Origin of the sequence: Nostoc sp., from assembly GCF_036917155.1 — a bacterium.
Taxonomy (GTDB): domain Bacteria; phylum Cyanobacteriota; class Cyanobacteriia; order Cyanobacteriales; family Nostocaceae; genus Nostoc.
In genome coordinates this window covers 1-57,671 of record NZ_JBALDZ010000225.1, presented here as the reverse complement: position 1 = coordinate 57,671, position 57,671 = coordinate 1, and the positions used below count along the sequence as shown (strand labels likewise).

The 57,671-nt window shown below is 41.5% G+C and carries 54 protein-coding genes, 2 tRNA genes, 1 pseudogene and 1 other annotated feature (1 of these 58 running past the window's edge); of the genes and pseudogenes, 29 read left to right on the top strand and 28 right to left on the bottom strand.

Annotated elements, in window-relative coordinates; all coding sequences use genetic code 11:
• On the top strand, positions 1 to 922 hold the 3' portion of the coding sequence (locus V7K67_RS29965) for a metallophosphoesterase (RefSeq protein ID WP_335169640.1). Its footprint begins 719 nt before the window's first position; 922 of the gene's 1,641 nt are visible here — the last part of the coding sequence; the start codon falls outside the window, past its left edge; it ends in the stop codon at positions 920 to 922.
• Positions 923 to 1,537: 615 nt separating this feature from the next.
• Here the strand turns inward: V7K67_RS29965 and V7K67_RS29960 are convergent.
• Together V7K67_RS29960 and V7K67_RS29955 are read right to left on the bottom strand one after the other, a co-directional pair.
• On the bottom strand, positions 1,538 to 2,641 hold the full coding sequence (locus tag V7K67_RS29960; protein ID WP_335169638.1) for an LLM class flavin-dependent oxidoreductase: 1,104 nt from the start codon (positions 2,639 to 2,641) through the stop codon (positions 1,538 to 1,540).
• Between the two features lie 68 nt (positions 2,642 to 2,709).
• Positions 2,710 to 3,489, bottom strand: coding sequence for a class II aldolase/adducin family protein (locus V7K67_RS29955; RefSeq protein WP_334733595.1), 780 nt, complete (start codon positions 3,487 to 3,489; stop codon positions 2,710 to 2,712).
• 691 nt (positions 3,490 to 4,180) lie between these two features.
• Here V7K67_RS29955 and V7K67_RS29950 point away from each other — a divergent pair.
• Both V7K67_RS29950 and V7K67_RS29945 read left to right on the top strand, forming a co-directional pair.
• Positions 4,181 to 4,708 (top strand): ShlB/FhaC/HecB family hemolysin secretion/activation protein, encoded by a 528-nt coding sequence (locus V7K67_RS29950; protein WP_334733594.1) that lies wholly within the window; start codon positions 4,181 to 4,183, stop codon positions 4,706 to 4,708.
• Positions 4,709 to 4,860: 152 nt separating this feature from the next.
• The gene (locus V7K67_RS29945; RefSeq protein WP_334733593.1) at positions 4,861 to 4,992 is read left to right on the top strand and encodes a hypothetical protein; all 132 of its coding nucleotides are present in this window, start codon (positions 4,861 to 4,863) and stop codon (positions 4,990 to 4,992) included.
• Positions 4,993 to 4,996: 4 nt separating this feature from the next.
• On the opposite strand, the gene V7K67_RS29940 is transcribed toward V7K67_RS29945, so the two are convergent.
• The gene (locus V7K67_RS29940; protein WP_334733592.1) at positions 4,997 to 5,989 is read right to left on the bottom strand and encodes an NAD-dependent epimerase/dehydratase family protein; all 993 of its coding nucleotides are present in this window, start codon (positions 5,987 to 5,989) and stop codon (positions 4,997 to 4,999) included.
• 458 nt (positions 5,990 to 6,447) lie between these two features.
• Between V7K67_RS29940 and groES the strand changes: the two genes are divergently transcribed.
• From groES to V7K67_RS29920, 4 genes are all read left to right on the top strand, one after another.
• The gene (gene groES / locus V7K67_RS29935; RefSeq protein ID WP_334733591.1) at positions 6,448 to 6,759 is read left to right on the top strand and encodes a co-chaperone GroES; all 312 of its coding nucleotides are present in this window, start codon (positions 6,448 to 6,450) and stop codon (positions 6,757 to 6,759) included.
• A gap of 791 nt (positions 6,760 to 7,550) precedes the next feature.
• Complete coding sequence (locus V7K67_RS29930; RefSeq protein ID WP_334733590.1) at positions 7,551 to 8,180, top strand: hypothetical protein; 630 nt, start codon at positions 7,551 to 7,553, stop codon at positions 8,178 to 8,180.
• On the top strand, positions 8,173 to 8,460 hold the full coding sequence (locus V7K67_RS29925; RefSeq protein WP_335169635.1) for a hypothetical protein: 288 nt from the start codon (positions 8,173 to 8,175) through the stop codon (positions 8,458 to 8,460). Before V7K67_RS29930 ends, V7K67_RS29925 begins: the two co-directional genes overlap by 8 nt.
• 360 nt (positions 8,461 to 8,820) lie before the next feature.
• Positions 8,821 to 9,378: a hypothetical protein gene (locus tag V7K67_RS29920; protein ID WP_334708579.1), complete on the top strand. Its 558-nt coding sequence runs from the start codon at positions 8,821 to 8,823 to the stop codon at positions 9,376 to 9,378.
• Here the strand turns inward: V7K67_RS29920 and V7K67_RS29915 are convergent.
• Together V7K67_RS29915 and V7K67_RS29910 are read right to left on the bottom strand one after the other, a co-directional pair.
• A complete protein-coding gene (locus V7K67_RS29915; RefSeq protein ID WP_335169633.1) occupies positions 9,375 to 9,926 on the bottom strand; it encodes a hypothetical protein in 552 nt (183 codons plus the stop codon). The two genes, V7K67_RS29920 and V7K67_RS29915, sit on opposite strands and share 4 nt — an antisense overlap.
• Positions 9,927 to 10,087: 161 nt before the next feature.
• Positions 10,088 to 10,699: a DedA family protein gene (locus V7K67_RS29910; RefSeq protein ID WP_335169631.1), complete on the bottom strand. Its 612-nt coding sequence runs from the start codon at positions 10,697 to 10,699 to the stop codon at positions 10,088 to 10,090.
• Positions 10,700 to 10,848: 149 nt separating this feature from the next.
• Here V7K67_RS29910 and V7K67_RS29905 point away from each other — a divergent pair, with 149 nt between their 5' ends.
• Together V7K67_RS29905 and V7K67_RS29900 are read left to right on the top strand one after the other, a co-directional pair.
• A complete protein-coding gene (locus V7K67_RS29905; RefSeq protein ID WP_335169629.1) occupies positions 10,849 to 11,631 on the top strand; it encodes an ABC transporter permease in 783 nt (260 codons plus the stop codon).
• An 82-nt stretch (positions 11,632 to 11,713) separates the two neighbouring features.
• Complete coding sequence (locus V7K67_RS29900) at positions 11,714 to 12,442, top strand: hypothetical protein (RefSeq protein WP_335169627.1); 729 nt, start codon at positions 11,714 to 11,716, stop codon at positions 12,440 to 12,442.
• On the opposite strand, the gene urtE is transcribed toward V7K67_RS29900, so the two are convergent.
• From urtE to V7K67_RS29870, 6 genes are all read right to left on the bottom strand, one after another.
• Positions 12,405 to 13,103 carry an urea ABC transporter ATP-binding subunit UrtE gene (urtE, locus tag V7K67_RS29895; protein ID WP_334733947.1) on the bottom strand — a complete coding sequence of 233 codons (699 nt, stop codon included), beginning with the start codon at positions 13,101 to 13,103 and terminating at the stop codon, positions 12,405 to 12,407. The two genes, V7K67_RS29900 and urtE, sit on opposite strands and share 38 nt — an antisense overlap.
• Before the next feature lie 49 nt (positions 13,104 to 13,152).
• On the bottom strand, positions 13,153 to 13,899 hold the full coding sequence (urtD, locus tag V7K67_RS29890; RefSeq protein ID WP_335169625.1) for an urea ABC transporter ATP-binding protein UrtD: 747 nt from the start codon (positions 13,897 to 13,899) through the stop codon (positions 13,153 to 13,155).
• On the bottom strand, positions 13,874 to 14,995 hold the full coding sequence (urtC, locus tag V7K67_RS29885) for an urea ABC transporter permease subunit UrtC (RefSeq protein WP_335169623.1): 1,122 nt from the start codon (positions 14,993 to 14,995) through the stop codon (positions 13,874 to 13,876). Before urtC ends, urtD begins: the two co-directional genes overlap by 26 nt.
• Positions 14,996 to 15,025: 30 nt before the next feature.
• Complete coding sequence (gene urtB / locus V7K67_RS29880) at positions 15,026 to 16,186, bottom strand: urea ABC transporter permease subunit UrtB (protein WP_334733949.1); 1,161 nt, start codon at positions 16,184 to 16,186, stop codon at positions 15,026 to 15,028.
• Between the two features lie 337 nt (positions 16,187 to 16,523).
• On the bottom strand, positions 16,524 to 17,843 hold the full coding sequence (urtA, locus tag V7K67_RS29875) for an urea ABC transporter substrate-binding protein (RefSeq protein WP_335169621.1): 1,320 nt from the start codon (positions 17,841 to 17,843) through the stop codon (positions 16,524 to 16,526).
• A gap of 554 nt (positions 17,844 to 18,397) precedes the next feature.
• Entirely contained in the window at positions 18,398 to 19,537 is a 1,140-nt protein-coding gene (locus V7K67_RS29870; protein WP_334733951.1) for an NAD(P)/FAD-dependent oxidoreductase, read from the bottom strand.
• A 2-nt stretch (positions 19,538 to 19,539) separates the two neighbouring features.
• Between V7K67_RS29870 and V7K67_RS29865 the strand changes: the two are divergent.
• Positions 19,540 to 19,719 (top strand): annotated as a pseudogene (locus tag V7K67_RS29865) (GNAT family N-acetyltransferase); the annotation flags it as partial.
• Here V7K67_RS29865 and bioF read toward each other — a convergent pair.
• The gene (gene bioF, locus V7K67_RS29860; protein ID WP_334733953.1) at positions 19,720 to 20,898 is read right to left on the bottom strand and encodes an 8-amino-7-oxononanoate synthase; all 1,179 of its coding nucleotides are present in this window, start codon (positions 20,896 to 20,898) and stop codon (positions 19,720 to 19,722) included.
• 313 nt (positions 20,899 to 21,211) lie between these two features.
• A complete protein-coding gene (locus tag V7K67_RS29855) occupies positions 21,212 to 23,581 on the bottom strand; it encodes a transglycosylase domain-containing protein (RefSeq protein WP_334733954.1) in 2,370 nt (789 codons plus the stop codon).
• Positions 23,582 to 24,131: 550 nt separating this feature from the next.
• Here V7K67_RS29855 and folK point away from each other — a divergent pair.
• The 4 genes from folK (at position 24,132) to V7K67_RS29835 (ending at position 27,133) form a co-directional block, all read left to right on the top strand.
• Complete coding sequence (gene folK / locus V7K67_RS29850) at positions 24,132 to 24,647, top strand: 2-amino-4-hydroxy-6-hydroxymethyldihydropteridine diphosphokinase (RefSeq protein ID WP_334733961.1); 516 nt, start codon at positions 24,132 to 24,134, stop codon at positions 24,645 to 24,647.
• Between the two features lie 68 nt (positions 24,648 to 24,715).
• Positions 24,716 to 25,264 carry an NUDIX hydrolase gene (locus V7K67_RS29845; RefSeq protein WP_334733955.1) on the top strand — a complete coding sequence of 183 codons (549 nt, stop codon included), beginning with the start codon at positions 24,716 to 24,718 and terminating at the stop codon, positions 25,262 to 25,264.
• 12 nt (positions 25,265 to 25,276) lie between these two features.
• Positions 25,277 to 26,119 (top strand): ADP-ribosylglycohydrolase family protein, encoded by an 843-nt coding sequence (locus V7K67_RS29840; protein ID WP_334733956.1) that lies wholly within the window; start codon positions 25,277 to 25,279, stop codon positions 26,117 to 26,119.
• Between the two features lie 210 nt (positions 26,120 to 26,329).
• The gene (locus V7K67_RS29835) at positions 26,330 to 27,133 is read left to right on the top strand and encodes a prohibitin family protein (RefSeq protein ID WP_334733957.1); all 804 of its coding nucleotides are present in this window, start codon (positions 26,330 to 26,332) and stop codon (positions 27,131 to 27,133) included.
• 522 nt (positions 27,134 to 27,655) lie between these two features.
• Here the strand turns inward: V7K67_RS29835 and V7K67_RS29830 are convergent.
• Positions 27,656 to 28,117, bottom strand: coding sequence for a hypothetical protein (locus V7K67_RS29830; protein WP_334733958.1), 462 nt, complete (start codon positions 28,115 to 28,117; stop codon positions 27,656 to 27,658).
• 671 nt (positions 28,118 to 28,788) lie between these two features.
• Here V7K67_RS29830 and V7K67_RS29825 point away from each other — a divergent pair.
• On the top strand, positions 28,789 to 29,061 hold the full coding sequence (locus V7K67_RS29825; RefSeq protein ID WP_334733959.1) for a hypothetical protein: 273 nt from the start codon (positions 28,789 to 28,791) through the stop codon (positions 29,059 to 29,061).
• Between the two features lie 74 nt (positions 29,062 to 29,135).
• Here the strand turns inward: V7K67_RS29825 and V7K67_RS29820 are convergent, their stop codons facing one another.
• Both V7K67_RS29820 and V7K67_RS29815 read right to left on the bottom strand, forming a co-directional pair.
• Complete coding sequence (locus V7K67_RS29820; RefSeq protein WP_334733960.1) at positions 29,136 to 29,714, bottom strand: DUF1634 domain-containing protein; 579 nt, start codon at positions 29,712 to 29,714, stop codon at positions 29,136 to 29,138.
• A gap of 1 nt (position 29,715) precedes the next feature.
• A complete protein-coding gene (locus V7K67_RS29815; protein ID WP_334710290.1) occupies positions 29,716 to 30,552 on the bottom strand; it encodes a sulfite exporter TauE/SafE family protein in 837 nt (278 codons plus the stop codon).
• Between the two features lie 1,219 nt (positions 30,553 to 31,771).
• Between V7K67_RS29815 and V7K67_RS29810 the strand changes: the two genes are divergently transcribed.
• On the top strand, positions 31,772 to 32,425 hold the full coding sequence (locus V7K67_RS29810) for a hypothetical protein (RefSeq protein ID WP_334733753.1): 654 nt from the start codon (positions 31,772 to 31,774) through the stop codon (positions 32,423 to 32,425).
• Positions 32,426 to 32,644: 219 nt separating this feature from the next.
• Here the strand turns inward: V7K67_RS29810 and V7K67_RS29805 are convergent, their stop codons facing one another.
• Both V7K67_RS29805 and V7K67_RS29800 read right to left on the bottom strand, forming a co-directional pair.
• Entirely contained in the window at positions 32,645 to 33,700 is a 1,056-nt protein-coding gene (locus V7K67_RS29805; protein ID WP_334733752.1) for a glycosyltransferase, read from the bottom strand.
• Positions 33,701 to 34,207: 507 nt separating this feature from the next.
• A complete protein-coding gene (locus tag V7K67_RS29800; protein ID WP_334733751.1) occupies positions 34,208 to 35,266 on the bottom strand; it encodes a glycosyltransferase family 2 protein in 1,059 nt (352 codons plus the stop codon).
• A gap of 153 nt (positions 35,267 to 35,419) precedes the next feature.
• Between V7K67_RS29800 and rplS the strand changes: the two genes are divergently transcribed.
• From rplS to rplL, 8 genes are all read left to right on the top strand, one after another.
• Positions 35,420 to 35,782, top strand: a complete 363-nt coding sequence (gene rplS, locus V7K67_RS29795) for a 50S ribosomal protein L19 (RefSeq protein ID WP_094348921.1) — start codon at positions 35,420 to 35,422, stop codon at positions 35,780 to 35,782.
• Between the two features lie 146 nt (positions 35,783 to 35,928).
• Positions 35,929 to 36,001 (top strand) — tRNA-Trp (locus tag V7K67_RS29790).
• Between the two features lie 177 nt (positions 36,002 to 36,178).
• Complete coding sequence (gene secE, locus V7K67_RS29785) at positions 36,179 to 36,400, top strand: preprotein translocase subunit SecE (RefSeq protein ID WP_322678465.1); 222 nt, start codon at positions 36,179 to 36,181, stop codon at positions 36,398 to 36,400.
• A complete protein-coding gene (nusG, locus tag V7K67_RS29780) occupies positions 36,400 to 37,041 on the top strand; it encodes a transcription termination/antitermination protein NusG (protein ID WP_229463193.1) in 642 nt (213 codons plus the stop codon). Before secE ends, nusG begins: the two co-directional genes overlap by 1 nt.
• 6 nt (positions 37,042 to 37,047) lie before the next feature.
• Positions 37,048 to 37,473, top strand: coding sequence for a 50S ribosomal protein L11 (gene rplK, locus V7K67_RS29775; protein WP_094331821.1), 426 nt, complete (start codon positions 37,048 to 37,050; stop codon positions 37,471 to 37,473).
• A 102-nt stretch (positions 37,474 to 37,575) separates the two neighbouring features.
• The gene (rplA, locus tag V7K67_RS29770; protein WP_334710294.1) at positions 37,576 to 38,289 is read left to right on the top strand and encodes a 50S ribosomal protein L1; all 714 of its coding nucleotides are present in this window, start codon (positions 37,576 to 37,578) and stop codon (positions 38,287 to 38,289) included.
• Between the two features lie 78 nt (positions 38,290 to 38,367).
• Positions 38,368 to 38,536, top strand: a sequence feature (ribosomal protein L10 leader region).
• A 62-nt stretch (positions 38,537 to 38,598) separates the two neighbouring features.
• Positions 38,599 to 39,213 carry a 50S ribosomal protein L10 gene (gene rplJ, locus V7K67_RS29765; RefSeq protein WP_334710295.1) on the top strand — a complete coding sequence of 205 codons (615 nt, stop codon included), beginning with the start codon at positions 38,599 to 38,601 and terminating at the stop codon, positions 39,211 to 39,213.
• Between the two features lie 124 nt (positions 39,214 to 39,337).
• Positions 39,338 to 39,724 (top strand): 50S ribosomal protein L7/L12, encoded by a 387-nt coding sequence (gene rplL, locus V7K67_RS29760; RefSeq protein ID WP_179066191.1) that lies wholly within the window; start codon positions 39,338 to 39,340, stop codon positions 39,722 to 39,724.
• 1,382 nt (positions 39,725 to 41,106) lie between these two features.
• On the opposite strand, the gene V7K67_RS34635 is transcribed toward rplL, so the two are convergent.
• From V7K67_RS34635 to V7K67_RS29735, 6 genes are all read right to left on the bottom strand, one after another.
• Positions 41,107 to 41,334 (bottom strand): hypothetical protein, encoded by a 228-nt coding sequence (locus V7K67_RS34635; protein ID WP_442943963.1) that lies wholly within the window; start codon positions 41,332 to 41,334, stop codon positions 41,107 to 41,109.
• Between the two features lie 666 nt (positions 41,335 to 42,000).
• Positions 42,001 to 43,335: an LLM class flavin-dependent oxidoreductase gene (locus V7K67_RS29755; protein ID WP_334710298.1), complete on the bottom strand. Its 1,335-nt coding sequence runs from the start codon at positions 43,333 to 43,335 to the stop codon at positions 42,001 to 42,003.
• A 573-nt stretch (positions 43,336 to 43,908) separates the two neighbouring features.
• Positions 43,909 to 44,796, bottom strand: a complete 888-nt coding sequence (locus V7K67_RS29750; protein ID WP_335169613.1) for a Uma2 family endonuclease — start codon at positions 44,794 to 44,796, stop codon at positions 43,909 to 43,911.
• 164 nt (positions 44,797 to 44,960) lie between these two features.
• Positions 44,961 to 45,740 (bottom strand): uroporphyrinogen-III C-methyltransferase, encoded by a 780-nt coding sequence (gene cobA, locus V7K67_RS29745; protein ID WP_334710300.1) that lies wholly within the window; start codon positions 45,738 to 45,740, stop codon positions 44,961 to 44,963.
• Positions 45,741 to 46,508, bottom strand: a complete 768-nt coding sequence (locus V7K67_RS29740) for a sirohydrochlorin chelatase (protein ID WP_335169611.1) — start codon at positions 46,506 to 46,508, stop codon at positions 45,741 to 45,743.
• Positions 46,509 to 46,642: 134 nt separating this feature from the next.
• Positions 46,643 to 47,026, bottom strand: a complete 384-nt coding sequence (locus V7K67_RS29735; RefSeq protein ID WP_334733748.1) for a DUF4359 domain-containing protein — start codon at positions 47,024 to 47,026, stop codon at positions 46,643 to 46,645.
• Positions 47,027 to 47,150: 124 nt separating this feature from the next.
• Here V7K67_RS29735 and V7K67_RS29730 point away from each other — a divergent pair.
• The 3 genes from V7K67_RS29730 to V7K67_RS29720 all read left to right on the top strand — a co-directional run bounded on the left by V7K67_RS29730 (position 47,151) and on the right by V7K67_RS29720 (position 50,987).
• Positions 47,151 to 47,223, top strand: a tRNA-His gene (locus V7K67_RS29730).
• Between the two features lie 928 nt (positions 47,224 to 48,151).
• On the top strand, positions 48,152 to 50,572 hold the full coding sequence (locus tag V7K67_RS29725) for a sucrose synthase (RefSeq protein ID WP_335169609.1): 2,421 nt from the start codon (positions 48,152 to 48,154) through the stop codon (positions 50,570 to 50,572).
• Between the two features lie 286 nt (positions 50,573 to 50,858).
• A complete protein-coding gene (locus V7K67_RS29720) occupies positions 50,859 to 50,987 on the top strand; it encodes a hypothetical protein (protein ID WP_335169607.1) in 129 nt (42 codons plus the stop codon).
• Between the two features lie 88 nt (positions 50,988 to 51,075).
• On the opposite strand, the gene V7K67_RS29715 is transcribed toward V7K67_RS29720, so the two are convergent.
• A complete protein-coding gene (locus V7K67_RS29715) occupies positions 51,076 to 51,630 on the bottom strand; it encodes a peptidoglycan-binding domain-containing protein (protein WP_334733745.1) in 555 nt (184 codons plus the stop codon).
• Positions 51,631 to 51,640: 10 nt separating this feature from the next.
• The gene (locus tag V7K67_RS29710) at positions 51,641 to 52,357 is read right to left on the bottom strand and encodes an ROK family protein (RefSeq protein ID WP_335169668.1); all 717 of its coding nucleotides are present in this window, start codon (positions 52,355 to 52,357) and stop codon (positions 51,641 to 51,643) included.
• A 443-nt stretch (positions 52,358 to 52,800) separates the two neighbouring features.
• Here V7K67_RS29710 and V7K67_RS29705 point away from each other — a divergent pair, with 443 nt between their 5' ends.
• Positions 52,801 to 53,304, top strand: coding sequence for a 2TM domain-containing protein (locus V7K67_RS29705; RefSeq protein ID WP_335169605.1), 504 nt, complete (start codon positions 52,801 to 52,803; stop codon positions 53,302 to 53,304).
• 553 nt (positions 53,305 to 53,857) lie between these two features.
• Here the strand turns inward: V7K67_RS29705 and fdhD are convergent.
• Entirely contained in the window at positions 53,858 to 54,700 is an 843-nt protein-coding gene (gene fdhD, locus V7K67_RS29700; RefSeq protein ID WP_334733743.1) for a formate dehydrogenase accessory sulfurtransferase FdhD, read from the bottom strand.
• Positions 54,701 to 54,843: 143 nt separating this feature from the next.
• Between fdhD and V7K67_RS29695 the strand changes: the two genes are divergently transcribed.
• Positions 54,844 to 56,025, top strand: a complete 1,182-nt coding sequence (locus tag V7K67_RS29695) for a serine hydrolase domain-containing protein (RefSeq protein ID WP_334710309.1) — start codon at positions 54,844 to 54,846, stop codon at positions 56,023 to 56,025.
• Positions 56,026 to 56,377: 352 nt separating this feature from the next.
• Here the strand turns inward: V7K67_RS29695 and V7K67_RS29690 are convergent, their stop codons facing one another.
• Positions 56,378 to 57,493, bottom strand: a complete 1,116-nt coding sequence (locus V7K67_RS29690; RefSeq protein WP_334733742.1) for an ABC transporter permease — start codon at positions 57,491 to 57,493, stop codon at positions 56,378 to 56,380.
• Between the last annotated feature and the right edge of the window lie 178 nt (positions 57,494 to 57,671).

Here is a 57,671-nt window from a genome sequence, read left to right as displayed (position 1 = left end):
TGATGATACAATTCCCCGTGTCGTCGCTCAAAAAATCTACCAGGATAAATCTTTAATAGATAATTCTTTTAATACTAATACCTACGAAGAGATTTTCTCTTTACCAAAAAGTAAAGAGGGTGGAAAAAAGTATTATGCAGTCAGCTTTGGTGATGTGCGTTTGGTGGTACTCTACATTACAAATATGTGGCGGACTCCCAGCTTAGATGGAAAGCGTAGGAGTAGATATCAAGAAGCTGAAAAGGATTTAAATAATCCTGAGAATTGGGGCTATGGACAACTGATTTATGAGCCAGTTGCTAAAGGCAGCAAGCAGTACAATTGGTTAGATTCAGAACTCAACAGCGTGGAGTTTAAACAAGCAAAATACAAAGTTGTGATGTTCCATCATCCACCCCATACTTTAGGTGATAATATAGTTCCTGCTTATACAGAACCAGTAAAGATAATTGAACGGGATGGTAATAATATCAAAGCAGTGCGTTACGAGTATCCCAAAGACGCAGATTATATTATTCGTGATGTTGTCCCAATACTTGAAGCCGCTAATGTGCAATTAGTATTTTATGGGCATTCCCATTTGTGGAATCGCTTTGTTAGTCAAAGTGGAATGCACTTTCTAGAAACATCTAATGTGGGTAATACTTACGGTGCTGCCTGGGGTGACAGAAAACGAGAAGTACCAATTGGATATCAAGAGGATTATGTTAAGGTTGGCGATCCCAATGGATTAGAACCGATAGTGCCAACAATTGCCCCCTTGCTAGGCGAAGATGGAAAGCCGATGCCTTATATTGCAAGTAATGATATTACGGTTTTTAGTATCTTTGATACGGGGACAGGTACGATAAGTAGTTATCGTTTTGATACTCGCAAACCTGATTCAGAAGTATTGAAGTTTGATGAATTTAAATTGAACTGAATCAAAAGGCCATTAAGGAATTGTGTGTAAGTAAGTCGGTGAGAAAAATTCAATGTATATGAAGAAATATAAATTAGCTGTAGGGTGTGTTATGCCTTATAGCAACGCACCTGGGATTGTTGACGGTGCGGCGCTTGGCGACAACACACCCGACATTAAAATTCCTTAACATAGCTGGAAATATTAGCACCGACTTACTTACACGGTAGTCTTTATAAGGAGAGGGATTGAGGGTGAGGTAAACCAGATATATAAATTGTATCTTATCTAACTCTTATTCCTAAGATATTTTACTTATTAAAAGGGAACAGGGAACGGGCAACAGGCAACAGGGAAATCCCCATAATTAAAATCAGGGGATTTGTACAAGGACACATTGAAACATCGTGGCTGACGCCATCTCGTTTCAAATATTTTTATCTCTTTTCATAAATAAATTTAGGGGCTTTAAACCCTGTATTCGGGGCTAATTTTTTTTCTGTTCCCTGTTAAGAGTTCCCTGTTCCCGCCCCGAAGGGGCTTGGTAAAATTGTCCCTCTCCGATTCAGAGAGGGACAGAATTGAACTTTAGTTCAAAGCTGGGAAAAGTTCGTTAGAAATCACATTAATTGAACTTTATCTACTCCCGGCTCCAACCGTTTGTCGTTCTCGCCGTGCGACTTCTGCATGTACTAAAGGAATGACATCACGCCCATAAGCGATCGCATCCTCTAGGGGATCAAAGCCGCGAATCAACAAGGTAGTCACACCTGCATCGTAATAATCAACCAAAGCCTCTGCTACTTGTTCTGGTGTACCCACTAGGGCTGTAGTGTTACCTGCCGCACCAGTAGCCGCTGCGATCGGTGTCCAGAGACGCTTATCGTAAACCTCATTTTTGGCTGCAAAATCCAGTAGGCGTTGTGACCCTACCGCCTGAGGTCTAGCTGGGGCAGCTACTTTCGCCCCTCCGCGCAACTCTTGAATTCGCCCTAAAATGTTATGTGCCTTCTCCCAAGCCTCTTGTTCTGTAGCACCAAGAATCGGTCGCAGGGAGACGCTAAAGCGAATCGAACGACCGGGTGGTAAGGCAGCACGAACCTCTGCGATTCGTTCTTTAACTGCGGCAATTGGCTCACCCCACAAGGCGTAGACATTACTATGTTTGGCTCCTACCTGCACGGCTGGCCCAGATGCACCACCAAAGTAAAGGGGGATGTGGGGCTGTTGCAGCGGCTTAATCGCCGAAAAAGCATCTTTGATGCGATAAAATTCACCTTCATAATCAAAGGGAGTGTCGCTCGTCCAGACGCGACGAACAATTTCTAAATATTCATCAGTGCGGCGGTAGCGGCTGTCATGATCTAGCCAGTCACCATCTTTTTGCTGGTCAGCATCACTGCCACCAGTAATAATATGTATTGCGATTCGACCGTTGGTAAAATGGTCAAGAGTAGCTGCCTTGCGAGCTGCCAGAGTTGGTGCTACAAAACCTGGACGATGAGCAATCAAAAAGCCCAATCGCTCGGTTGCCGAAGCTGCGAAACTAGCAACAGTCAAACCATCAGGGCTGCTAGAACTATAGCCAATTAATACTTTATCAAAGCCTCCTTCTTCATGGGCTTTGGCAAATTCACGAACATAAGCTGGATCAATGATGTCATCGCCCAAACTACCTGGTGTACTATTTAATTCCGAAGCTGGCTTTGTCCGAATCAATCCAATAAATTCAACTGGCATAATTAATTCTCCTAAAAATGTTATTGGGGATTGGTTATTCCTAGTCCCCAGTCCCCAGTCCCCAATACCTAATCAAACAAGTCTGGCTGCTCATGGGTAATTTCATCCCACAAATACTGGAATCCACCCCAGCCTGCTTGGTGAGTACCACCGCGTTGTTGGATATTTAAGGCGATGTTATGGTCAATCAGGACAGGTTTTCCTACGGCTTCTGCTAGCAACTGTGCCTTAGCAGTATCCTCTAACCTGATGTACCACCAAGCGGCTTCATCTACACTATGTCCCACGGTCAATATGCCGTGGTTGCGTAAAATCGCAGCTTTGTTCTTGCCTAGTGCTTGAGCAATGCGTTTTCCTTCACTTGTCTCCAAGACAATGCCTGTAAAATCATCAAATAGAGCATGATCTTGATAAAAAGCACAGGAATCTTGGGTAATCGGATCGAGCAACCGACCCAAAGATGACCAAGTTTTGCCATAGAAGGAATGGGCATGAGCCGCAGCTATAACGTCGGGGCGGGCTTCGTGGATTTGAGAGTGAATGGTAAATGCTGCTTGACTAACTTTACCTTCACCCTGGACTACTTGACCTTCACTATTTACCAATATCAGGTCTGATACGCGAATGCGACTGAAATGTATCCCAAAGGGATTTACCCAAAAGTGATCGGTAAGTTCGGGATCGCGGGCAGTAATATGTCCTGCCAATCCTTGAGCAAAACCCAAACGCGCAAATACCCGAAAAGCTGCTGCCAAACGTTCTTGGCGATGACGACGCTCCGATTCAATGGAAACGAAGGTCGGTGGTTGGAAGGGATTGCTGGGGCGGACGAGAGAAGTTTGCACCATAATTTTCAACTCCTACGTATGGATTGGCTAGATGCACAGTGCTGCCTCATTGCTGGTGAGAGCGTCAAGGTTTGTCGATAGACATGGCTTTACCATAAAACTAGCGAGACAATAAAGGATTTATGGTTATTGCTCAGTGGCGATGTCTACGACGGGCTGCGCCTACGCAGTTTTTATCGCTGCAAAATGCGTATTGTTCAATCATCTCCAGTAGACAATGCTACAAATAACTTTTGGCTAATAACCGTAAATACGTTACTAATTACCTGATATCACTTTTTAACTACCTAGTCACAACAAATTTCTTAACTAGAGTAGTTATACTATCAATCAAACTACTGTAAGTCGATCGTATTACAGTAGTTTAAGCTTCAATGAATTTACCACAGTTCATTTAAATAGACAAGCTCAATTTTTAGCTAGCAGCATCTCAATATTGCCGGGAAGTTCTCGTTTATACATTCAGTCAATATAAAATAACTCTAAGTAGGTCGGCAGAATAAAACCAAACTATGTTAACAAAAATGAACGAGACTGAAACCCTTCTGCCTCGTCCGCTGGTTAGAGAATTATGTATCAAGAAGTATCAAAACATATAAATGTTTTAGCGATCGCTCTTTAGAGAAAAACTTTTTGGTTTATTGTTATAAGGGGAGGGTTAGGGTGGGATAAAACTGACGCGAAAACCCAGGTGAGTAAACTATTTCAGACTTGTGTGTACACCGTAGCTCTCCTGCAAGGAGATGGAGTAGCAAAGAAAAATCAGTATTTTAGTGACAAATTCTGTCATCCTATTTATAGGGTAAGCATCTACAGTTACAGTCTGCGATCGCACACCAGTAGCGTAGTAGCCGACAATTTTACAGGTTTCGGCGACCAACTCAGTCTTGAATACGGGTTAACAAAATGTTTAAATATATACAGCATTAGTTATAAATTACCAGTAGATCCTGAAAACGGCACTTTAAACATTCGTTATAGCAACAATAACAGCAGAATTATTGCAGCCCCTTTTGATGATTTAGGTATTCGCAGTGATGCAGAGACATTATCTTTCGGTTTTCGTCAACCATTAATCAGAAAACCCCAAACTGAATTTGCTGTTGGTATCGGATTTGATTTACGTCGCAGTCAAACTTTTTTACTCGATAATATTCCCTTCTCCTTCTCAAATGGGGCGGAAGATGGTAAATCTAGAGTAGACATCTCCAGAAATTAAATATGCGTTATCCAGAATCCTTGTAGAGACGTAGCAGTGCTACGTCTCTACATTCATTTTCACCAGATGTCTAGTTAGCGTTCTGAGATTTTACCAAGAATGGGTACATCGAAATACAACACAAGTTTTAGCTGCGCGATCGCAATTTAGGTATGGAATGGCAAGTTTTTCGTGGTTTGGATGTGCATTTAGATTATGGTATTCCCTTATTTGGGGTCAAGGATCGGGGAGATTCTCTGCAAGATGATGGATTCTATTTCTCATTACAATATCAACCCTTTTGACCTCTCACGTTAAAAAATAAGTTCCTAACTCTTTTATTCTCTCAACCCAACCTTTCACCTCATCAGCCACTTTATACTTCCATTGAAGTTGAAGTACTTCTCTAGTATGAGAATCATCAAATATAACTTTGTCTTTGTTTTCAAAGACAGGTGCCATAAATTCTATCTGAGCAGCTTGGGCAAACATTTTTGACACCTGGCTAATACTCAAATTTTCAGGCGCAGCAAGGTAATGTCCTCCCTTGGAACCAAATCGCGCTACGCCAATATAGCAGTCTGCTAAATCTTCAACATGAATCCACGCTGTCATAAAATCTGGTGGAAATGGCTGAGAGCCTTGGTATGGTTTCCCTGTAATGAACTGCTGAATTGCAAAATCCCAGAAACTACCACGAGTTGGGGCTGAACCATACACTGATGAAGGATACACAATCGAGGCGTTACCTCCATTGCTGATATATTCTTCTACTAGCCCATCTTTCAACACATTTACACCTGCGAGTAAGTCAAGACATGCTAAATATTCTGGCCGTGTATATCCTTTTGGCGGAGGTATCTCTGTTATTCGTCCTCCATTGGCGGTAATCAAAGAGAAATTCCCACTGGTTGTAATTACATGAATATGTGGTGAAACTGCACTAGCACCGTGTAAAGCGGCTTCTAATGGTATACGGTCGAAAGCAAATTGAGCTTCTTTGGTTGATTCTAGAGGCATGTGCCACGCTACATTAATTACCGTTGTAATATCATGCTTGCGAATTGCTTGTGCAACATCATTGCTGGAAATTTCTACCTCTTGAGAGCAGATTATTTCCTTGCAGAAAGTCTTTATACCTTCAATATCGCTACTCGGCCGCACAAGTGCCAATACTGCAAAATCTTGGGTCTGAGAAAACTTCCGGCATAGCGCTCCGCCAATATAGCCGGTTGCACCTATAATCAAAATATTTTTCACGGAAGAGCTTTTTTCGGATGAAAATTCTTTATTCTCTGACATATTTAAAAGTTGTTGCTAATCAAGCTTTTCAATATTTCTAAAAACCAGTATAGCGGAGTATTTAAATAGCTTTGAACTAGAGCAACTTGATATGCTAAAGACGGAATAGAAAGTCGTCAGTATCAGATTATATGGCTACTAGCACAAGGCAAGAAAACAGAGGAAATGAAGAGTGCTGAGTTCCTCGGCGAAGAGAGTGCTGAGATGAAAGACCGCGCCACAAGAGGCGGGGTATCAACCTCCAAACGAATTGTTGATTCCGCTTGACTTCGGGCGGGGCTTTTACCATACTGCAAAAGTACTGAGTATTCAACTTCAAAATTCAGCACTCAGTACTGAGTATGGTAAAGGAAACTGATGAATTCTCCTCCCAATCACTTAATTCCCCATTGAGTAAACATCCATTTCTACCAGTTCATGACCATTCACCTGAAGAAAGTTAATTTGGAGAATTTTGTATGGCAGCCATAACATTGAGTGTATCTACTGTTAAGCCTCTGGGCGATCGCGTCTTCATCAAGGTTAGTGAGTCAGAAGATAAAACTGCGGGCGGAATTTTTCTACCTGATAGCGCCAAGGAAAAGCCGCAGGTGGGTGAAATTGTTGCAGTGGGTTCTGGCAAGCATAACGATGACGGTACCCGTCAAGTGATCGATATTGCAGTTGGCGATAAAGTCCTCTACTCCAAGTACGCTGGTACTGACATCAAGCTTGGTACGGAAGAATATGTCCTGTTGTCTGAGAAGGACATTCTAGCAATTGTTTCATAGTCGATTGCGTCTAAGACTTCTTTGGCTGACTCGATGGCGATTCATTTGCCGCCGAAGTTAAGATATTTATGCTACTAATTGCTGTACATTTTAATACTGCACTGAGCATTAGGCGATGCTTAGGTTGGGCTACGCCTACGCGAATAAACTATAAGTTTTTATACTATACTTACAAAATTGCTACATTTGTGATTAGTCTTTTTAGTTACCATTCATGGTGAGTCGTTTTTAACTAGTGTTCAGTTCATAAACTGTCACTCACTAGATCCCCGGTATTCTTGCAAAAGAGATATTCTTAGTTAGTGCAAGGAGTGATACCATTTCACTACATGTTTGTCACAAGTTATCCCCGTAATACTCCCTCCTCAGGGAGTGTTGCAGATTTCAAATGTTGCATCAAACGAGTGAGTTGGTATAAGCTTTTACGAGAAAGCGCTTGAGTGAGCAAAACCTCAAGCGCTTTTTCGTGTATAAATAAAACAGTCTAACTCTCTGGACGCTCACACAGATGTTTTAAATATACATATAATAGGGAAGGAAACTACTAGTATAATATTTATTGCAATACATACTTCATAGTTTGAGCATCGGTGCGATCGCATCTTAAATATCTCAAGTTTGCGCGTTCTATCAAAACCTACCACCCAATAAAGCTCCCGCCGCAGTTAGTTGCGCCTTATATACAGATGTTAAGATAACTTGTTCCTGCTTCAGCGTCTTCTTTCCTCCAATGTCGTTAAACCCTCTATTTTCCGACACTAATTGAGGCGAAATGATTAAATATCTAATATATGAAGCTTGAGTATTATAAACAGTACTTACATTGCAAAACAGTCGGTCTTCGCTCTCAAGGCAAACAAAATCTTGAATGGTTTATTGCTTCATTTGCTTCAATTACCGAGAAACAACAGTGGACTAGCCAGTTCCTAGAAACTCAAGAATACGAATACGGAAATAAAATTAGCTACGAGCTTTATGAAGAGGTTGTGTTTCCTGCTCTTTTCAGGGGTTATCAAAACCGTGATTTTTGGTCAGCTTTGTGGCTTGCTCGTACAGCCCAAAATTTATACAAGGCAAAGCATCTCCACGAGCAGATTAACTTCAAAACTGACTACGAGCTACTCAAAGAATGTTACTTGCTTGATCGAAGTAATGCTGATGTGCATAAAGATTTGCTAAGTGTTCAAATTCGATGGCTTCAATATTGCATTCATGAATATCCAACTGGAATTCTGTATGGGGTCAACGGGGCAACAATAGACGAATGTCACGAAATTCTTTCAGAAATTGAGTTTATTAGAGAACTCGATGTTGAAAAGATTCATGAGAAATTTCTCAATGAGGTTCAATCAAAAGTGCTTGAATACCTCATTCGCCTTAAAAAATGCCAAATATCCAAAAACTTACACGAACATGAATGAAGGGCTTGATCTAAGCTCGACTTTATCCAAAATTAAGAACTCGGTTTCTTTATCTGGCAAAAATCGTGGCTTTTTGGCAAATACTTTTTCTAAGTCACAGAGCATAGATAAAGTTCAAAAAGTAAAACTACTGTCCCACATAGGTTTCAGCGATAGCGATCGCGTTGCGAAAAAAATGGATAAAGTAGAGCTAAGAGGTTGTTTGAAAAGTCTAAATTATTACCAAGCCCCTTCGGGGCGGGAACAGGGAACTCTTAACAGGGAACAGAAAAAAAATTAGCCCCGAATACAGGGTTTAAAGCCCCTAAATTTATTTATGAAAAGAGATAAAAATATTTGAAACGAGATGGCGTCAGCCACGATGTTTCAATGTGTCCTTGTACAAATCCCCTGATTTTAATTATGGGGATTTCCCTGTTGCCTGTTGCCCGTTCCCTGTTCCCTTTTAATTGCCCTGGCGACTAGAAGTCGCGGCTACACGAGACTTTACCTGCCTAGCCTGTGGCAACGCCAAGGGCGAACGCAGCTTTCTTTCGCCCTTGGCGTAGATGCGCCTCCATTGGAGACTCACGTTAAATTTATTTTGATACTCAAAATGGGTATTACAAATAAGTACTTCAGATGAAATAGGTTTTCAAAGATGATTTTCAGCTTCAGAAATACTAGTGCTGTGTGTGCCGTATTTTTATTAGTCAGCGTTAGCAACTTCCATCAGTCAGCTATAGCTACTATCGACAAGCAGTCCCAACTGATAGCACAGCAGAGTAAAACCCAGCCGCACCCGGTTTTTAAATCTATTCTGCCTAAATTAAAGCAAAAGACTCAAATTAAGATTTTATTACCGAAGTTTATTCCTGAGTCGGATGGGGAAAATCCAATTTACGCAATTATAGAAGCTGCTACGAAAAATAATTATGATATTCTACTGGGTTTCAGTCCAGACTGTAGTGGTGGAACTGCTTGCCGTTTGGGTGTGCTTTCGGCTGAAGCTGTAACCCGCAAAACACCCCGTCTGACTGGTAAACCTGTATCTTTAGCTAAGGGTATCACTGGCTATTTTGTGGATTTTGCTTGTGGTGCTAATTGTTCAGATGCTACCTTGACTTGGAGACAACAGGGTGTGCAATATATTGTTGGGTTGAAAGCAGGCGATCGCACTTCTCTAATAAAAATGGCTAATTCTGCGATTAATCCCTAGCTAACGTCAGAGTTAGATTGTACTTCCCAGCGAAACAGCCGTGGCAATTGAGATACATCGATGGCGTAGCTAACAATCCACAGCACCAATTCAAAAATCAATAAATACCGTACCCACAGCAACTCGCTTTGAGAATCCAAAATTGTCAAACCCTCATACAATTGCCAGAAGCGGTAAGGGAGATATATATAAGGAACCATCACCCACACGACATTTTGCAACTGCCTAAGGGTCACTCTTTCTGAGATAATTTGCAACCCTAATACGATAAAATACCAACCAAGCACAGTTAACACAGTGCGATCGCCCCACCATACACCCCATAATAGCATAAACACTAATGGCAGTAATACTCCTAGCAGTTGCACTGATCCAAACCATATTTTATACCAACCGGGAAATGGTAAAGGTAGAGTATAAGGTTTTGTGTCTTTCCATCCCCAGTTGATAGCCACAATCAAAAGTGTGGCAATTAAGAAAAAGAGGAAATTTTCTACGAACAGATAGAGATTGAGTTCCATAAATAAATTTAGTTGCTCTGTTACCATTGTTCTTTTTCTTTACTTTTGCCTTGTTCGGTCATTCTCCCTAAGTAGTATTTTTCCAGACTAAAGACTTTGCCCTATACCCTACGCCATATTCTCTTTATGGGGCAATCTGCTTAAGATTCAGATAATTAATTTACCTTTCTAGAAGTACCAAGAGGACTTTAACCTTTATTTGCTCGACTTTCTTGAATTACATGGATAATCGATGGTAATAAAGAAATAACTATAATTAATCCAATAATCGGTAACAAATACTTATCTACCTGTTCACCTGGCAGAGATTTTCCTAAGAAAAACCCTAAAAAGGTGATGCCGAATGTCCACAATAATCCGCCGATTAAGTTGTAAGACATAAATGTTCGGTAATGCATCGAACCCAGCCCAGCCACAATCGGCGCAAAAGTGCGAATAATTGGTGTAAACCTCGCCAATACTAGCGTTTTCTTGCCATGCTTCTCATAAAAATCCTGGGTTTTTACCAAGTGTTTTTTATGAAAAAACCATGAATCTTCTTTCTGAAATAATTTTCTGCCAAATCTGTGTCCTGTAGCGTAGCCAACATTATCACCAAGGACTGCACAAACAAAAGCACCAAAAACCAAAACCCAAATGTTAAACCCTGATATCGGAGAAGATGCGAGAAATCCAGCAGTAAATAGCAAACTATCTCCCGGCAGAAAAAAACCAATTAGCAAGCCAGATTCGGCAAAGATAATCGCCCACACCCCAAAGTAGCCAATTTTTGTAATTAGGTCTTGTAAATCTAAATGCATAAAATCTTTTACCGTTAAATAATAAGCCTAAAATATCTTAACGTTTAGCAATTTTCCTGAATAAAAAGTAATATTAAATTTACATAAAGTTATTGTGTGAACTTGGGAAATATCATAATAAATGACATATTTTATGGTAGGGGTGCAAGATGCAAAGATATTTGAAAGTATTAAGACTATTTTGGGGTACTGCGATCGCCGCAGAATTGGAATATCGGATTAATTTTTTCATAGCTACCCTCAGCAGCTTGGGAAATCTTGTCGGCAGCCTCTTTGGACTATTCTTGTTTTATCGGACTGGCTACACTTTTAGTGGCTGGACATGGGAAGCAGCTTTAGTGGTTTTAGGAATTTTTACCTTACTCCAAGGATTTTCTGCTACTTTTCTGTCGTCGAACTTAAATCGTATTGTCCGCCATGTCCAGGAAGGCACTTTAGACTTTATTTTATTAAAACCTATTCGCAGTCAGTTTTGGCTTTCCACTCATACCCTTTCACCTTGGGGACTGCCGGATCTAATTTTTGGTAGTATTATCATTGGCTATGCAGGTAAACGCCTCGGTGTAGGAATAGACGGTTATCTACTTGGTGTGTTGCCGTTATTGTTCAGCTTAGTGATTTTGTACAGCCTGTGGTTTATGCTGGGAGCAACAAGTATTTGGTTCGTAAAGATATACAACGCTACCGAAGTACTGCGTGGTTTGTTGGAAGCTGGGCGATATCCTATTCCTGCATATCCCACTGCTTACCGCTTTTTTTTCACCTTTGTAATGCCAGTAGCTTTTTTAACTACTGTACCAGCCGAAGTGCTGTTGGGTCGGAGTAAAATTAGCTGGTTGATAGGTGCGGCAATATTAGCAATGTTGTTGTTTTTCGCTTCTACTTGGTTTTGGCGGTTTGCGTTGCGGTTTTATACTAGTGCTTCGAGTTAGAGAGATTTGAAAAGTAATCAAATTTCTCCTGGAAGTTTTGGTATACCTGTATGGTTAGATTTCAACCTCGGTGAAATGTTCTATGGTATCTCAAATAGATATACATTTGCCTAATAGAGTTTTACAACGCTTGCAAAATGTGAAAGATTTTGTGGGTGGAAGCGTTAACTCTCTAAACAACTCAGTACAACTTGCTGGGGAGTCTTTAAATACAACAACTGATAGAGCAATTGATACAGTTACAACCAGCTTAGAGCAAACTTGGCAAACAGCGGAGCAATTTAAGAGTACAACATCAGGAGCGGTAAAAGGTGCGATCGCATCTTCTGCAAGTGATTGGTTAACACAACATCCGATATTTTTCAGGTTAGTTCAAATACTAGGTTGGGCGACTAATCACCCAATTATTAGTATAGTGATTTTGCTGTTTGCGATCGCTCTCATCTGGAGCATCATCAAAGCAATTGTCCGCTTGATTGAAACAGCTAGTTGGTCAATACTGCAAGTTCCGTTAAAATTGCTTCAGGCTTTGATCAAAGTTAGCCTTTTATCATTGGCTAAAGTTGGGAGTTTTACTTTGCAACAAATCACAGGTGCTAAACAAGCTGATAACATAGCAGCTTTGCCACCTGAAAGTTTTCAAGCAAATAAACAACAAAGATTGGTAGAAATTTCTCAGCGTTTGGAAGCGATTCAAAAGGAACAGAATGAGCTTTTACAAGAAGCCGCAGACTTGATTACTTCTGACACTATTGATATAAAAATATCAAACATTAAACAGCTAAAAAGCGTTGAATCACATCTTGGCTGAGTTCTTCTGTAGAACCAGAGGCGACAATACCACCTTTTTGCATAGCGTAATAGTAATCAGCCTGACGGACAAAGTGCAAATGTTGCTCTACCAATAAAACCGAAATGCCTGTGGTTTCGACGATGCGACGCACTGCGGCTTCAATTTCTAGGATGATGGAGGGTTGAATACCTTCGGTGGGTTCATCCAAGACGAGTAATTGGGGTTCTCCCATTAAAGCACGTGCGATCGCTAATTGTTGCTGCTGTCCCCCACTTAAATCACCACCCATCCGCGAAAGCATGGTTTTTAACACTGGGAATAAGCTAAAAACTTCCTCTGGAATTTCTGCTTTTTTTACTGGTTTGCGTCTAGCCTCCAACCCCAGCAGCAAATTTTCTTTGACTGTCAATCGGGGGATAATTTCTCTTCCTTGGGGGACATAACCAATTCCTAACTTTGCTCTTTGGTCTGGAGATTTGGAGTTGATTAATTGTTCAGCTAAATTAATTGTACCGCTGCGGGGTTTGAGTAAACCCATGATGGTTTTGAGTAGGGTTGTTTTACCTACACCATTGCGTCCGATTAGGCAGACCATTTGCCCAGATGGTACGCTTAAATCTACATTGCGGAGAATGTGGCTTTCGCCGTAGTAAACGTTAAGGTTAGAGATTTTTAGCATATAATCTTTGGCTTCCCACTTACTCCAGTGAGTTGTTTAACTCCATCGTTTATTCTTCTTGTTTTCCCAAATAAACCTCAATCACACGAGAGTCATTTTGCACTTCCTCAAAATTCCCTTCGCACAGCACGGAACCTTCATGTAACACTGTTACTTTTCGGGCAATTTGACGCACAAACTCCATATCATGTTCAATTACTAAAATTGAATGACTCTGCGCTAGTGCTAAAAGTAGTTCGCCAATGTTATAGGTTTCTTCATCTGTTAAACCTGCAACTGGTTCATCAACGAGTAATAAATCTGGAGACTGTGCTACTAACATCCCAATTTCTAAACGTTGCTTTTCTCCGTGAGAAAGTAAAGCGGCTTTTATATCAGCTTTTGGCGTTAAACCGATAGTTTCCAACAATCCCTTAATATTATTCTTTTCAACAGCATTAGAATGTTCAAACAAAGTAGAAAAGACATTTTTCTTTTTATTACTGGTAATTTCCAGATTTTCACGGAGTGTTAAATTTAAGTAAATTCGGGGTGTTTGAAACTTACGCCCAATTCCCAATCGGGCAATTTTATATTCAGGTAAAGAACGCAGATTTCTTCCTTTGAATAAAACTCGCCCTAAAGTTGGTTGTACTTTCCCCGTAATCACATCCAGGAATGTTGTCTTTCCCGCACCATTGGGGCCAATTACTACTCGTAATTCACCCACATCCATACTAAAGTTAAGCTGGTTTAAAGCCTTAAAACCATCAAAACTAACAGTTACATTTTCAGTTTCCAATATTTTCGCGTTCATGTTGCACTTCGGGGTCTTCTTCCAAGGTAGGATATGTAGCAATTTCTTGACGGCGGTAGAAAAGCGAAATATTCTGACTACGTAACCATCCCACGATGCCGTCAGGAAGCACTGTGACGACTATCAAAAATAGTGCGCCTTGGAAAAATAGCCAGATTTCGGCAAATTGTTCGCTTAAAAAAGTGCGGGCATAATTTACTAACAAAGTTCCGATAATTGCCCCAATTAAAGTAGCGCGTCCGCCTACAGCAACCCAAATCACCATTTCAATTGAAAAGGCAATATCCATTGCTCTAGGTGAGACAGAACCACTCTGAATGGTGTAAAATGCTCCTGCTATACCTGCGATCGCACCTGAAACTGCAAACACCACCACCTTAAAATCTGTAGGGTCATAGCCAGAAAATCTTACCCGACTTTCATCATCACGAATCGCTATCAACAACCTCCCAAAGCGTCCAGTTGTCAACCAGCGACAAATCCCATAGGTGATTGCGAGAAACACTACCGTCAGTGTGTAGAAAACAAACTGTGTTTTGGTATCGCTAACTGTTGCCCCAAACAAAGTTGTAAAATCTATCAGTCCATTCGTACCGTTGAAAAATTGTTGTTGACCGTTAAAGAAGTTGAAAAATACAATAGTTCCGGCTTGAGTCAAGATAGAAAAATAAACTCCCTTGAGGCGATTTCGGAAAACTAAATATCCCAACAATCCCGCCAATAACCCTGGAATTAATACCACACCAGCTATTGTCAAAGGAAAAGAATAAAAAGGTTGCCAAAAGGCGGGAAGTTCAGTAACTCCATAAAGTCCCATGAAATCAGGCAATTCTCCACTAGGGACTTGCAACTTCAGGTACATTGCGATCGCATATCCACCCAAACCAAAGAAAATACCATGTCCCAAACTTAGTAAACCAGTATAACCCCAAATCAAATCGATACCTAGAGCCACAATCGCCAGCGATAAAAATCGCCCCAACAAATTCAGACGAAACTCCGTAAGCAACAGTGGCATAATGATAATGAGGAGAAGTGCGATCGCAACCACCACCCCCACCTCAATTAAAATTAACCTTCCTTCCTTCTTTCTCATCTTGGCGTCCTTGGCGTCTTGGCGGTTCGTTTAAACATCAACAATACGTCCCTTCTGCGGAAAAATCCCCCCAGGCTTCCACTGTAAAAACACAATAATCAGCGCAAATACCATCACCTTCGCCATACTCGTCGTAGCAAAAAAAGTAAACAAATCAGCCAAAGGTTTAACAGGAGTCAACAACAAAGCCAGAGTTCCAGAACCAATTAAAAAATTAGCCGTACCAATTCCTAACGCAGCCACAATCGTACCGCCTAAATTGCCCACACCCCCAACCACAACAACCATAAAAGTATCAATAATATAGTTTTGTCCCGTATTTGGCCCTACAGAACCAAGCAAACTAATTGCACATCCCGCCACACCAGCTAAACCAGAACCCAGTGCAAAAGTAATTGCATCAACCTTTTGAGTTGGGATACCCAAACAAGCGCTCATACTCCGGTTTTGCGTCACCGCCCGAATTCTTAAACCCCAGCTAGAACGTTGTAAAAATAAATAAATTCCTGCCACACAGATGATTGTTAAAGCAATAATAAATAACCTGGCAAAGGGTAATTGTACACCACCTAAAGATATCCCCGCTTGTAACCAAGTCGGTGCCGTGACATCCACATTTTGAGCGCCAAACCAAGGTTGAGTCACTGCTAGCTGATAAGTTTGACTCAAGAAATTGCCTGTTGTGATTGTCACCCCCAACGATAATAAAAATATCACTGTCACAATCCAGTTACGAACTCTTCCCAAATCGGTGCGGGAATTTAAAATCCATAAACCTCCAAAAAACAACAGAGAAAATATAGCTATACCAATTATCAATACCCAATTCACACTGCGAACAAACTGCTGAAAAATTAAACTTACTCCCCAAGTTGCGAGTAAAGTTTCTAATGGGCGTCCATAGAGATAACGAATCACGCCTCTTTCTAAAATTAATCCCACAGCAGCCGTGAATATAAAAGCAATAATCAAAGCCAAAAATATATAGACTTCAAACCACACCCCACCCAATTGCTTACAAGCATTTTGCACAACAAATGTTGTATAAGCACCAAACATCATCAATTCGCCATGCGCCATATTGATGACACCCATCAATCCAAATATAATAGCTAGTCCCAACGCGGCAATTAATAATACTGCGCCAATACTAATACCATTAAATACAGCTTCTAAGAATCCTGCTAACACTTATTTCTCCACATACTAATTCGTAATTCGTAATTAGGTATAGGGTGTGTTACGGTACAAGTTAATAAACATAGCAGTAATAAATATTGTAACCGTAACTCACCGAGATAAATGGTGCGTTGCGCTTCGCTATAACGCACCCTACAAAGTTAAGATTGACTAATTCCTAATTGGTAATTAACGCTCTTTTTTTACTCTCGTCAGATTAAATCTAAAACCCTATTTTGGCGTTAGTCCGCGCAGGCGGACGAGAGTTTGTGTAGGCGCGATTTCTAATCGCTTGGATTATTCTCTCTCCAGAGTCATAGAAGAGCGTTAATTACGAATTACGAATTATTTAGATTTTCTTGTACTTACCACCCTTTGCAGGGTCACTCCAATCACAAGCAAATCCCTTAGTTTCTTTCACAAATTGATTCCAAGGAATTGGCTCAACTGCTGTCGGAGTAGCATAGACAATATCAAATAAACCATCTTGTCTAACTTGACCAATCCGCACAATTTTAGATATGTGATGATTGGCACCCATTGTCACTTTACCTTCAGGCGCATCTAGAGTTTGACCATAAGCCGCAGCACTTACCTTAGCTATGTCTGTAGTACCAGCTTTTTCTACTGCTTGTTTCCACAAATAAACTGCAATGTATGCTGCTTCCATTGGGTCATTTGTCACCCGATTTTCACCGTACTCTTTCTTGAAAGCTGCAACAAACTTCTTATTAGCAGGTGTGTCTACTGTTTGAAAATAGTTCCAAGCTGCATAGTGACCTTTGAGATACTCTACACCAATCGCTTTAACTTCTTCTTCGGCAATACTTACAGACATGGAGGGATATTTATCTGGTGTCAATCCAGCCCCTTTTAATTGTTTGAAGAAAGCAACATTGCTATCACCATTTAAGGTATTATAAATCACACCACCATTTGGCAAATTTTGCTTAATTTTAGTAATGATTGGTGTAACTTCTGTATTGCCGAGAGGTAAATAATCTTCACCAACTGTTTTTCCGCCTAAAGCTTCTAGTTGAGCTTTAATAATTGTATTAGCAGTCCGGGGAAAAACGTAGTCAGAGCCAACTAAGAAGAATTCTTTGCCCTTATTTTTTAACAGCCAATCAACAGATGGTTCAATTTGTTGATTTGGCGCAGCGCCAGTGTAGAAAATATTTTTAGAACACTCTTGACCTTCATATTGCACAGGATACCAGAGCATGTGATTTTTGCTCTCAAATACTGGCTTAACGTTCTTGCGGCTAGCAGAAGTCCAACAACCAAAAACTACACTAACTTTATCTTGATCGATGAGTTTGGTTGCCTTTTCCCTAAAAGTATCCCAGTTAGAAGCACCATCTTCGGTAACTGCTTCAATTTGTTTACCTAATATACCACCAGCAGCATTAATTTCTTTGATTGCTAATTTCTCAGCATCAACAACGCTTTTTTCACTAATAGCCATCGTACCACTCAAAGAGTGCAAAATACCTACTTTGATGGTGTTACCAGTAGTAGCCGCTGCTGGGGAAGCCGTAGGAATCACGGCTGGACTTTCTGTAATAGCAGTTGGAGAATTATTCACGCAAGCTTTCAAAAAAAAGCTGCTTCCAAAAGTTAAAGAACCGTAGATTAAAAACTTGCGTCGCTTAAATTGTCTTTTCATAAAAATACCTGGTATGTGGGAAAATCAGCGGCTTTAGCCCTGAGAGGGAAGCGACACGGGCGGTAATAAAGCGCATTGAATCTTTTTAACTTGAGTAGCCATAGCCATCTTTTTTGTGGATAGTTTTACAGGTTTTATATTTTTATTAATTTTCCTCTTGATGAATCAGCCAACTCGTTGGAAGCTGACAATATCAATCTTTAAAGTGTGATATTAGTGCGATAGTTTACTACCAAAAAGTGACGTAATATACAAAATGGTTTGTTTTCTTAATAAAAAACAAATTTCTTAATATTAATCTTTGTTAACTTTATCAAGATTCTTATATTTCAATAGGCTTGGGTTAAGGATAATTGGTCTTTGAAGATGCGATAAATCGCGTCTCTACATGAGGGTTTTGGGCTTGTATTATCTTATATCTATGCAATACGTTATGGAAGAACAAAACCTTTCTCTTCTACAAACGTCTTGCAATTTTTAATTAATAATTTTTAATTGGAGCGTAGCAAGCTACACGCAGTGTCTCCAGGAGTTGCGACTTGACTGCGGGGCTTTTAGATTAGCATTTGTCTAATAATTTCATCTTCCTGGCCATTTGCAAAATTAGCAAAGCGCTTTGCCAAAGGTGGTATAAGTACTAGGGGATTACTAAACCCAGAGAAAACATGAATGCTCTCAAATCCGGGGATAGCACCAATTAAGGGGAGTTGATTGCTACTAAATGCTACTAAGCAGTGATACCAAGTCCCTGATAAATTCTCCAATGTTGGTAGAATTTGACCAACACTTCTTCGCAACCATTTTTCACTTACCTCTGAGTTTACCTTGACATGAGGATCTGCGATCGCACGGCTAATTTGACCGATGCGGATACTACCATCTTGAAACTGAATGGCACCCACATCTAAAATTGGTGCTACTAACTCATTGCCAAGTTCATCCCATAATGCATCAACTTGAGTTGATTCAGCTTCTAGTTGAAACCGTTGCACATTAGCTGGCATAACTAAGGTGCGTAACCTGATATCAAGAGGTGGGGTTTCAATGATTTCTGTATGGGTAAAATACAACTTGATGGGAATACCAGCAGATTTGAGAAGCTGGCGGCTAAGTCCACCGGCACAAATGACAACCTTAGCGCTGTGAAAAGTTGCAGTGGTGGTTTTGACGCCATCTTGTAATACTTGCAATACTTGAAATATCTGCATTTCACCCCCAGCACGTTCAAAAGCTTGGATGTAAGCTTGTGCTGTTTTTTCTGGGTGAATATGACCGTGTTTGACAGTTAAAGCCCCAGATATCGCCTCTCGATTTAGCAGCGGTTCCAACTCACAGGCTTCTTGAACACTGAGTAAACGAGGGGGAATGGCAAAATGATTATATAACGCAGCAGTTACTTCTGGGTCAGAATCGGCTGAAATAGTTAGTAATAAATCTAACTCCCGAAATTGGATATCAGCATCTAACTCTTGAGCTAGGATATGGTAAAGTGCGATCGCTTCCTCGCACAATAGCCTAGTTAGTGGTGTACTACTCGACCAATAGGCAAGCCCACCATAACTATAGCGAGTTGCATTCTGTGATGTACTATATTGCTCCAACAAAAGTACAGAAAAGCCACTTTTAGCCAGTTCATAAGCGAGTGCAGCACCCGCAATTCCACCACCAACCACAATCCAGTCGTAGGTTTTCATAAGTTATTGTACTAGGTCATCCAGAATTTTATACTCGCTTTGGCTTTCAACTTTCAGTTGTTTATGAAATCGAGTCTCCTTTTCCAGTACCAGAGGATGTATTTATGGTTAAACCACTGCAAAGCTATCACCAAAGGTACAAGGGAAAAGTTGTCTATCCACCAGCTTTTCATGGAGTATAATTACAGCTCAGGGTAATTGACATCTTTTAGCACTGCTACTAATTTTTCAATGTGCGCTGCTTCATGAGTTGCCATTAGAGATATTCTGATCCGACTTGTGGGTACTGTGGGAGGACGAATTGCTGGGGCAAAAATGCCAGCATCTCTTAGCTGTTTTCCAGCTTCGAGGGCATCTGTGGCACTAGGCAATTGAAAACATAATATTGGTGATTCTGAAAGCAGTAATTTTAGATTGGGTAACTGTTGTTGCAGCAAACTTTTCAAGTAATGTATATTTTGCCACAATTGGACTCGGCGTTGCGGTTCTTGTTGCACTATTTTGATGGCTGCTAAGGCCGCCGCCGTATCAGCAGGTGAAAGCCCAGTGGTGTAAATCCAAGTGGGTGCGCGGTTCCGCAAAAAGTCAATTAAGGCGCTACTTCCTGCCACATACCCGCCTAAACTAGCCAAAGCTTTACTCAAGGTGCCAATTTGAATTAATGGCTTTCCTGTATACCCAAAATGTTCCACACACCCAGCGCCAGTTTTTCCTAGCACACCAGTGGCATGAGCTTCATCAACTAGCAGCATACAGCTAAACTCATCAGCGAGATCCAACAGTGCGGACATCGGACATAAATCGCCATCCATACTGAAGACGGTATCAGTAAGAATTAAACAGCGTCGGTAATTTTGCCGCTGTTGACTCAACTGAGTTTTTAGAACTTCAATATCACAGTGCGGATATTCCACAACTGCTGCACCGCTAAGAATCGCTCCATTTTTCAAGCTGGAATGATTGTACTGGTCAGAGAGAATTAAATCACGCTTGCCTACAAGGGCGGTAATTGCACCCAAATTGGCTAGATACCCGGAACTAAAGACTAAGGCATCTTCTGTTTGTTTGGTAGATGCGATCGCCTCTTCTAACTCCCTGTGTAATTCTCGATGCCCACTGAGTAATCTAGAACCAGTACTACCAGTCCCAAATTGGGCGATGGCAGCAGTTGCGGCTGCCATCAAGCGCTCATCCCCAGCCAAGCCCAAATAGTCATTGCTGGCAAAATTAATTACCTCTTGCCCAGCTAAAACCACCGTTGCACCTGGACGACCGTGGATCGTTTGTACTGAACGATACCAGCCTACCCGATGAATTGTTACTAAGGACTGTTCTAGCCAGGCATAAGGGTCGGTGGGCATGGGCGGGGGTAGGGGGTAGGGGCTAGTAAGTCAAAAGCTAAAAGTAAAAAGTAAAAAGAACAGAATTAAGACTTCATCAGTTCTCTTTTGCCCTTTAACTTTTGACTTTTAACTTCATCTTGGGGGTAGGGGCTAGTAAGTCAAAAGCTAAAAGTAAAAAGAACAGAATTAAGACTTCATCAGTTCTCTTTTGCCCTTTAACTTTTGACTTTTAACTTCATCTTGGGGGTAGGGGAGAAGTTGCAGTAAGTTTTTCCCCTCTGCTCCTCTGCGCCTTTGCACCTCTGCCTCTTATGCCCAATCCCCAATCTCATTATTTAGGAGGTCTAAGTCTATCCCGCCAGCTAGGCTGTGGTGATGAAGAACCTGAAGAACCGGAACTGTTTGCTGGAGACGACTCTGTCCGAGTTTTTCGAGGTGGGGGAGAATCTGATTCTACTCTTCTTCGCCGCTGTGGAGTAGATGATTCCTCAGAAGATCTACTGGAACTTGATTCGCTGCGATCGCGCCTTCTCCGTCTTGGGGTAGAATCGCTTGATTGCTGTTCATCTTGAGAATAGCTCCTCCGGCTTCTACGTCTCCTAGATGAACCACTCTCCTCAGAATTTCTAGCACTTTCTCTTTCTGAGTCATCATCAGAGTCAATAGAACTATTCACCACTTGCTTGGGTTTAATGGACTGGGCTTTGATTGTGCCTTTGCGACCTTCTAATTTGGGTCGTTTGGGAAACTTTTCTACTGGCATTCCCTCTGCGGCTTTTTCCATAAATTCGTGCCAAGTATAAGCGGCACTACTACTACTGCCGTCTGTGGGACGGTTATCATCGTTACCTAGCCAGACTCCTGTCACCATCTGGGGAATGTAGCCAATAAACCATAAATCGCGGGCTTCGTCTGAGGTGCCGGTCTTCCCTGCAACTGGTCTATTATCTAATTGGGCAGCAGCACCAGTCCCTTCTTCTACGACGTTGCGTAGCATCCAAGTCATGATGGCGGCACTGTCAGCGTCAAGGGCCCGTTTTGACTTGAAATTAGCTGACCAGATTACTTTGCCTTGGCGGTTGAGGATGCGGGTAATACCATGAGGTTCTGTGTGCAATCCAAGAGTAGCAAAACTGCCATAAGCGCTGGTCAACTCTAGCAGGTTGACTTCATTTGAGCCGAGTGCTAAGGAATAGGTAGGCTTAAGTTCAGATTTGATCCCCATATCATGGGCAAGTTTAATCGTGGGCGTAAATCCCACATCAATCAACACCTTCACCGCAATAATATTAACAGAGCGGGTGAGGGCATCTCTCATGTTCATGGAACCGTGGAAGTTTTCATTATAGTTTTTCGGTTCATAGCCATCTACGACAAAGGGCGCATCCTCGTAGCTATCGTAGGGGCTTTTACCGCTAGCGATCGCAGTCGCATACACAAACCCTTTAAATGTCGAACCTGGCTGCCTTTGTGCCTGAGTAACCCGATTAAACTGGTTTTTACCAAAGTCTTTTCCCCCCACCATTGCCTTAATTTCACCGCTGCGGGGGTCTATGGCTACCATTGCTGCTTGCTTAAAGTTTTCCCAGCGTCCTTGATTTCGCAGTGTTTTCGCAACAGCTTCTTCTGCAACTTTCTGCCAAGCCGGATTCAGCGTGGTTTCTACTACTAGACCCCCACTTTTTAGCACGTTAGCAGAAACATACTTGGGCAATTCTTTTTGGATGTAGCTGGTGAAGTAGGGTGATTCTACTTGGACTCGTTTGGGTAAACTGCTTTTGAGGGTTAATGGCTCCTGGATAGCTGCTTGCCTTTGTTCTGGGGTAATAACTCCATCTTCTTGCATCCGTAGCAATACTAAGTTACGCCGCCGGATTGCCGCTTCGGGATTCTTGTCTGGGGCGTACAAGCTAGGAGCAGGGGCTAATCCCGCAATCGTTGCCATTTCTGCTAGGGAAAGTTGGTCTGGCGACTTACTAAAATATACCCAGGCTGCATCTGCCACACCGTAAGCTCCAGATCCCAAATAAACCAGATTCAGGTAACGCTCTAGAATCTGATCTTTGGTTAATTCTTGCTCCAGTTTTTGGGCTAGGCGGACTTCCTTGAGTTTGCGCCAGATTGTCTGTTCTTGTTTTAAAAAGAGAATCCGCGTTAGTTGTTGGGTGATGGTGCTACCACCTTCTACCACACCTTGCGATCGCAAATTATTCAAACCCGCTCTCACAATCCCTTGCGGATCAACTCCGTTGTGTTGCTTAAATCTTCTATCTTCTGAGGCGATGAAAGCTTTTTTTAAATTATCTGGTATTTGTTCCAGCTTTAGCTGTTCTCTGGTTGCTTCACCTTGTTGTTGTAATATGGTGCCATCAGCAGCTTTAATGGTCAGTGTTTGCTCTCTGAGTACGGCATTCAACTCGGACTGATCTGGCAAAGTCCGATCTATTGAATTGATGACGTAGATCAAGGCAACTATTCCACCACCCACACCCAAGCCTGCCCAAAACCATAAGCGGCGGTAGAATGGTTTACCGCCAGTTGACCGATTGGCCTTCGTCCTAGATGGTAAAATTTTCATTTTGCTCGGTAACTGCCTCGTCTGCGCCAGATTTGCTGGTGGTAAGCTCTCATTTGTTCCTCCTTGTCCAGAGTCACTCAAATTAGTTGGTCTTCGCTTGAACCAGGAGGTTAGCTTCCCCACGTCAGTTCCTCGCTCAAAGTAGTAACTATATAACCAACTATCAATCAGCTTTGGGGTTATAGCACTACCTTTGTGTTAGTATAATATCCCATAAATAATTAACTAAATTCATCATAAAAATAATGTTTTTTAGATTTGATTTCTACAAGCCGCACACTCGTGACTTCACATCATATGTTAAAATTAGCATATAGCAAAAACCAATTCTTACTGAACCACGAAAACTAAAGATATTGGGTTCTACTGGGAAATAGATATTTTTGTATCAGTCCTCTAGTAGGTAAAATCTTTAAGGTACAGAGGTTAAACATACTTAACTATTTAGGTACTTGTTTAAAAGTCGCCGTCGGTGCTAGAGAGGCTATAAAAGCCTGTGGAGAACTTGTAAGACCTGAAGTAATTCAGGCACAGATATTTGAAGCAGGAATCACGCGACAACAAGAGTCGTGTGAGGTTCAAATTGGCAATATAACTATTGACATTTTCTGAAACAGGTGCAGCAAAGTATCCGCCAAGACAGCCCAAAATCGCCTTACTTCAAGAAAGTCTGATGCCTATTGCGAGACACCCCGAAGCAAAACCCAGACGTAGTGCCATTGCCCTTGGTAGTAATATCGGCGATTCCCAGACAGTTTTAGAAGCAGCAGTAGAGATTTTAGCCCAAACGCCAGGTATTCTCTTAGAAGCCAGATCCAACTGGTATCAAACCAAAGCCGTGGGGCCACCGCAGCCAGATTACCTCAATGGCTGCGTCACATTGCAGGTAGAAATTGTACCCCAGCAGTTATTAGAAATTTTGTTAGGGATTGAACAACAATTTGGGCGTGTGCGTCAGGAACGCTGGGGGCCACGCATCCTAGATTTGGATTTGTTATTATATGATGACATTATTATGGATACGCCAAATCTCCAGATTCCCCACCCACGAATGCGGGATCGGGCCTTTGTGTTAGTACCACTAGCAGAAATTGCCCCAGATTGGCTAGAACCAGTTTCCGGGTGTGTTATTAAAGAACTGCTGAAAGAGGTAGACTGTTCAGATGTACATTTATGGGTGGGCAATTAAAATTACCCTCCTTAAAGGTAGAAGAACGCTGATTTTGCCTCTGTATTCACAGATAATCAGATTTTAATATGCCATTAGGTAGAGAATTACCACAACTACTAAGACAACGCCTGTTTTATAAAGGACGCAAGTTTGATTTTGAAGTTAATCGCTTGCGTTTGCCGAATAAATCAGAAGGAGAATGGGAATGCATTCGTCACCCTGGTGGTGCCCTAGCTGTGCCAGTGACAGCAGAAGGTAAACTTGTGCTGGTGCGCCAGTATCGTTTTGCAATTCAGGGACGGATATTAGAATTTCCGGCGGGGACAGTAGAAGCAAATGAACAGCCTTTAGAAACAATACAGCGTGAAATTGCTGAAGAAACTGGCTATAGTGCTCAAAAGTGGGACAAACTAGGTGAATTTTTCCTAGCTCCCGGCTATTCTGATGAAATTATCTATGCTTTTCTGGCGCGAGATTTAGAAAAGCTGGAGACACCACCACCACAAGATGGAGACGAGGATATCGAAACTGTGTTTTTGACTCCCGAAGAATTAGAAAAAGCTATTCTGGAGGGAGAGCCGGTAGATGCTAAATCAGTTTCTAGCTTTTTTTTGGCGCGTCCGTTTTTAATTTAATACCCTTCCCTTATGCTGCTAGAGTTAGCGATTGCAGATGCCTACGGTGCAGGCTTTGAATATGCAGACGAGATGATCGTTAACAACGACTTGAGTCGATACGTCCAACATCCGCGTTTTCGACTCATCCCTGGCAGCTATACTGATGACACCCAGATGAGCATTGCCATTGCAGAAGTGATTGTTGCTCAAGCACCGTGGACGCCAGAAGTTTTAGCCGATAGTTTTGTTAGAGCCTTCAAACGCGATGAGAGAGAGGGTTATTCTAGAAATTTCTACCATTTTCTGGGAGAAATTCAGGATGGGGAAGAGTTTTTAACGAAAATTAACCCTGATAGTGACAAAAGCGGGGGAGCGATGCGTGCAGCGCCCATTGGCATCTATCCGACACCAGAAAAAGTCATTGAAGCGGCAACAATTCAAGCGGCAATTACCCACAATACACCAGATGGGATTAATGCTGCCGTTGCGGCTGCCTTAATGTCACATTATTTTATCTATCGACTGGGAGCAAAGCGCAAATTAGGACTATTTCTAGAAGGTTACGTATCTGGTGAATGGTCTAAACCGTGGGAAGGTAAAGTAAAATCCAAAGGCTGGATGAGTGTCAGGGCAGCGATTACTGCGGTGATGCGAAATGACAGCATGAGCGAACTTTTACAAGATTGTATCGCTTTTACTGGTGATGTAGATACAGTAGGTGCGATCGCCCTAGCAGCTGGTTCTTGTAGCGAAGAAATTACACAAGACATTCCCCATCATCTTGTCACAGGCTTAGAGAATGGAGCTTACGGTAGAGATTACCTCATCCAACTAGATAAACAGCTAATGAGTTTGGTGGACAAAAACTCATAGTAAGTGCCTCTAGTCCTTGAGAACTTTATCTTACATTTAATTACATCTACCTACTTAGCGCTTCTCGTTTGAATGAGAAGTGCTATTTATTACCTTGGCTAGAGTGACATAGAAATTGACTTAGAGTCAAAGTTGTAAGAGCATGACAGGAAGAAGCCCACAACTCCTAAATATGTGTCTCTATGCAATACACATAGATGTTTCATACAGATGAGAAAAATTACAACTTTTAACAGTGCCGGCAAACTAACTGCTCTTTTGTTCTTGATAACTCTCTTCCTGACGCCTTGTGTGATTGTCAATGCAGGCGAACGCGGCGTATTGATGAAATTTGGCGAAGTACAAAACCAGATATTAGGAGAAGGACTTCACTTAATTATTCCTGTAGTCAATACTGTAAAAAAGTTGAGTATTCGAGTCCAAAAACAGGAAATTTCGGCAGAGGCTTCTTCCAAAGATTTACAAAATGTTTTCGCCGATGTCGCTCTTAATTGGCATATTATTCCGCAGGAAGTAAATGTTATTTTTCAAGAAATTGGAGATGAGCAAAATGTAGTCATTCGGATTATTAACCCAGCAGTAGAAGAAGTACTAAAAGCAGTCATAGCAAAGTATACTGCTGAAGAAATTATTACTAAACGAGGAGAAGTCAAAAGTGGAGTAGATGAGGCATTATCTACACGACTGAGTAGCTATCATGTTGCAGTTGATGATATTTCTCTAGTTCATGTTCATTTTTCAGAACGATTTGATGAGGCGGTGGAGGCGAAGCAGATTGCTGAACAAGAAGCAAAACGAGCAGAGTTTATCGCGCTGAAAGCAACAAGACAGGCTGAGGCTAAAGTTAATTTAGCCAAGGGAGAGGCTGAGGCGCACAAATTATTACGCGATGGTTTAACTCCAGAAATTCTGCAAAAGCAAGCAATAGAAAAATGGAATGGCAAGCTGCCATTAATTGTCAGTAAAGAGGCTCCGAAATTCTTGAATTTAAGTGAACTTTTAAAATTTGATTAAAATTAATCTTCTCATTCATCGATTTGCTCTTAGAAGCTCAGATTCCCGACTTCTTCAAGAAGTCGGGAATCTTTTTGTTCGGAACTCCTGCACAGATTGGTATATTTGCTACAGATGCATTGTAGGAGTGCACATTTGTACGCTCCCATAACCTATCCCTTTGTAGTGGCATGGCAAGGCTAAAATGTTGCAAAAAAATTGTCGGTTGGGGAGCCACTGCGTTGCGCGGGTTAAGAGCGTTGTAGCAAGTGGCGTTGGAGGCTTTGCCAAAGCCAACATGTATCAGGATGTTGGGTTGCGCTCCACTCCACCCAACCTACGTCTAATGCACAATTTTTTTGCTTGCCACGCCAGTAGAAAGGTGTTGAAGAAGAATTCAGAAGCGGAGCCTACGCCTCCGATCAGAATCAAGACGCGACTCGAAAATACTCGCTATCCGCCAGTCATGCATAATTCATTCTGTACATGGATAACGGGGCGTTTAGCCCATTCTGACTCCTGAATTCTGTTCGATAAACTAAATTAACTGTTGGAGAATAAAATAGGTACATCGAGAATCTTCAACTGGATCAATAGTACGATCAACAGCGTATAAACTGTTGAGGAAATTAGACCTGTGAATAATTCTTTTTTGAGGTTATGTTCTTGAGGTTCTTTTTGAAAAATTTCCTTAGAACCGAACTGCATCAATAAAATCCCCACAATATTAGAGAGCCAGTATCCGATAATTGAAGCAGGTAGAAGTAATTTTGGTGAAAAGAAACTACATACATACCCAAAACCATAAGCTATTGGCAGATTGAATAGTAAGTCATTCCACCAACATAGTGGTGACAACAAATATCCCAGTACTATTAAAAATCCACCTCTGAGTTTTTTGAAAATATCTTTTTTGAACTCTTTTGGATTAGACTGTTGTACCTTCTCTAGTTCTGTGTCTTCTGTTACATTCAATTCTTGACTAACGTTTTGGACGCTTTCCATAAAAACCCACTATTCCTCTGATCTTAGTGTAGTTTAATATATAAACTAAATTAAAGTCTAGTATCAGGAGTTATAATATTTTCGATTTTTAATGCTGAAAGCCCTACAATCACACAGTCTCAGCAAAATAATAAAAAGTAAAATTGAGGTTTAAATCAAATGCAACTTCAGAATATCTCATTTAAACCAGAGAAAATGTTTGAAAAGTCTTCTTATTGGTAGCCAAATATTCTATATTCCCCCAAATCCCTCTATAAATCAATACGCTTGGGTTAAGGGCTACTGGCAACAATTTTGGGTTTTTTAGACGCGATAAATCGCCGTCTCTACAAGTGTTTTGTTGATCCTTCTGAACTGTATTGCTCTATAAATAGGGGGACTTTGATTCCGATTACACCCTATTTAGGAAATCTGAGTAAAATAGAACAGTTGATACACTATTGAGACAATCAACACTTATTTATCGCTCAATAAGTTTTAAAATTAGAATATATCTTAATCGAATTATAGCACACGATGACATCCAACACCGATACTACAATAGCCAGAGCTTTCTTCCTTTGGGAGTAGGTAGATGTTGAGTAGCAAAATTTTATTCCTGCATATAGCATGGGCAGAAATTTGAACTAATAATAGCTACAATAAAATTACTGAGGCATCTTAATTGGAAAATGACAGACTTAACTCCAAATAGCAACTTTTTGATAGCAGCAATTGTTTTTATAACAATTGCTGTCATCGGAAAATCTAAATTAGCTTTTATTGAAATCAATCCTGGTTTTTTTGGTAGACTTTTGGCTCTAATTATTGGGACTTCAAGTCTATTATATGCTTTGGGATTGTTCAATTTTTCAGTCGAAAACCTTGACTTATTAAGAACTTCTCTGACAGAACAAATAAAACAGAGCATAAGTTCAATTAACGAGCTTTTGCAAGGCTCATAATCAGTCATAAAATTTATTTCTGGCGTTATAGTTAAGGGGACAATATTGAGTTTAGTCCCTTAACCTTTATATTACTAATAATATGCTCCGACAAGACTATAAGTTAGACTAGCCATTACTAGTAAAGTAACAATCACATAAATAAATTCTCGCTGTAGTAAAAAAGTTAATAGGGAAATAAAAACGCGCAAAATTGGAGTCGCAATTAGTAGTAGCAGTCCGAGTTGAATAATGCCGCGTAGGCGTAGCCCGCCGTAGGCATCGCTACCTGATAAAACTGCTTTTACTACACCGATAGGTGAGCGAAGTTCCGATGGTTCTCCTCGAAAAAAGCGATATTCCGCAGGTTCAGCACCGTGATGAATCAAGTAGAGTATCCCCCCTAACAAAACCACAGCACTAGCTATCAAAACACCATATTTCATGAGGTTACTGAGCAAATATTCTAATTGCTGCTCGCTTAATGTTTTGATGATGTTATTGTTAGCATCAATTTCACCTTCATTAGGTAGCTGTGCTACTGTGCTAGTGTTTTGTTCTTTTAATTTTTCGACATTAGAGTCTGGATCTTCCGGTGGTAAAGTTAGTGTAACCACTTCACTATTTGGTTGTGCTAGTAATGCCCAACGAAAGCTATTATTAAATTTATACATTTTACAGCCCCCCTATTAAACTGTTATAGACCATCTTCAAAGCCATTACCACCAGCACAACACTGAAGATAATTCTTAAAATCTGCGTTTTAGCGCCTGTCAATACTCGTGCGCCTAAGAAAGCACCAGGTAATACCCCCAACATCACCGGCATAGATAGTCCCGGATCGATGTAGCCTCGTGCTAGGTAAACTCCAGTTGATGCTGCTGCTGTCACGCCGATCATAAAATTGCTGGTGGTGGTAGAAACTTTGAAGGGTAGACGCATAGTTTGATCCATCGCCAATACCTTGAATCCCCCAGAACCAATACCAAGTAACCCAGAAAGCACCCCAGCTATTAACATCACACCAAATCCCATTGGTACTGAATGAACTTGGTAAGACATCACTCCCTCAGGAGTTGGATAACTACTATTCAGTTTGAGATAATTTGCGATCGGATCTATTACTTCATCGTCAGCGTGTTCTATTCTGGGTCGTTGTGAAAGATATGCTGAATAAATCAGGACGATCGCTAGCACGATAGTTAGGGCTTTTACAGAAACAAAAGTAGCGATCGTTGCTCCTGCGATCGCACCAATGGTTGTTGCTACTTCTAAAAACATTCCCAATCGCAAATTAGTATAGCCTTTTTTAATATAAGTAGATGCTGCACCCAAAGAAGTAGCGATTACAGATACTAGTGAAGCACCGACGGCGTATCGAATATCAACGCCAAATACCGAAGTTAATAAGGGAACAATTACTACTCCACCCCCTAGCCCAGTTAGCGCCCCTAATAAGCCAGCGCTAAATGAACCAATCCAAATAAGTAATGAAAATTCTAAAGTAGTCAAATTTAATTCCTCTTTTTTTTACATGTATATCAAGATGCCAAAATATTTTTTGTATTATTTAAAACTTAATCGACATTTTATTACTGACTACAGATATAGCTGTTTATAATCGTGTCTAATACCCTCATGCTTGGGTATTCAAGAGTCAGAAGCCAAAAGAAACTTTTAATTTCTAACTTCTCATTCAAAAGCCTCATTAAGTTCCTGAAAGTGTAAAGATTAAATCAATACTAGATACTGGTATTGTCGTAGGTGCAATTACAGCAAAAGATTGCACCAGCACTTCCGAGAAGGAAAGACAATCTAGTTTTAAACCATAATGGGATAACTTTTCTTTTTTCATTAAGCAAGTTTTGACCGTGCCAATTTTAGATTTTAGAAAATTTGCGGTTCATGCCCCGCCCGAAGTCAAGCGGAACAAATCCAAAATCCCAAATTTAAAATCATAATGCCCTGCACCCTTGTGGTCGGGGTCAATCCAAAAGACGCTCGTTCGCCCTTGGCGTCTCCCCTTCTCACATTGGGAGAGGCTAACGCCAAGGGAGAAGACTCGGCTTAGCTGCGCTATCGCAAATCTAAAATCCAAAATTGTTTGACCTTTCCAATGGCGCATATCTCGATGGAGATACAGGGAATTATGGGTTATATTTGAGTAAATTTTCTTCTTTCTTGACTAGTCTCTGACTTATATTTACAGATATCAATATATCTCTAACTTAATGCATATATCTTTGATTGTATTTCTAAAGATATATTTAATACTACCCGATGTATTTCCTAGAATCAAGTATTAGTAAAAATCTAATCTTCCTTTTTATTCACAAAGATAAAATCGCGTTAATAACTTAAACATATAGGAATACTTCAAATTTATTTTCATCAATGAAGCTCACGGTAAACACTTAGAATATTGTCAAAAGCAATACATATTAAACATCGGAATTATTCAAATTTAATCTTAAGACAAAGATATTTAGAGAATTTAACGTGAAAAACTTACTTAAAAGATAAGTGTATTAAATTAAATCAGCCAAAGGTAATACTTCCAAAATACAGTTGAAATGGTAGGGTAAAAATTAAAATTTATGCTCAAGAAAACCGAAGTATTATCGCAGGCATTTTTTACAGAAATTCAATATTTAGCATTAGTTACAATATTGACGATACTCTTTAAATATCCAGCTATGGGCTGCAATTTGTAAAAGATTGGGACAAGAACATGAAAAACTTCAGATACATTTTGATGGTGGTTGTATTATTCGCAAGCTTAGTATTTGCTAAACCTTCCTTAGCCGATCGCCCGAAATATAGCCAAAACCCTGATTACATCACACTGACTCAACAATTGAATAATTTGAAAACGGCGGAAAAAACACAAACTCAATTAGAGGGCTATACGCCAGAGCAAATCGACCAGAAAATCAACGAGTTAGAGTTGCAACAATATGCTTTTGAGTCAGGAATCGACTGGGGTCAATGTAGTAATCAAACAGGAAAAACTCTAGCCATCTACGGCCCAGAACCAAATATTGAGGATGATGAATATTCCGAGGGGGCTGCATTGTATTTTCTGGGTAATGGCCAGACAACTAAAGATCGATGGAATTGTAAGGGAGTTTATCTACCAAATGACGCTACAGCCTTGACTATGGGAATAAATGAACAAGGCACAGAATTGCCGGGTGGGTTTGTAATTAAGGTTCCGAATGGAACTAACTTAGTTTTGAAGACAAATCCAGATACCGGCGTGATTGAATTCAATCAAGCTGGTACTAAAATCTTGAAAAGTGGCGAAGTGAATTGGTTTGTCCCGAACGTATCGCAAGACATTGTAGATGCACGTGTGATCAATGCACCTACCAAGAATCTCTAAATTACTAGTAGTCTGTCAATAAATAATTGATGGATAAATTAAGAGTAGAGACGGCGATTTATCGCGTCTCTCTAACCGTCAAAATGAATTTGACAGATTACTAGAGTGAATTTATCGAGGAAGCTAGTCCCGATGAAACGAGTCTCAAAAGCCTTGCATGTTAATGTTACCGGAGACTGAGATTTATTAAAACATAACTAACAATCACGCTCAATGCCCTCATTCTGAAATTAACTCACGATACACTGTCATTGTTTCCTGATGAACGCGGGCAACACTCAGCCTTTCTAAGTTTTTATTTGCCCGCTGTTTCCATTCGTGCAGCATCTCGGCACTACTCAGTAATTTTACTAAAACCCCAGCCAAAGCATTACTATCTTTTACTGGCACTAAAAGACCTGCTTGCCCATTGTCCAAAGCTTCAGGAATGCCGTCTACCTGAGTACCAACGATCGCAATTCCAGTTTCTCTAGCTTCTGAAAGTACCAGAGGACAAGGGTCGCGATGGGAAGCTAGCACAAATATGTCACAAGATATCAGATAGCGTTGCGGTTCTGGTTGGAAGCCTTCAAAATGAATGCGTTCTTTTACAGAAGTTGTTTGTGCTTGAGCCTCAAATAGTTGTTTATCAGGGCCACTTCCGACTAAATAAAGATGGGCTTGGGGAAAATCTGAGGCAATTTGTTCAAAGGCCGCGATTAACTCAGCAATTCCCTTACGTTGATACATGCCGGCGACAGTGGCGATCGCTGGATGCTTTAATGGTAAAGGTTGATAATCTTTTATCTGTCGGGTGCGAGGACTGCCTAAAGTGCCATTACATACTACCCGCAACTTGTATTCTGGAATACCACGCCTAATCATAGAATCTCCCACAGCCTTACTGACAGCAATTACCCTGTCAGCTAAACCCATCAGCAGGCTGGCACGCTGAAATTCATTGTGGACTGTGGAAACTAAAGCATATTTTTGTCCAAAAATACGTGCTAGTATGACCCCCGTCATCATGTGAGCGTGAACAATATCCGGTTGAAATTCAGCTGCGATCGCTCGGTAACGTATAGCTGCTTTAATCATACTGAGCGGTTTCCTGGTTTGGTCTAGTTGGTAGTGTTTGACACCACAAATCTCTAGTAAAACTTCATATTCACCACCAGCAGAAATAATCGCTACCTCATAACCAGATTTTGCCTGTAGACAAGCTAGATCCACAGCCACATTCACAATCCCGTTACCTATTTCTTGAACGTGATTCAAAATATGTATAATTCGCATAATCTTTGAGATGTGTATAAAAAATAAAGATAAGTAACTGAGTATAAATCAACATAATTATTGAGGTCTTCAGTGACAACTCAAAAGTAGTCAGTAGTGCATAAAATTGACTACTGGCTACTGATTAAGAGCGCTTCTAACAGTTACCTAGCTTAAAGACTTATTCAGTAACGGTTCGATAAATCGGGGTAAAACTCCAAAATTCTGAATACTGAATCTGCTATTTTGAGTCCCTACACCCGGATTTCTCACCAATGCTCAAAGCCTGTGCAGGGGAGCAGAGGAGAGTTCAATGTGCCAAGTTCAATCCCCTCCGCCCCTCTGCCCCTCTGCCCATCAGCATTTCAAACTTGTGAGAAATGCGGGTACAGTATTATTTTCTGTTTCCCAATACCCTGGCATCTAACTTTAGTACGGCACAGATGACATTTAATATTCTTTTTACACCTTAGCGACTTTGGATAATTTCACTGCGACAAATCTGGTAGTTGGTAGTAACGTCCTTGTCTAGCGCTCAGTCGAACTCTGAGCGCTCACAGGCAAGTCCGCCAGTTGCACAGAATCCAATTCTAAATTTTGAAGACTGGCGCTTTTATTCTGGGCATTTTGCCAGACATCATAGTACAACTCAATCAATACAAGTTTACGAACCTGAGAATTGTTTTCTTCAGAGCGGCGTGATGAAATAGCATTTAGCAAAAACTTCCAAGACTGAGGATAAAGTATAGACGGATCTATCATTGATAGAAAACTCTTGATATTTTTTTGCTTCAGTGCTACTAAAATCCAATGGAGTTTCAGGTAATTTTTTATATCCTGAAAGACAGGAATCTTTGAGCGATGTTGGTCATTTACCAAGGCGTAAATTTTCTCTTTCATCAAAATATTTGTCGCCAAGCGCCGAGACAAAGAAAACTTTTGATTATACGCACCCGGCCAGATAGTGCGGTAAGCAAGACACTGGTTGAAGAAAATAGCATCGCCAAACTGGGCAATCCGAATCCAGGAATCGATGTCATCACAGTTAGCATCGAGTGTGGAGTCCCAACCACCAGTTTGCAGAAAAGCATCACGCCGACAAGCTACTTGTACAGGAGTACCAAAGGGTACAAGCTCTAAGAGCATACCGTAGTGAATATCAGCTTGGGGGATATAAAAAGCTAAACCGGGGCCAACTTGGGGGGTGCGAGAGAGTTCAACTTCATTGCCATCGACCTGAGCCGCCACACAAGAGCAGATTACAGCATCGGGACGAAGTGCGATCGCCTTTGCTATCTCTTCTATGCAGTTGGGCGCTAAATAATCATCATCATCTAAAAACTTAATCCAGTTGCCGCTAGCTTTGGCAACTCCTGCATTTACCGTTGCTGCATGACCAAGGTTCACTTCGTTGCGATGGTAAACAATCTTGTCCCCTAAGGTTTTGAGATAGGTTTGGGTGTCATCAGATGAACAGTCGTCGGCAACAACCACCTCACACTCAATTGTTTGGTTACGAGCTGAATCAATTGCTCTTTTCAGCAAATTCAAGCGATTATAGGTACTGATGACGATGCTAAATTTCATAAATTTTACCCCTGTGGTACAGCATTCTGCAATATAGCTTTGATCTTGAGGCTGTTGTATCAGTAAAATTATCAATCTGAACAAGTAGACTGAAATAGGATTATCGATTTATCATTGATGATCGTGAGTTTTTTTTAAGCAGACAGAAAGACTATGAACGCTCAAGAGATTATCCGCTCCATTGAAGCGGAACAGATAAAATCAAATCTGCCCGATATTTATGTGGGTGACACTGTAAAAGTGGGAGTGAAAATCAAGGAAGGCGAAAAATACCGCGTCCAACCCTATGAGGGAGTAGTAATTGCCAAGCGTAATGGTGGCATTAACGAAACTATTACAGTCCGTAAGGTTTTTCAAGGCGTGGGCGTTGAGCGGGTATTTTTGCTGCATTCTCCCCGCATTGACAGCATTAAGGTATTACGTCGTGGTAAAGTCCGCCGTGCTAAACTGTATTATCTCCGCGATCGCGTAGGTAAGGCAACCCGGATCAAGCAACGGTTTGACCGCCCTTTGTGATTCGTCCTTCAATCATTATGGGAGAAATCTCAAGCGGCATCTGCCGCTGACTTGTTTTTCCAGCGAAATTGAGGTATGATATAAATCGCATATTGCGTTAAACTGAAATTTAGTTCAGCGCAATCACTGAATCGAAAACAGCTTGTGCGCTCTTAGTTCAGTTGGTAGAACGCAGGTCTCCAAAACCTGATGTCGGGGGTTCAAGTCCTCCAGGGCGCGCTCAAGAGCAAAAAACCAAGCCCGAAATAATTACGCAGCTGCTATATTAGCAGTTAGCGATAATAATTTCGGGTAAACTTATTGTATTTGCAGTTGTTTTGCTTTCAATTAAGTGGAATAGAGTCGAAACTGCAAATCTGGACGAACAAAGAGTAAGAAACAAGAGGATAAACGGTCGTGGCCAAAAAAAGTGAAGCAGAATTGCCAGAAACTCCCAACGGGTTTAGCTTTGGCAACTTCATACAGGGAACCAAAGAAGAACTTGAAAAAGTAGTTTGGCCCAGTCGGCAACAGATAGTAAGCGAATCAGCTGCTGTGTTGTTAATGGTGGCACTCTCCGCATCTTTGATATACTTGGTCGATGGATTGTTTCATTGGGCAGCAAAACAGGTGTTCTGATGACTTTTGCAACAGATGAACCACGCAACTCAACGTTGCAGTCAGAGGAAACAGCAGAAACAGCAGAAGCAGCGTCCAAAGAAGCACGCTGGTATGCAGTGCAAGTAGCCTCAGGCTGTGAAAAGCGTGTAAAGACTAACTTAGAGCAACGCATTCAGACTTTTGATGTAGCTGACAAAATTGTTCAGGTAGAAATTCCGCAGACGCCAGCGGTGAAAATCCGCAAAGACGGCAGTCGCCAGCATACAGAAGAAAAAGTTTTCCCTGGCTATGTGCTGGTGCGGATGATGATGGATGATGATACTTGGCAGGTGGTACGAAACACCTCTCATGTAATCAACTTTGTCGGTTCAGAACAAAAACGTGGCAGTAGTAAGGGTCGCGGTCATGTCAACCCTATACCACTGAGTTCTTCAGAAGTCGAACGTATATTCAAACAAACCAGCGAACAAGAAGCTGTTGTCAAAATTGACATGGCTACTGGTGATAAGATAATGGTGCTTTCTGGCCCATTTAAAGATTTTGAAGGCGAGGTGATTGAAGTTTCTCCAGAGCGGAGTAAACTTAAAGCCTTACTTTCAATTTTCGGCAGGGATACACCAGTAGAATTGGAATTTAATCAGGTAGAGAAACAGAGCTAAATACAAATGGCGAAGAAAGTAGTGGCGGTCATTAAACTGGCCTTGAATGCTGGAAAAGCCAACCCAGCACCGCCAGTCGGGCCCGCCTTGGGTCAACATGGTGTCAACATCATGATGTTTTGTAAAGAGTATAATGCCAAAACAGCAGACCAAGCTGGAATGGTGATACCTGTAGAAATTTCGGTTTTTGAAGACCGGAGTTTTACGTTTGTACTCAAAACGCCACCTGCATCAGTACTGATTCGGAAAGCGGCGAAAGTAGAAAAAGGCTCGAATGAACCCAACAAAAAGAAGGTTGGGTCAATTAGCAAAGCACAATTGCAAGAAATAGCCCAAACGAAACTCCCCGACCTCAATGCCAACGATATCGACGCGGCAATGAAGATTGTGGCAGGAACGGCTAAAAATATGGGCATAACAGTCACGGATTAGTCATTGGTCATTAGTAAAAAACTAACGACAAAGGACAAAGGACAAATAACTAAAAATTATCGGGGGAGAGGCGAGGCTTCGGAATTACCCCAGGAGAACAAAATGCCAAAAATATCGCGTCGTTTGCAGGGACTGCAAGCAAAAGTAGAAGATAAGGACTATCATCCCCTAGAGGCTTTAGCCCTTCTCAAGGACACAGCAACAGCTAAATTTACCGAAGCTGCTGAAGCTCATATCCGGTTGGGAATTGACCCTAAGTATACAGATCAACAGTTGCGGACAACGGTAGCACTGCCCAAAGGTACAGGACAAATCGTCCGAGTGGCGGTGATAGCCAGAGGCGAAAAGGTAAACGAAGCTAGCAACGCTGGTGCTGATATAGTCGGGTCAGAAGAACTGATTGACGAAATCCAGAAAGGTAGATTAGATTTTGACAAGCTGATTGCCACACCCGATGTCATGCCACAAGTGGCAAAACTAGGTAAGTTGCTTGGGCCGCGTGGTTTGATGCCATCACCCAAAGGTGGAACCGTAACATTTGATTTAGCAGGTGCGATCGCAGAATTCAAAGCTGGTAAATTAGAATTCCGGGCTGACCGAACTGGCATTGTTCATGTTATGTTTGGTAAGACAACTTTCTCACCTGAAGATTTGTTAGTCAACCTGAAGGCATTGCAGGAGACGATTGACCGTAACCGTCCTTCCGGAGCTAAAGGTCGTTATTGGCGCACATTTTATGTGGCAGCCACAATGGGGCCATCAATTAAAGTTGATATCAGCGCCCTACGAGATTTGAAACTGAGCGAAGCAGCTTAACTAAGAGTTAGGAGTTATGAGTTAGGAATTAAGAGTTAGGAGTTATGAGTTTTATTACTAACTCCTCACTCCTAACTTGAAATTAAATAGGCAAAGCCGAAGACAGCAGGTGCTAATAGCTTAAATATCCTGCCGAGGTTAAAACTCTAATTGTCAGAATTACCACCCACAAAGGTGTGATAACTATGGCGTCAAGAGTTTTAATACTCAACCCCGGCTAAATTAGCCGGGGTTTGTTGTTTGGGTTCAGGTTGAGAAAAAACGTAAAAGTAGGGCAATCACCGATTGTTTTAAGGAGGTGAGATTGGAATGGGTAGAACACTAGAAAATAAAAAAGAAATAGTAGCTGACCTCAAAGAAACTTTGAGTGAGTCAACTCTGGCACTGGTAATTGACTATCAGGGGCTAACAGTTTCGGAAATCACAGACTTGCGGCGGCGGCTGCGTCCTAGTGGCACCGTTTGTAAGGTGACTAAGAACACTCTGATGGGCATTGCCATTGAAGGCGATGAAAAATGGCAACCTCTGTCAGAATTACTCAACGGTGCTTCTGCCTTTTTGCTGGTAAAAGACGATTTTTCATCGGCAATTAAGGCATACCAAGAATTCCAAAAAGTCACCAAGAAGACAGAACTTCGCGGCGGTGTGTTGGAAGGTCGCCTACTCAAAGAACCTGATGTCAAGATACTTGGAGACTTGCCATCTAAGGAACAACTCATCGCCCAAATTGCTGGGGCTATCAACGCCTTGGCTACCAAGATTGCTGTGGGTATCAACGAAGTTCCTGGTTCACTGGCTCGTGCTTTGAAGGCTGTGGCCGACCAAGAGCAAAGTGGTGGTAGCACCGAAACCGCTGCTGTCGAAGATAGCAGCACCGAAAGCACTGCTGAAGCTGATAGCAGCACTGAAACTGCTGCTGAATAGACTTCGCGGTTCATCAGTCAAGAGGAGGCAGTGCAGTCTTGGGGTCTCCCCAAGTGGAGCAACTGCCGTTCAAAATCTAATGACTAATGACTAATAAATAATCAAACTTACAGGAGTTATATCAATGTCTGCTGCAACCGATAACATTTTAGAACAACTAAAAACTCTTTCTTTGCTGGAAGCTTCTGAGTTAGTCAAGCAAATTGAAGAAGCTTTTGGTGTAAGTGCTGCTGCACCTGTTGGCGTAGCAATTGCCGGCCCTGGTGTTGTTGCTCCTACTGAGGAAGTTGTTGAGCAAACCGAGTTTGAAGTGATTCTCGAATCAGTCCCAGCTGATAAGAAGATTGCCGTGCTGAAGATTGTTCGGGAATTGACCGGTTTGGGTCTGAAAGAAGCCAAAGACTTGGTGGAAGCTGCGCCCAAGGCAGTTAAAGAAGGTATTGCTAAAGATGCTGCTGAAGATGCTAAGAAACGCATCGAAGAAGCTGGCGGTAAGGTGACTATTAAGTAGTCACAATTACATTAGTAGTTTTTTATTTACTCTCCACCGAGAGGCTCAGATCCTCGACTTCTTGAAGAAGTCGGGGATCTTTTTGTTCGTAATTCCTGCACGGATTGTTATATGAAAATACTATTAAGTATTACAACGCTCATTTATGGAAACGTGTATACTTTTTGATCTGGTAAGGGCACAGCATCATAGGTAAGTTGGAAAAAGTAGGACTAATTTCAATACTGTTTGGTTAAGGCAAGAGACGCGATAAATCGCCGTCTCTACAATAATTCAGTAAATTTTGCATTGAGGTTTATATATCAATACAGTTCAGTTAAGCATTTCTTTCTTCTCTTTGCATCCAACTCTTACGAGACGCTGCGCGTTGGCAAAGCCTCTCGCAGAGAAGGCGGTAGCCTGCGGCAAGCCGCTTCGCGTCTACGTTAAAAAAATTGAATTTGACAAAGAGTTTTAGCCTTAACCCAAGCGTATTGGTTTATATATGATTTGTTTAATGTTAAAACAGCTTGCGTAATGAAAATTACCTCCTCAAAACTTTTCAGACATCCTCTAAGAGTTCCTGAACTTTGGCTATATGAAAATGGGAAGCTACAAATTAATATTCTTGAAGATGGCAAATATATTGAGTCTGAAATTAGTCCCAATACGGTTCGGATAAGGTTTTTTGATGACAAGCCTGATTATTAGACATCTCCAGAAATTAAATATGCTTTACCCATAACCCTTGTAGAGACGTAGCAGTGCTACGTCTCTACATTGTTTTTCGGAGATGTCTATTGTAGAGACGGCGATTTATCGCGTCTCTTGCCTTAACCGAACCGTATTGGATCGCTTGGTTCTGGCGCTGAGATCCACAAGCACTAGAGGTTGATCGAATAGTTCTGCGTCTGGTTTAACCCCGCTTGAATCGAAAGCACTCACGATAAAAACCTGAATTTTATTTATGGTGAATTAAGATAATCTGATACGGAATAAAGATGATTTCCAAAAAAAGATTTTCCTGTTTTGGCGAGATCGGTACTTTCACCTTAAGATCCAAATAAATTTTAATCTACTAAAAATCTATCGGATTGTCGTAGATTGATAATCCCAAATTTTCTACAAGTTGTCAATTTGTTTTAATGTCTTTTTGCAACAAAGATTCAAGGTTGAAAGCAGAGATGTTGGAGCGATAACTTCTCTACGAGACGCTGCGCGAACGTTAAGCTGCGTTAACACATTTAGGCAATGGCTTCAAAATTGCGATCGCTGTGAATCAAAAGTCAGCTATTTTCCAGTTTTGTTTGTAAGCATTATCAGGCAGTAGGCATAGCTCGTCGTAGATATCGCCTGACTTTACTTAAGTAAGCAAGACATTGCACGGGCTATTTCAACTTTTTTTATCCCCTTTCGGGGTGGTGCGATCGTAAAGCTCGAACGCTTCTCCAATCTCGGTTATTGTGAGCAGTTTCCATCCCCTTTCGGGGCGATGTGATTGTAAAGACAATTCGGCTCAGGGTCTTTTGCTCGTCGATACTAAGGTTGGGTTTCCATCCCCTTTCGGGGCGATGTGATTGTAAAGCTGGTGGAGTTTGATTATACCTGTTGCGATTATAATTTGTTTCCATCCCCTTTCGGGGCGATGTGATTGTAAAGAGTTCACTTCTGGAAGCTTTACAGGGAAAGGGTTTGAGATACCCCAATCGACGCATCTCTGAAAAATGAAAAAAATCTTTCAAAAATTTGTCAATTTTGCAGCTTGGAAACTATGCTGCGTAAGGCATCGACGCATCTCAACGAAGTTATGCGGTTTTCAAGGTTCGGGCGAGATGCGTCGATGAGCGACACACTGATGTTTTTAAAATAAAACTTTTTAGGGATTTTGGTCAAATTTATTACGCAATTGTTACAAAAAGCTAGGGGATTTTGAGCGATCGCATTTCCATGCCAAGATTACAAGAAATTTAACGGGAGCGTGAAAGCCCCTGAGAAGTAGGCACGTAGTGCCAAATAATGAAAAACGAACCGCAAAGGACACAAAGGAATAAGAGTTTCAGAGAGTATTGTGTGAGATAAAGAGTAGCGATCGCACTTGTGACAAAAAACTAAGCTGTAATGACGTAAAGTTGTAGTCTGTGCGTAAATCCTGAAAAGTAGCGATCGCACTCATGATGAAAAACTAAGCTGTTAAAATAGACATCTCCAGAAATTAAATATGCGTTATCCAGAGTCCTTGTAGAGACGTAGCACTGCTACGTCTCTACATTCATTTTCACCAGATGTCTAATCATAGACTAACTATCAGACTTGAAAAAACGGTTGATGGGGCGGGTTAGTCCCAGATTTTCGCGCAGGGTGTTCCCTTCATACTCTTTACGGAAGATTCCACGCTGTTGGAGTTCTGGGATAACCTTGTCTATAAAATCATTCAATCCTTCAGGCAGATAAGGGAACATGATGTTGAAACCGTCAGACCCTTCCTCAGTCAGCCATTGCTCCATATCATCGGCTATGGTTTGGGGCGTGCCGACAAACGCCAGTCCGCCGTAACTGCCGACGCGTTGAGCCAGTTGTCTAATGGTCAACTTCTCACGTTGCGCCACCGCCACTAGTCGCTCGCGAGAACTTTGTCCGGCGTTAGTCTGCGGAATTTCCGGCAATGGGCCATCTGGATCGAAGCTCGAAACGTCGTAGCCAAGCGCGCCATTTAAACTAGCGATACCGCTGTCATAGTGTACCAGACTATCTAAATGGGCACGCTTGGCGATCGCCTCTTCCACAGTTTCGCCTACGATGACCAAAGCACCGGGAAGAATTTTGATGCTTTCTGGGTCACGTCCAATGGCCCATGCTCGTTTCTTAATATCAGCAAATAAAGCTTTGCCTCCTTCCAGATTACCAGCAGGAGCAAACACAACTTCAGCAGTTTCGGCGGCTAATTGCCGTCCTGCTTCAGAAGCACCAGCCTGAACAATCACCGGCCAACCTTGGACAGGTCTAGCGATGTTCAATGGCCCCCGCACTGAGAGATGTTTTCCCTGATGATCCAAAACGTGAATTTTTGCGGGATCAAAATAAATTCCTGATTCCACATCTCGAATAAAGGCATCGTCGGCGAAGGAATCCCAAAGACCAGTTACGACATCATAAAATTCTCTAGCGCGCACGTAGCGTTCATCATGCTCTACTTCTTCTTTCAAACCAAAGTTGAGCGCTGCATCTGGATTGGATGTGGTGACAATGTTCCAGCCAGCGCGGCCGCCGCTGATATGGTCAAGAGACGCGAAGCGACGGGCAATGTGGAAAGGCTGATCGTAAGTTGTGGAAGCAGTAGCAACGAGTCCGATGTGTTCAGTGACACTGGCGAGGGCAGAAAGCAGAGTGAAAGGCTCGAAGGAAGTGACGGTGTGGCTGCGTTTTAGCGCGTTGACTGGCATATTTAGCACAGCTAAGTGATCCGCCATGAAGAATGCGTCAAACTTGCCCTGCTCTAGTTTCTGGATGAATTGTTTCAGCGCCGGGAAGTTGAAATTGGCATCAGGCAAAGCCCCAGGATAGCGCCAAGCGCCTGTATGTATGCTTACTGGACGCATAAACGCGCCTAGCTTTAATTGCTTTGATCTGCTCATTAGCTCTCTATAAACATAGTTATAAACGCACCACTCTACCAATGGTTTATACAGGAAACAATTCAACGAAGAGGCAGGGGGCAGGAGGAAGCAAGGTACAAACCTTGCCCCTGGTTGCTCCACAAACCTTGCCTGAAGCGTTTTTTGTTCAGGCTTGCGTGATGGATATTGTTGTAATTTGAGTAAAGCGATGCCTACAGCGAGCTTCGCTAACGCAATTATGCTTTTCTCAATACTGGTAAATTTTTTATCTAGTTTGTAACAGTTGTTAGTATTCGGCTTTTACTTGAATACTGTTTGTCTGTTTAGACAAAACTGTACTGAGTTTATCATTTTTCAGATTAAATTTATCACGAATCAGTCTTTAAACCAATAGACATCTCCAGAAATTAAATATGCGTTACCCAGAATCCTTGTAGAGACGTAGCAGTGCTACGTCTCTACATTCATTTTCACCAGATGTCTAATCGACAAAATCAGCGTAGGCGCAGCCCGTCGTAGACATCGCACTTAAAGCTAATCTCTTCAGATAGCCCTTGTCAATTTGAAATGCCATAAAAATTACAAAATTACTCACAACAAATCTGGATTTTCACCCAATTCTCTTAATTTAGCCGCTAAACGTTCGGCTCTTGCTTTTGTTTCTTCCTCTCGTGCTTTTGTTTCTTCCTCTCGTGCTTTCGCTTCTTCCTCTCGTGCTTTCGCTTCTTCCTCTCTTGCTTTCGCTTCCTCCTCTCGTGCTTTCGCTTCCTCCTCTCGTGCTTTTGCTTCCTCCTCTCGTGCTTTTGCTTCCTCCTCCTGTGCTTTTGCAGCTTCTTCTGGTAACAAAACTAAATTGCCAGCTACATCATAAAATCGCAACCATATCGCCGTCTCTCTGTCTATGGTTCCTTGCCAAGTTCCCAACCAGAAATTTAAACGTCTACACCATAACCAATTGCGCTCATTTAAAGTCAAAGGTTGGTATTGTTGATTATTATCTAAATGCCATCCCTGCAAAGAATTAGGATCAAAGGGGTCATAGACAAAATAATCTGAGGTATGAAAAGTTTGTTCGTAAAGATTTTTCTTAATGCTTTTGTCTATTGCTGCCGTAGATGGTGACATTAATTCCACAATCACGTCAGGATAACGACCATTTTCTTCCCACACTACCCAACCTTGTCTAGAGTTATTACCGTCAACATTCAACACGGCAAAAAAATCTGGCCCGCGAAAGTCACGGTTACGAACTTGGGTACTGCTGTAGTAAATAAACATATTGCCCCCAGTAAAATAATCATTGCGATCAGTCCAAGCCTGCTGCAATGACCGAATGAGGACATTCATCGCAATCCGGTGGCGATTAGATTCCAAGGGTTCACCATCATCAAATATTAAATCTGTAGGTGGTATGGGGGATTCCCAATCCACAACGGCTGTAGGTTGCAATATCGCTGCTGGGTTGTTTTCAGTAGTCATGAGCGATCGCCTTTATCATTAAGCCTTAAAATTCCATCTTAATCTGGGGATTGGGGATTGGGAATTGGGGACTATTAATTTTGAATTCGGAGCGTTCGCCCTTAGCGTCTCGTAGAGAAGCGACGTGACCTTCTTTTTGCTTTAAACAAGCTTTGCGCTAACCATCAAACTGGACGACAACCAGACAAAATACTGTGCATATTCACTACTTGTCCAATAACTGCGATCGCAGGCGCACCAAATTCACTTTCCTCTACCTGTTTGACAATTGTCTCTAAAGTACCAATCAATTCTTCTTGTTCTGGTCGTGTACCCCAGCGCACCAAAGCAATGGGCGTTTCTAAATTCAACCCAGCGGTACTTAATTGTTCCACAATATAAGGTAGATTGTGAATTCCCATATAAATTACGATGGTTTCAGAACCGTGAGCGATCGCACTCCAATTCACAATCGGTCTATACTTACCCACTGCCTCATGACCAGTTACAAATGTCACCGATGAGCTATACAGCCGATGCGTCAAAGGTATACCTGAGTATGCTGCCGCTGCAATTCCCGATGTGATACCTGGCACAACTTCCGCTGATATCCCCGCTTTAACTAATTCTGCCATCTCTTCGCCACCGCGACCAAAAATAAACGGATCGCCACCCTTTAGCCGCACCACAATTGCATGATCCTGCGCTTTATCAATCAGCAATTGCGTTGTTTCTGACTGCAACAACGAATGTCTCCCCGCACGTTTACCAGCATTAATTTGCTCGGCTTGGGGATTAATCATTGCCAGAATTGCCGGACTCACTAAGGCATCATAGATAACTATATCTGCACATTCCAACAAACCTTTTGCCTTCAGGGTAATTAATCCTGGATCTCCTGGCCCCGCACCTACTAAATAAACCTTTCCCAAATACTTGTTCTCCTGTTTTTCTGTGCGGTTCATCTATCTATCTGTTAAATCCCAAATTAGCTCAGCTAATTCTGCACTTACTCCCAATGGCTGCGCCAATTGGAAATTCACCGCAGAGAATTGTAATTTTAGCGCCTCTATTGAGGTGGCGATCGCATCGGTTATTCCACCAGCGAATAAAAAATATGGTAGAATCCCAATTTCCCGATCACCAGCAGTTACCAACTCTTTCACCCGTGATTCTAAGCTAGGAGGCCCAGCCCAATAAGCAGCCATTGCTCCCAACCTCGCCGCCATTGCTTCTACAGTTTCTTGGGAACCTGGACGACGGCTACCATGAGCTAATAGAATCCATGCTTCTGCTTTTATAGTAGCTATTTGCCTGGTCAGTAATTTCTCTAAATTGGGGTGAGAGCCTAAATATGGTTGCAACTCAATGATGATATCTTCACCAATCGCCTGTTGTGCAAGTGCTACTTCGGCAGGAATATCTGTCATGACATGCACTCCCGGCAGCAGAAATAGCGGTACAATTTTTAGGCGGTTCGCATTTTGAGGCGGGTTGCGTAGGCGTAGCCCGTCGCAGGCATCGCCAAAAGCCCTCTTAGCAAATCGTTGAATTTGCTCATGTAAAGGCTGAGAACTCATTTCTAAAGCAGCTGTACCAACCAGATATTCACTATTTACTGAGTTGTGGTTTTGTGGCAATTTGTGACATACTAGCCTAGCTAGTTGCTGCATAGCAATTTCTGGGCGGCGATCGCGACTTCCGTGAGATAATAGCAGATAGGCAAATGACATTGGTAAAGCTTAAACTCTCAGTTACTATTCTTATTTAAGATTAAAGCTGGGGGCTAAACTAAATTGCAAAATACTTGTCTAAACCTAATCAATATTGGTTAGTTTAAGTATGTTTTTCGTTTTTAGCGATCATCTTATTGTTCTTCGGCAGTATAAGTATAAAATTGATCAAAAGCTCCCACCGTTTCAAATTTGTAAGAAGGTATCCAAGAATTTATTTTTAAATCTGTACGGTAAACACTAAAAACAACAAAATCTTGCCTTTCTGTAGTCCTAGCAATAACTTCTTGGATTTGCGGGTTAGCTGAGTCAACCAACTTATCACAATTAAAACGGATTAAATTTTCAATAATATTCGTAGTTTTTTTGCATACATCGGTTTTTAAGTATTTTGTCAGCCGTTGAACTGCATATTCTTCATATTCAACCTGACTGGGATTGGTTTTCGCCATTGTCACACCCAAGGCGGCGACTCCTACTGCTGCTCCAGCATACGCGATGATGGTCAATGGTTTCATATTTGCCAAGTAAAATTCATTGTAATCGTTAGATTTCAGAGACTCTAAATCAACTAAGTCCGTTCCTTGAAGAAAAACTCTTGATCGCTTGCCAAATTATTGCTATAATTCAAATTGTTGAATGGCGAGCGTAGCCAAGTGGTTAAGGCAGTGGTTTGTGGTACCACCATTCGTGGGTTCGAGTCCCATCGTTCGCCCTACATAATCTCATATTGATCCATATATTTCTATATAAAGATGGGTTGTGGTTTTGAAGATTCATAACCATTACTTTAGCAAGGATCTGCCATCTACAAGTTCATAGACTTGAAAGGGTTGCAAGCCTACGATGATTTATTAGTTTATCTTATTAATAAGTTGACGTATATAAGCAAATCTACTTTCTCAATGAAAATTAGGTGTACGATGTCAAGACATCCTACTTCTCTACGAGACGGGCTAAGGATAGAGAAGCTGTTACTGTGCTATCGGACTAAGCAGATGCTCATACTTCTCTAGAGCATGAGCTTTTTATATTAAGATTCCTGACTTCTTAGAGAAGTCAGGAATTTGAGTTTCAGAAGTTTTTAAACGCACACAACCTGTTAGAAAATGCCTAAAAGAATGATAAAAGTCAACGCACAGAAGGCAAGTAAAGAGATAATCAAAATATTGCCTATACTGTGGTCGAAAGCTGTTAATTTATGTGTATTGGTAGCCATATAAATCGACCAGATTTAAACAACTTTATGTTTATATTATAAATATGGCAAATCGAAATTATTCTATTTATAAACAAAAATTTATAATCCACGTAAATAAATGATATAGTGAGAATTATACCAAGAAGATGAGGGCATAATCTGTTGTGCCTATTTATTCTTATGCAGTTATTTACTAACATCTAACTAAAGGAATAAAAATTGTATTCCTTTGGTTAGAGCCAAAAATATTGAGCCATAGATACTTTAGTTAAAGTAGAACATGATTTAAGTGCCTACTGAAAATTTGATATTTGTAGGTACACAGATAAATGTGATTTATCTGTGTTGTTTCGTGTTTATATGCGGTCTAACAAAAGGTGGAGGCTTATTTATCTAGCCTTGAAAGTTAACAATGTAAACATCGTTATCTAATGGAGTTACCATGTCTGAATTGCTTCAAGCAGTCTTAGATAGTGAAGAGAGAAGTGATTTGCGTTCCTTTATTAGTGAATTACGCCAACAAGAAAAGAAGTACTTGTTGCGGAATGACATACTCAATGTATATAGTGAGTATTGTTCAAAGTCTCAGAAACCTGAAACTTTTTACACTTTCTCTGAGTTAGGGAAACTCATTTACCATACTCAGGAAATTATTCAGGAGGACTCAAACTTTTGTTTCATTATCCGTTCTAAGATTGCCAGCCAAGAAGTTTATTGGTTGACATCAGACTTGAGCATCGAACCAATGAAAGTGCAGGATTTGTTGGATCTGCGCGATCGCTTCGTCAACAAATTTCATCCTAACGACGGCGGCCTGCTAGAGTTGGATTTTGGCCCGTTTTATGATTACACCCCAGTCATCCGCGACCCCAAAAATATTGGTAAGGGAGTGCAATTCCTCAACCGCTATCTTTCCAGCCAACTATTCCAAGACTCCAAAGAATTGCTGGACAGCTTATTTCATTTCTTGCGCCTGCACCACTACAACGGTATTCAACTGCTGATCAGCGATCGCATTCAATCGCAGCAGCAACTTTCTCAACAAGTTAAAAAAGCGATCGATTTTTTGAATAATCGCGCCGACGATGAACTCTATGAACAATTCCGGTTCCAATTGCAAACAATGGGTTTTGAACCGGGTTGGGGTAAAAATGCAGGGCGAGTCCGGGAAACCCTCAATATTCTCGATGAATTGATTGATTCTCCCGATCCTCAAAGTCTAGAAGCTTTCATCTCTCGCGTCCCGATGATTTTTAGAATCGTCTTGGTGTCAGCTCACGGTTGGTTTGGGCAAGAGGGCGTTTTGGGGCGTCCCGATACTGGTGGTCAGGTAGTTTACGTCCTTGACCAGGCAAAAAGCCTAGAGAAGCAGCTACAAGAAGATGTCCTGCTAGCTGGTTTAGAGGGATTGAATGTCCAGCCAAAGGTAATTATTCTCACCCGTTTGATTCCCAATAGTGATGGTACTCTTTGTAATCAACGGCTAGAAAAAGTCCTTGGTAGCGAAAACGCTTGGATTTTGCGAGTACCTTTGCGAGAGTTTAATCCCAACATGACTCAAAACTGGATTTCCCGGTTTGAGTTTTGGCCTTATTTAGAAACTTTCGCTATTGACTCAGAAAGAGAACTACGGGCAGAATTTCACGGTACACCTGACTTAATAGTTGGTAACTATACTGATGGAAATTTAGTAGCATTCTTGCTGGCGCGACGGCTGAAAGTGACTCAATGTAACGTTGCCCATGCTTTAGAAAAATCTAAATATTTGTTCAGTAACCTCTACTGGCAAGATTTGGAAGATAAATATCATTTTTCCTTGCAATTCACTGCTGATTTAATTGCCATGAACGCTGCCAATTTTGTGATTAGCAGCACTTACCAAGAAATTGTCGGAACGCCGGATAGTGTAGGACAGTACGAGTCTTACAAATGCTTTACCATGCCGGAGTTATATCATGTGACTAATGGAATTGAATTATTTAGTCCTAAGTTTAATGTCGTACCACCTGGAGTCAACGAGAATTACTATTTTCCTTACTCGCAGACTCAAGACCGAGTAGAGAGCGATCGCCAACGCCTTGCAGAAACACTCTTTACTCTAGAAGACCCTGCGCAAATATTTGGTAAACTCGACGATCCTCGCAAGCGTCCTCTCTTCTCAATGGCGCGTCTCGACCACATTAAAAATCTCACAGGTTTAGCTGAATGCTTCGGTCAAAGTAAAGAATTACAAGAGCATTGCAACTTAATTTTGGTGGCCGGTAAATTACGTGTCGAAGAATCAGGCGACAACGAAGAACGCGACGAAATTATTAAACTCTATCAAATCATTGACGAATACAATCTCCACGGAAAGATTCGTTGGTTGGGTGTCCGCCTTTCCAAAACTGATTCCGGTGAAATTTACCGAGTCATTGCCGATCATCAGGGGATTTTTGTACAACCAGCTTTATTTGAAGCTTTTGGTTTGACAATTTTAGAAGCAATGGTTTCAGGATTACCGACTTTTGCCACACAATTTGGTGGCCCATTGGAGATTATTCAGAATCAGGTTAATGGTTTTTACATTAACCCGACAAACTTAGAGGAGACAGCCGCGAAAATTGTGGACTTTATCACTAAATGCGAACAAAATCCTAACTATTGGAATGAAGTTTCTCAGCGAGGAATTGACCGAGTTTACAGTACCTATACCTGGAAAATTCACACTACCAAGCTGTTATCCTTAGCACGAATTTATGGCTTCTGGAACTTTACCTCAAAGGAAAATCGGGAAGATTTATTGCGCTATATAGAGGCTTTGTTCTATTTAATTTACAAGCCAAGAGCGCAACAGCTATTAGAGCAGCATAAACACCGATAATAAATTAGAAGGGATAAGCTGTTCCATATTTAACTCAATACGCTGGGATTAAGAATTATTGATATGTAGAGACGTTGCCTTACAATGTCTCTCTAAAAGATTTCGGGCTGAACTAAACCGTATAGTAATGGTATCTCAACTACTCTGGACAAAAAGATTTATTTATTAGTGTTTCAGATCCGAAACCCGTGTTTACGACAGCTCCACCGCAAAAGAAAAACAAGTTATTGTTTCAACTCAGTCAGTTGAACTGCTAAATGAATTTAGAGCAGAAGATGTAATTGTTGTGGATCGCGATCGTGGTAAATCATCACTCCGAAGATTAGATGAGGATGATTTACACGATTGGCTTGAAGACCACAGTTTAGGAGAACTGTGGAAGAAGAACATCCTTGGCGGGAGACCTTCACGATGATCCGAATACACATTTTTGTAGAAGGACAGACAGAAGAAACTTTTGTAAAAGAAGTATAATACAAAGTTTCATAACTCCTAACTCCTAACTAAATTGTCAACGCACCCCAAGTTCGTTGACCAACTACTCCATCTACTCCTAAATTTCGCTGGTTTTGAAAGGCTTTGACAGCAGTCTCTGTGAGTGCGCCAAAAATTCCATCTATTCTAACAGCATAACCGTTAGACACTAATAGCTGTTGTAAAGCTCTGACAGCAACACCAGAACTACCAAAATAAAGAGTCGGTAGAGGTTGACTACTAAACTTCTGGAACCGTCCTGTAGCCTTTGTACGGATTTTACCTCCAGACTGAGAATACTTTTTAGACTCACTTAAGTTAGAAGAAAGTAGGAACTGATTCTTTCTACTAATTTTCTGAAGTATATTTTCTTTCTCTAGTTTTGACGCTGAGGAAGAAGCGGGGGAAATCTCATCTGTCTGCATAAATTCAGGTGGTGTGACTTGAGCAGTTATCTCTAACTGACTCTGTTTTGACTGGTTTAGGTCATTTTGCACCTGAAATAATTGCTGCTGTGGCAAATTGGCCCCAGATGCTTGTCTGATTGTTAACATGCCTGTCATCATCAGGCCAATTTCAGTCATTGTAGTTTTTTTACCTTTTTTCATCTCGCCATAAAGCAATACCGCCTAATAAACCAGTGATATTGGGGATGAGTTTTACATTTAACGGTAGCTGGAAATTCACTCTCACAGCTTCGCCACCGCCAATGTAAAGGTAATCATAATTAAACAGATGTTGCAAAGATGCGATCGCTTTTTCTAAACGTCTATTCCATCTTTTATCGCCAATTTTTTCTAACTCTGCACGCCCCAACTGTTGCTCGAAAGTCTCTCCTTTGCGAAACGGATGATGCCCCATTTCCATATTCGGCACCAGTCTCCCATCCACAAATAAAGCCGAACCAAACCCCGTACCCAGAGTAATCACCAATTCCACACCTTTACCTGCGATCGCACCAAACCCCTGCATATCTGCATCATTAATCACCCGTACAGGCTTATTTAACTGTTTTAATAATGCTGTTTCCAAATCAAATCCGATCCAATCTGGATGTAAGTTTACCGCTGTTTCTGTAACTCCACAGCGCACCACGCCGGGAAAACCAACCGAAACGCGATGAAATTCACCTTGAGCCGCTGCTAACACAACAATTGCATTAATTACAACCTCTGGTGTCGCAGGTTGCGGTGTATCTAAACGCGCCCTTTCGGTTACAGGATTCCCCGTAATATCCAAAACCATAGCCTTAACGCCACTACCGCCAATATCAACCGATAGGGTACGAATCGATCCATTTTCGTCAACCATTGAGTCTACATCCTTATAAATACCTGCTATTTCGTTATTAATTATGCTCTGCTGCATTTGATAATATCTGGATGTTTGGAGAGTCTTTATATTGCTATGGAGTAGGGAGAAATCAATTAAAGATTAAAAATTAAAGAACTTCTGCTCCTACCTCCTCCCGCATTTCTCACAAGCTTGAGGGAAGGGGCAGAAGGGCAGAGGGGAAAGAACTTGTACAATAGTACAATACTCTCCTCTGCTCCCCTGCACAAGCACAGGCTTTGAAAGATGTGGTGATAAATCCGGGCTCCTGCCTCCTGCCCAAAGTTAAAAATCCCATACATTCGATGCAGAACAGCATCTAGATTTGTTAATGTAAGGGTAATGGAGATAGTACTGGCGTAGCTGCTTAAAATCTACCGGGCAGCAAGTTTCTATTAAAAGTAATATTAAGAGAAAGAATTATGACGGCGTTTGAACCTCAAAGCATCCGCTCATATAGCCAAGAAGATGTCCAACAAATTCTGCACTTAGCGATCGCTCGTCAAGCTAATGACAAAGATACAGAATTTTCTTATGAGCAAATATTAGAAATTGCTGCTGAGTTAGAAATCTCACCTGATTCTTTAAAATTAGCAGAACACGATTGGCTAGTACAACAGGGCCAAGTCCAACAGCGAAAAGCTTTTGACGCCTACCGCATCAGAAGATTTCAGAAGCGTCTAGGCAATTATGCAATTTTCAATGGCTTTTTTATACTGATGAATTTAATCAGTGGTGGCGGAATTACTTGGTCACTGTACATTTTGCTATTCTGCGGATTGCCTATAGGGCTTGATGTCTGGAATACTTTTCAAATCAAAGGCGAAGAGTATGAAATGGCATTCCAAAAGTGGAGTCGTAAACATCAGATAAAAAAAACCATCAGCACAGTTTTGAATAGGTGGTTTAAGGCATTACAGGTTTAGGAACGTGGATTAAATAAAATGCAAAACTCCATCCTGTCTCTAGCTTCCCTCTCCAATATATCGGAGAGGGATTGAGGGTGAGGTAAACCAGGAACATAAATTGTATATTATTAGGACTTACGCAAAAATTGCTAAAAAGCTTAATTTATCGAACCGCCTTCTCTTCGAGAGGCTGACGCCAACGCGCAGCGTCTCGTAGAGAAGAGAAGTGCCAAGCGATAGTTAAGAGCGTTGTGGCAACTGACGCTCCTCCATCGCTAACAAGGGATTTAAACCCCGACTGAAATGGGTGCTACATATAGATTGCAGGTTCTTAAACCCTTTTATTTACGATAAAACGATTAAAAAATCCTGGAAAGCTTTATGTAACAACAGTTTGATAGACTCTTCAAAATTTTAAACATCTTCTAATTGTATTGCTGGTGTGGTAGTTTTCACAAAAAAACTCAGTGGCGATCGCACTGATTTGACTTTACCTATCGCATAGAGTGAGTTTTTCAGCAGCGTTTATCGAAACATAATTCAGGAGTCAGAATTAATTCTGACTCCTGAATTATGAATCCTTCTTCAATCTTTGTAAACCAGTGTAAATATTGAACCGTTCTCCGCGCAGAAATCCAATTAAGGTAATCCCGAATTCCTTGGCGACAGACACCGCCAAACTACTAGGAGCAGAAACAGAACAGACAATGGGAATTCCAGCAGTTGTTGACTTTTGCAAAATCTCAAAACTAGAGCGTCCACTGACCAAGACAATACAATTATTTAAAGGCAATTCATCACTGAGCAAAGCTGTACCAATCAATTTATCTAAAGCATTGTGTCGCCCAACATCCTCCCGCAGGTTTAACAGTTGTCCTTGAGCATCGAAAAGAGCCGCAGCGTGTAAACCCCCTGTAGCGGTGAAGATACTTTGAGCAGCCCGGAGCTTGTCTGGTAAGCTATAGATAATTTCGGGTGTTACTGTTGGGCCAGAAGGAATCACTGGACATCCCCGCAGACGTAAAGCCTCAAGGCTAGCTTTACCACACACCCCACAGGCGCTACTAGTATAAAAATGACGCTCCAAAGACTGTAAGTCTGGAATTAACCCATCCCGCAATTCTACATTTACGATATTATGGCGCTGCTCACCATCTACCGATTTATCTACGCAGTAGCTAATACGTCGAATATCTTCCCTATGGCTAACGACTCCTTCACTGTAGAGGAAACCAGCAGCTAGTTCAAAATCTGCCCCTGGTGTCCGCATAGTTACAGCTACCGTCTTCTGGAAAGGAACAAGACGGATTTCCAAAGGTTCTTCTGTAGTGAGATGATCTAAACGAGTCCGTACTTGACCTTTTTCCATTACCCAAACAGTGGCTTTGGTTTTGCTTTTAGTTCGCATTGTCATATTTGTGAGAGTTGGTAAATTTAAATTTTGATACTAATCTGGAAACAGAGTAATGCTATTTGTATATCAGATGCCAGGTTGATGCTCACCAACTGCTTTGGACTGTTGAGCTAGATTGGCTAGGTTTCTGTTTAGGAAGTAAAATGAACCTAAGAATTTTGGCTCTCAGTAAAGTTTTATTTGCAATAGTCTTTGTAATTTCCCTTGGTTTTGCAGGATACTTAGTGGGTGATAACATTAGTCAGAGAGTAATTGGAAAATCTCTGGCTAAACAAGTCATGTCTACCTCCACCATCGGAAAAAGTTCTCGACTACAGACACTTTTAAATGAGATAGTTGCAGAACAGCGAATTCCCGGCGCAGTAATGTATATTATTACACCTAAAAGTTCTTGGCTAGGAGCATCTGGTGTGGATGACTTGTCAACTAAAACCCGGATGAAACCCACAGATGGCTTTTCTATTGCCAGCATGAGTAAAACTTTTATGGCGGTGGTTGTGCTGAAATTAGTGGAACAAGGGAAGATAGGATTAGATCAAGCGATCGCAACTTATCTACCAACAGACATCAGTCCTCATATTATCAACAGCGACAAAATTACAGTTCGTCAACTGCTCAACCATACTAGTGGTGTTGCTGAATACCTAGAAACAAAAGAATTTATTCAAGCTACTGCGAAAAGAAGTCGCTCACAGCCTTGGACAGCCAGAGAAGCGATTCAGTATATGTACCAGGAAGAACCGCAGGCAAATCCCGGAGAAAAATTTATTTATACTGATTGCAACTATATTCTTTTGGAACTGATTGTTGAAAATATCACTAAGGGAACTCTCGCCCAAGCAATCCGCAGTCAGATTTTAAAACCATTAGGATTAAAACATACCTTCACAGAACTGCGCGAACCGACAATTGGAGAAGTAGCTACAGGTTATGGCGATCGCCATAAGCATGGTAAGCTAGATAGCTTTGCCGAAGTCAATGATGGGAATGGTTTAGGAGATGGGGGATTAGTTTCAACAGCAGAGGATTTAGCCAAGTTCGCCAAAGCATTATTTGTCAAAAAAACCTTACTCTCCTCGAAGATGATGAAAGAAATGCTGAAATTTCGAGATAATGGCGAAGGTTATAGCTATGGGTTAGGTGTAGAAAGGTTTTCGTCTCCTTTGGAAACAGCAATTGGGCATAGTGGTACAGCTTATGGCTTCGTAACATTGCTTGCATATTTACCCAATCAAAATACCACCATAATAGTGCTGCTAAACAATCAGGATGTTGATATTAAATCAGTCGCTAGGACAGGTCTGGAAGTTGTTGAGAATAAATGATATTGAGGAAACTAAGGGAAGCTGGCGGATTATGGTAGAACTTTTTTCGCCGTTGGGTTTTGCAGCAGTAGATTTTTGCAGCACTGGGCGAATAGAATGAGACTGTTGGTCAATTCACGGTGGGTTTGACCCCTCACCCCTAAAACATTGGTTTGGAGTTGCTTTCCCGCCCTGAAATAAATTTCGGGCTAAGACCTACTGTCCGTTGAAACAGACCCAAATCAGAGTAATGAGGAATGATGGGTTAGACCCCCTATTAATTCGCCAACAGAGTCATAGAATTCGCGGCTACACTGGCATTGTCCGCCTTCGCGGACTAATTTCGGCGACAGCATTTGCTATTATTGAGGGCTTATCTTCTTAAACTGCGCGGGTCAAGTGCATCTCTCAGCCCATCACCGAGTAGGTTAAATGCCAACACTGTGAGGATAATCAGCACAGCCGGCGGCCAGATTAACCAAGGTTGCAGTACCAAAATTGAAGCATTGCTAGCCAGAGAAAGCATATTTCCCCAAGAGGGGTCTGGTTGTTGAATTCCCAAGCCGATGAGACTCAGTATCGCTTCTGAACCAATAAAGCTGGGAATTGCAAGAGTCGCAGAGATAACTACATAACTAGCCGTTTGCGGTAAAACGTGGCGGAGGATGATATAAATTGGGTTCGCACCCATTGCCCGTGCGGCTTGGACAAATTCTCGCTCTTTAAGTGATAGTACCTGTCCCCGAATGACCCGTGCTAAACCAGCCCAGCTAATAACTGAAGTAATCACCACAATCAGTAAAAAGCGCTGGGTACTACTTAAACCCGCTGGTAAGACTGCGCCCAATGTTACCAAAAGATAAATACTGGGGAAAGTCATTAACACTTCTGCCAAACGCATAATGACACTATCAGTCACACCGCCGAAATAGCCAGAAATTCCCCCGATGAGTAAACCGAGGGGATAGGTAATGATAATGCCAAAAATCCCGATAAACATACTGATGCGACCACCATGCAGCAAGCGACTAAATTGGTCGCGGCCTTGGTCATCAGTGCCGAAGATGTTGAATTTTGCGCCAGTTGTTGTGCCAAATAAATGCCAATTTAAGGGAATACCACCAAAGATTGTGACTTCATCCCACTTCGGGGGTAATGGCAAACTCATCTGCAACAATCGGTATTCTGGCCCGGAGACAAATAGATGTAGGGGTGAGGGCTTTGTCGAGTCTACAATGAGTTTGCGATCGCCTGTATCTAAATTCGTATCTCCCTGAGTCGTCGGATAAATATAAGGCCCGATAAACTGCCGTGATTGAGAAACCCAGTGTATCTTAGTTGGTGGCAGCAGTGAACCATTAGGCTGTGAAGCATAGGGGTCATAAGGAGCTACGAAATCAGCGGCAATTACTCCTATATAGAAAATTAACAGCAAAATTGCCCCAAATCGTGCCAAAGGATTTTTCTTCAGTCTTCGCCACCAATCCATAGTAGTTAGGAGTTAGAAGTTAGGAGTTATGAGTTATTAAGCTTTTATCTTAATTCATAACTCATGATTAATAATTTTCAACCCCTAACTCCTAACTCCTAACTCCTAACTCCTAACTCCTAACTCCTAACTCCTAACTCCTAACTCCTAACTCCTAACTCCTAACTCCTAACTCCTA

Bases quoted from the DNA above. Each gene is read 5' to 3' on its own strand.
- V7K67_RS34635 (WP_442943963.1), bottom strand. From the start codon at position 41,334: ATGGAAACAAATTATAATCGCAACAGGTATAATCAAACTCCACCAGCT.
- V7K67_RS29705 (WP_335169605.1), top strand. From the start codon at position 52,801: ATGACGGCGTTTGAACCTCAAAGCATCCGCTCATATAGCCAAGAAGAT.
- V7K67_RS29695 (WP_334710309.1), top strand. From the start codon at position 54,844: ATGAACCTAAGAATTTTGGCTCTCAGTAAAGTTTTATTTGCAATAGTC.
- V7K67_RS29810 (WP_334733753.1), top strand. From the start codon at position 31,772: ATGAAAAACTTCAGATACATTTTGATGGTGGTTGTATTATTCGCAAGC.
- rplJ (WP_334710295.1), top strand. From the start codon at position 38,599: ATGGGTAGAACACTAGAAAATAAAAAAGAAATAGTAGCTGACCTCAAA.
- V7K67_RS29835 (WP_334733957.1), top strand. From the start codon at position 26,330: ATGAGAAAAATTACAACTTTTAACAGTGCCGGCAAACTAACTGCTCTT.
- V7K67_RS29825 (WP_334733959.1), top strand. From the start codon at position 28,789: ATGACAGACTTAACTCCAAATAGCAACTTTTTGATAGCAGCAATTGTT.
- urtD (WP_335169625.1), bottom strand. From the start codon at position 13,899: ATGAACGCGAAAATATTGGAAACTGAAAATGTAACTGTTAGTTTTGAT.
- V7K67_RS29820 (WP_334733960.1), bottom strand. From the start codon at position 29,714: ATGTATAAATTTAATAATAGCTTTCGTTGGGCATTACTAGCACAACCA.
- V7K67_RS29750 (WP_335169613.1), bottom strand. From the start codon at position 44,796: ATGACTACTGAAAACAACCCAGCAGCGATATTGCAACCTACAGCCGTT.
- V7K67_RS29755 (WP_334710298.1), bottom strand. From the start codon at position 43,335: ATGAGCAGATCAAAGCAATTAAAGCTAGGCGCGTTTATGCGTCCAGTA.
- V7K67_RS29930 (WP_334733590.1), top strand. From the start codon at position 7,551: ATGAAGCTTGAGTATTATAAACAGTACTTACATTGCAAAACAGTCGGT.
- V7K67_RS29915 (WP_335169633.1), bottom strand. From the start codon at position 9,926: ATGGTAACAGAGCAACTAAATTTATTTATGGAACTCAATCTCTATCTG.
- cobA (WP_334710300.1), bottom strand. From the start codon at position 45,740: ATGAACCGCACAGAAAAACAGGAGAACAAGTATTTGGGAAAGGTTTAT.
- nusG (WP_229463193.1), top strand. From the start codon at position 36,400: ATGACTTTTGCAACAGATGAACCACGCAACTCAACGTTGCAGTCAGAG.
- fdhD (WP_334733743.1), bottom strand. From the start codon at position 54,700: ATGACAATGCGAACTAAAAGCAAAACCAAAGCCACTGTTTGGGTAATG.
- V7K67_RS29800 (WP_334733751.1), bottom strand. From the start codon at position 35,266: ATGAAATTTAGCATCGTCATCAGTACCTATAATCGCTTGAATTTGCTG.
- V7K67_RS29900 (WP_335169627.1), top strand. From the start codon at position 11,714: ATGGTATCTCAAATAGATATACATTTGCCTAATAGAGTTTTACAACGC.
- V7K67_RS29910 (WP_335169631.1), bottom strand. From the start codon at position 10,699: ATGCATTTAGATTTACAAGACCTAATTACAAAAATTGGCTACTTTGGG.
- V7K67_RS29805 (WP_334733752.1), bottom strand. From the start codon at position 33,700: ATGCGAATTATACATATTTTGAATCACGTTCAAGAAATAGGTAACGGG.
- rplK (WP_094331821.1), top strand. From the start codon at position 37,048: ATGGCGAAGAAAGTAGTGGCGGTCATTAAACTGGCCTTGAATGCTGGA.
- bioF (WP_334733953.1), bottom strand. From the start codon at position 20,898: ATGCCCACCGACCCTTATGCCTGGCTAGAACAGTCCTTAGTAACAATT.
- V7K67_RS29925 (WP_335169635.1), top strand. From the start codon at position 8,173: ATGAATGAAGGGCTTGATCTAAGCTCGACTTTATCCAAAATTAAGAAC.
- V7K67_RS29920 (WP_334708579.1), top strand. From the start codon at position 8,821: ATGATTTTCAGCTTCAGAAATACTAGTGCTGTGTGTGCCGTATTTTTA.
- V7K67_RS29725 (WP_335169609.1), top strand. From the start codon at position 48,152: ATGTCTGAATTGCTTCAAGCAGTCTTAGATAGTGAAGAGAGAAGTGAT.
- V7K67_RS29945 (WP_334733593.1), top strand. From the start codon at position 4,861: ATGGAATGGCAAGTTTTTCGTGGTTTGGATGTGCATTTAGATTATGGT.
- urtC (WP_335169623.1), bottom strand. From the start codon at position 14,995: ATGAGAAAGAAGGAAGGAAGGTTAATTTTAATTGAGGTGGGGGTGGTG.
- V7K67_RS29955 (WP_334733595.1), bottom strand. From the start codon at position 3,489: ATGGTGCAAACTTCTCTCGTCCGCCCCAGCAATCCCTTCCAACCACCG.
- urtA (WP_335169621.1), bottom strand. From the start codon at position 17,843: ATGAAAAGACAATTTAAGCGACGCAAGTTTTTAATCTACGGTTCTTTA.
- V7K67_RS29830 (WP_334733958.1), bottom strand. From the start codon at position 28,117: ATGGAAAGCGTCCAAAACGTTAGTCAAGAATTGAATGTAACAGAAGAC.
- V7K67_RS29690 (WP_334733742.1), bottom strand. From the start codon at position 57,493: ATGGATTGGTGGCGAAGACTGAAGAAAAATCCTTTGGCACGATTTGGG.
- urtE (WP_334733947.1), bottom strand. From the start codon at position 13,103: ATGCTAAAAATCTCTAACCTTAACGTTTACTACGGCGAAAGCCACATT.
- V7K67_RS29735 (WP_334733748.1), bottom strand. From the start codon at position 47,026: ATGAAACCATTGACCATCATCGCGTATGCTGGAGCAGCAGTAGGAGTC.
- groES (WP_334733591.1), top strand. From the start codon at position 6,448: ATGGCAGCCATAACATTGAGTGTATCTACTGTTAAGCCTCTGGGCGAT.
- folK (WP_334733961.1), top strand. From the start codon at position 24,132: ATGCCTATTGCGAGACACCCCGAAGCAAAACCCAGACGTAGTGCCATT.
- rplL (WP_179066191.1), top strand. From the start codon at position 39,338: ATGTCTGCTGCAACCGATAACATTTTAGAACAACTAAAAACTCTTTCT.
- V7K67_RS29715 (WP_334733745.1), bottom strand. From the start codon at position 51,630: ATGACTGAAATTGGCCTGATGATGACAGGCATGTTAACAATCAGACAA.
- V7K67_RS29845 (WP_334733955.1), top strand. From the start codon at position 24,716: ATGCCATTAGGTAGAGAATTACCACAACTACTAAGACAACGCCTGTTT.
- V7K67_RS29840 (WP_334733956.1), top strand. From the start codon at position 25,277: ATGCTGCTAGAGTTAGCGATTGCAGATGCCTACGGTGCAGGCTTTGAA.
- V7K67_RS29940 (WP_334733592.1), bottom strand. From the start codon at position 5,989: ATGTCAGAGAATAAAGAATTTTCATCCGAAAAAAGCTCTTCCGTGAAA.
- V7K67_RS29740 (WP_335169611.1), bottom strand. From the start codon at position 46,508: ATGTCATTTGCCTATCTGCTATTATCTCACGGAAGTCGCGATCGCCGC.
- V7K67_RS29710 (WP_335169668.1), bottom strand. From the start codon at position 52,357: ATGGTTGACGAAAATGGATCGATTCGTACCCTATCGGTTGATATTGGC.
- V7K67_RS29960 (WP_335169638.1), bottom strand. From the start codon at position 2,641: ATGCCAGTTGAATTTATTGGATTGATTCGGACAAAGCCAGCTTCGGAA.
- V7K67_RS29870 (WP_334733951.1), bottom strand. From the start codon at position 19,537: ATGAAAACCTACGACTGGATTGTGGTTGGTGGTGGAATTGCGGGTGCT.
- rplS (WP_094348921.1), top strand. From the start codon at position 35,420: ATGAACGCTCAAGAGATTATCCGCTCCATTGAAGCGGAACAGATAAAA.
- V7K67_RS29905 (WP_335169629.1), top strand. From the start codon at position 10,849: ATGCAAAGATATTTGAAAGTATTAAGACTATTTTGGGGTACTGCGATC.
- rplA (WP_334710294.1), top strand. From the start codon at position 37,576: ATGCCAAAAATATCGCGTCGTTTGCAGGGACTGCAAGCAAAAGTAGAA.